Source organism: Cytobacillus depressus (genome assembly GCF_008923245.1).
GTDB lineage: Bacteria > Bacillota > Bacilli > Bacillales > Cytobacillaceae > Cytobacillus > Cytobacillus depressus.
The window spans coordinates 1-57,671 of sequence record NZ_WBOS01000001.1 but is presented as its reverse complement, the minus strand read 5'-3'; the positions used below and the strand labels follow the sequence as shown (position 1 = coordinate 57,671).

44 protein-coding genes and 3 pseudogenes (1 of these 47 running past the window's edge) are annotated in these 57,671 nt (G+C 36.8%); 34 read left to right on the top strand and 13 right to left on the bottom strand.

Annotated features, from left to right (window positions below; all coding sequences use genetic code 11):
• The 7 genes from F7731_RS00235 to F7731_RS00205 form a co-directional block, all read left to right on the top strand.
• On the top strand, positions 1-351 hold the end of the coding sequence (locus F7731_RS00235; RefSeq protein WP_151532768.1) for a DUF5058 family protein. Its footprint begins 357 nt before the window's first position; 351 of the gene's 708 nt are visible here — the last part of the coding sequence; its start codon lies off the left edge, out of view; it ends in the stop codon at positions 349-351.
• A gap of 16 nt (positions 352-367) precedes the next feature.
• Positions 368-1,081, top strand: coding sequence for a small-conductance mechanosensitive channel (locus F7731_RS00230; protein ID WP_151532767.1), 714 nt, complete (start codon positions 368-370; stop codon positions 1,079-1,081).
• Between the two features lie 93 nt (positions 1,082-1,174).
• Positions 1,175-2,614 carry an amidase gene (locus tag F7731_RS00225; protein WP_151532766.1) on the top strand — a complete coding sequence of 480 codons (1,440 nt, stop codon included), beginning with the start codon at positions 1,175-1,177 and terminating at the stop codon, positions 2,612-2,614.
• 450 nt (positions 2,615-3,064) lie between these two features.
• The gene (locus F7731_RS00220) at positions 3,065-4,156 is read left to right on the top strand and encodes a C45 family autoproteolytic acyltransferase/hydrolase (RefSeq protein WP_151532765.1); all 1,092 of its coding nucleotides are present in this window, start codon (positions 3,065-3,067) and stop codon (positions 4,154-4,156) included.
• Positions 4,157-4,209: 53 nt separating this feature from the next.
• Positions 4,210-5,325, top strand: a complete 1,116-nt coding sequence (menC, locus tag F7731_RS00215) for an o-succinylbenzoate synthase (protein WP_151532764.1) — start codon at positions 4,210-4,212, stop codon at positions 5,323-5,325.
• Positions 5,326-5,453: 128 nt separating this feature from the next.
• A complete protein-coding gene (locus F7731_RS00210) occupies positions 5,454-6,845 on the top strand; it encodes a M20/M25/M40 family metallo-hydrolase (RefSeq protein ID WP_151532763.1) in 1,392 nt (463 codons plus the stop codon).
• Between the two features lie 125 nt (positions 6,846-6,970).
• Entirely contained in the window at positions 6,971-8,536 is a 1,566-nt protein-coding gene (locus tag F7731_RS00205) for an ABC transporter substrate-binding protein (RefSeq protein WP_151532762.1), read from the top strand.
• A gap of 149 nt (positions 8,537-8,685) precedes the next feature.
• On the opposite strand, the gene F7731_RS00200 is transcribed toward F7731_RS00205, so the two are convergent.
• A complete protein-coding gene (locus F7731_RS00200) occupies positions 8,686-9,993 on the bottom strand; it encodes a transcriptional regulator (protein ID WP_151532761.1) in 1,308 nt (435 codons plus the stop codon).
• A 284-nt stretch (positions 9,994-10,277) separates the two neighbouring features.
• On the opposite strand from F7731_RS00200, the gene F7731_RS00195 reads away from it, so the two are divergent.
• From F7731_RS00195 to F7731_RS00185, 3 genes and pseudogenes are all read left to right on the top strand, one after another.
• The gene (locus tag F7731_RS00195; RefSeq protein ID WP_151532760.1) at positions 10,278-11,129 is read left to right on the top strand and encodes a gamma-glutamylcyclotransferase family protein; all 852 of its coding nucleotides are present in this window, start codon (positions 10,278-10,280) and stop codon (positions 11,127-11,129) included.
• 154 nt (positions 11,130-11,283) lie between these two features.
• Positions 11,284-12,018, top strand: coding sequence for a sulfite exporter TauE/SafE family protein (locus tag F7731_RS00190; RefSeq protein ID WP_151532759.1), 735 nt, complete (start codon positions 11,284-11,286; stop codon positions 12,016-12,018).
• Between the two features lie 88 nt (positions 12,019-12,106).
• A pseudogene (locus F7731_RS00185) lies at positions 12,107-12,511 on the top strand ((deoxy)nucleoside triphosphate pyrophosphohydrolase).
• Between the two features lie 92 nt (positions 12,512-12,603).
• Here F7731_RS00185 and F7731_RS00180 read toward each other — a convergent pair.
• Positions 12,604-13,386, bottom strand: coding sequence for a formate/nitrite transporter family protein (locus tag F7731_RS00180; protein WP_151532758.1), 783 nt, complete (start codon positions 13,384-13,386; stop codon positions 12,604-12,606).
• Positions 13,387-13,686: 300 nt separating this feature from the next.
• Positions 13,687-14,457 (bottom strand): S1C family serine protease, encoded by a 771-nt coding sequence (locus F7731_RS00175; protein ID WP_151532757.1) that lies wholly within the window; start codon positions 14,455-14,457, stop codon positions 13,687-13,689.
• A gap of 190 nt (positions 14,458-14,647) precedes the next feature.
• On the opposite strand from F7731_RS00175, the gene F7731_RS00170 reads away from it, so the two are divergent.
• From F7731_RS00170 to F7731_RS00155, 4 genes and pseudogenes are all read left to right on the top strand, one after another.
• Entirely contained in the window at positions 14,648-15,886 is a 1,239-nt protein-coding gene (locus tag F7731_RS00170; RefSeq protein WP_151532756.1) for an ATP-binding protein, read from the top strand.
• A 247-nt stretch (positions 15,887-16,133) separates the two neighbouring features.
• Complete coding sequence (locus tag F7731_RS00165; RefSeq protein WP_246197098.1) at positions 16,134-16,916, top strand: enoyl-CoA hydratase/isomerase family protein; 783 nt, start codon at positions 16,134-16,136, stop codon at positions 16,914-16,916.
• A 368-nt stretch (positions 16,917-17,284) separates the two neighbouring features.
• Complete coding sequence (locus F7731_RS00160; protein ID WP_151532755.1) at positions 17,285-17,869, top strand: TetR/AcrR family transcriptional regulator; 585 nt, start codon at positions 17,285-17,287, stop codon at positions 17,867-17,869.
• A 23-nt stretch (positions 17,870-17,892) separates the two neighbouring features.
• A pseudogene (locus tag F7731_RS00155) lies at positions 17,893-18,414 on the top strand (3-hydroxyacyl-CoA dehydrogenase family protein); the annotation flags it as partial.
• Between the two features lie 138 nt (positions 18,415-18,552).
• On the opposite strand, the gene F7731_RS00150 reads toward F7731_RS00155, so the two are convergent.
• A complete protein-coding gene (locus tag F7731_RS00150; protein ID WP_151532753.1) occupies positions 18,553-19,344 on the bottom strand; it encodes a metal-dependent hydrolase in 792 nt (263 codons plus the stop codon).
• Positions 19,345-19,631: 287 nt separating this feature from the next.
• On the opposite strand from F7731_RS00150, the gene F7731_RS00145 reads away from it, so the two are divergent.
• Entirely contained in the window at positions 19,632-20,135 is a 504-nt protein-coding gene (locus F7731_RS00145) for a hypothetical protein (protein ID WP_151532752.1), read from the top strand.
• A gap of 482 nt (positions 20,136-20,617) precedes the next feature.
• On the opposite strand, the gene F7731_RS00140 is transcribed toward F7731_RS00145, so the two are convergent.
• From F7731_RS00140 to F7731_RS00130, 3 genes are all read right to left on the bottom strand, one after another.
• Complete coding sequence (locus F7731_RS00140) at positions 20,618-21,853, bottom strand: Zn-dependent hydrolase (protein WP_151532751.1); 1,236 nt, start codon at positions 21,851-21,853, stop codon at positions 20,618-20,620.
• A 145-nt stretch (positions 21,854-21,998) separates the two neighbouring features.
• Complete coding sequence (locus F7731_RS00135; RefSeq protein WP_151532750.1) at positions 21,999-22,391, bottom strand: hypothetical protein; 393 nt, start codon at positions 22,389-22,391, stop codon at positions 21,999-22,001.
• Positions 22,388-22,930 carry a hypothetical protein gene (locus F7731_RS00130; protein WP_151532749.1) on the bottom strand — a complete coding sequence of 181 codons (543 nt, stop codon included), beginning with the start codon at positions 22,928-22,930 and terminating at the stop codon, positions 22,388-22,390. The genes F7731_RS00135 and F7731_RS00130 overlap by 4 nt, the downstream gene beginning before the upstream one ends.
• 378 nt (positions 22,931-23,308) lie before the next feature.
• Here F7731_RS00130 and F7731_RS00125 point away from each other — a divergent pair, with 378 nt between their 5' ends.
• The 5 genes from F7731_RS00125 (at position 23,309) to F7731_RS00105 (ending at position 29,313) form a co-directional block, all read left to right on the top strand.
• Entirely contained in the window at positions 23,309-24,697 is a 1,389-nt protein-coding gene (locus F7731_RS00125) for an NAD(P)-dependent oxidoreductase (RefSeq protein ID WP_151532748.1), read from the top strand.
• 26 nt (positions 24,698-24,723) lie between these two features.
• Positions 24,724-25,992 (top strand): NAD-dependent dihydropyrimidine dehydrogenase subunit PreA, encoded by a 1,269-nt coding sequence (gene preA / locus F7731_RS00120; RefSeq protein ID WP_151532747.1) that lies wholly within the window; start codon positions 24,724-24,726, stop codon positions 25,990-25,992.
• An 18-nt stretch (positions 25,993-26,010) separates the two neighbouring features.
• Complete coding sequence (hydA, locus tag F7731_RS00115; RefSeq protein WP_151532746.1) at positions 26,011-27,423, top strand: dihydropyrimidinase; 1,413 nt, start codon at positions 26,011-26,013, stop codon at positions 27,421-27,423.
• A 150-nt stretch (positions 27,424-27,573) separates the two neighbouring features.
• On the top strand, positions 27,574-29,046 hold the full coding sequence (locus F7731_RS00110; RefSeq protein ID WP_151532745.1) for an NCS1 family transporter: 1,473 nt from the start codon (positions 27,574-27,576) through the stop codon (positions 29,044-29,046).
• Positions 29,047-29,079: 33 nt separating this feature from the next.
• A complete protein-coding gene (locus F7731_RS00105; protein WP_151532744.1) occupies positions 29,080-29,313 on the top strand; it encodes a hypothetical protein in 234 nt (77 codons plus the stop codon).
• A gap of 94 nt (positions 29,314-29,407) precedes the next feature.
• Here F7731_RS00105 and F7731_RS00100 read toward each other — a convergent pair whose 3' ends face one another.
• The 5 genes from F7731_RS00100 to F7731_RS00080 form a co-directional block, all read right to left on the bottom strand.
• Positions 29,408-29,953 carry a hypothetical protein gene (locus F7731_RS00100; RefSeq protein WP_151532743.1) on the bottom strand — a complete coding sequence of 182 codons (546 nt, stop codon included), beginning with the start codon at positions 29,951-29,953 and terminating at the stop codon, positions 29,408-29,410.
• Positions 29,954-30,355: 402 nt separating this feature from the next.
• Complete coding sequence (locus tag F7731_RS00095) at positions 30,356-31,555, bottom strand: copper amine oxidase N-terminal domain-containing protein (protein WP_151532742.1); 1,200 nt, start codon at positions 31,553-31,555, stop codon at positions 30,356-30,358.
• A gap of 564 nt (positions 31,556-32,119) precedes the next feature.
• Positions 32,120-33,442 carry a (Fe-S)-binding protein gene (locus F7731_RS00090; RefSeq protein WP_151532741.1) on the bottom strand — a complete coding sequence of 441 codons (1,323 nt, stop codon included), beginning with the start codon at positions 33,440-33,442 and terminating at the stop codon, positions 32,120-32,122.
• A complete protein-coding gene (gene glcD, locus F7731_RS00085; RefSeq protein WP_151532740.1) occupies positions 33,439-34,851 on the bottom strand; it encodes a glycolate oxidase subunit GlcD in 1,413 nt (470 codons plus the stop codon). The genes F7731_RS00090 and glcD overlap by 4 nt, the downstream gene beginning before the upstream one ends.
• A gap of 169 nt (positions 34,852-35,020) precedes the next feature.
• The gene (locus F7731_RS00080) at positions 35,021-36,151 is read right to left on the bottom strand and encodes a CdaR family transcriptional regulator (RefSeq protein ID WP_151532739.1); all 1,131 of its coding nucleotides are present in this window, start codon (positions 36,149-36,151) and stop codon (positions 35,021-35,023) included.
• Positions 36,152-37,921: 1,770 nt separating this feature from the next.
• Between F7731_RS00080 and F7731_RS00070 the strand changes: the two genes are divergently transcribed.
• The 9 genes from F7731_RS00070 to F7731_RS00030 all read left to right on the top strand — a co-directional run bounded on the left by F7731_RS00070 (position 37,922) and on the right by F7731_RS00030 (position 50,256).
• Complete coding sequence (locus F7731_RS00070; protein ID WP_151532738.1) at positions 37,922-39,616, top strand: sigma-54 interaction domain-containing protein; 1,695 nt, start codon at positions 37,922-37,924, stop codon at positions 39,614-39,616.
• A 316-nt stretch (positions 39,617-39,932) separates the two neighbouring features.
• A complete protein-coding gene (locus tag F7731_RS00065) occupies positions 39,933-42,005 on the top strand; it encodes a hydantoinase/oxoprolinase family protein (protein ID WP_151532737.1) in 2,073 nt (690 codons plus the stop codon).
• 3 nt (positions 42,006-42,008) lie between these two features.
• Positions 42,009-43,784, top strand: a complete 1,776-nt coding sequence (locus tag F7731_RS00060; RefSeq protein ID WP_151532736.1) for a hydantoinase B/oxoprolinase family protein — start codon at positions 42,009-42,011, stop codon at positions 43,782-43,784.
• Between the two features lie 60 nt (positions 43,785-43,844).
• Complete coding sequence (locus F7731_RS00055) at positions 43,845-45,092, top strand: Zn-dependent hydrolase (protein WP_151532735.1); 1,248 nt, start codon at positions 43,845-43,847, stop codon at positions 45,090-45,092.
• Positions 45,093-45,301: 209 nt separating this feature from the next.
• Positions 45,302-46,720 carry an NCS1 family nucleobase:cation symporter gene (ncs1, locus tag F7731_RS00050; protein ID WP_151532734.1) on the top strand — a complete coding sequence of 473 codons (1,419 nt, stop codon included), beginning with the start codon at positions 45,302-45,304 and terminating at the stop codon, positions 46,718-46,720.
• Between the two features lie 78 nt (positions 46,721-46,798).
• A complete protein-coding gene (locus F7731_RS00045; RefSeq protein WP_151532733.1) occupies positions 46,799-47,548 on the top strand; it encodes an aspartate/glutamate racemase family protein in 750 nt (249 codons plus the stop codon).
• Positions 47,549-47,801: 253 nt separating this feature from the next.
• On the top strand, positions 47,802-49,145 hold the full coding sequence (locus F7731_RS00040) for an NCS1 family transporter (protein ID WP_170289615.1): 1,344 nt from the start codon (positions 47,802-47,804) through the stop codon (positions 49,143-49,145).
• 107 nt (positions 49,146-49,252) lie between these two features.
• The gene (locus F7731_RS00035; protein ID WP_151532731.1) at positions 49,253-49,582 is read left to right on the top strand and encodes a DHCW motif cupin fold protein; all 330 of its coding nucleotides are present in this window, start codon (positions 49,253-49,255) and stop codon (positions 49,580-49,582) included.
• A gap of 371 nt (positions 49,583-49,953) precedes the next feature.
• On the top strand, positions 49,954-50,256 hold the full coding sequence (locus tag F7731_RS00030) for a hypothetical protein (protein ID WP_151532730.1): 303 nt from the start codon (positions 49,954-49,956) through the stop codon (positions 50,254-50,256).
• A gap of 554 nt (positions 50,257-50,810) precedes the next feature.
• Here F7731_RS00030 and F7731_RS00025 read toward each other — a convergent pair.
• Positions 50,811-52,505 (bottom strand): L-lactate permease, encoded by a 1,695-nt coding sequence (locus F7731_RS00025; protein ID WP_151532729.1) that lies wholly within the window; start codon positions 52,503-52,505, stop codon positions 50,811-50,813.
• 309 nt (positions 52,506-52,814) lie between these two features.
• On the opposite strand from F7731_RS00025, the gene F7731_RS00020 reads away from it, so the two are divergent.
• The 5 genes and pseudogenes from F7731_RS00020 to F7731_RS27160 all read left to right on the top strand — a co-directional run.
• Positions 52,815-53,546, top strand: a complete 732-nt coding sequence (locus F7731_RS00020) for a FadR/GntR family transcriptional regulator (protein WP_151532728.1) — start codon at positions 52,815-52,817, stop codon at positions 53,544-53,546.
• A 178-nt stretch (positions 53,547-53,724) separates the two neighbouring features.
• Positions 53,725-54,441, top strand: coding sequence for a (Fe-S)-binding protein (locus tag F7731_RS00015; protein ID WP_151532727.1), 717 nt, complete (start codon positions 53,725-53,727; stop codon positions 54,439-54,441).
• A 57-nt stretch (positions 54,442-54,498) separates the two neighbouring features.
• Complete coding sequence (locus tag F7731_RS00010; RefSeq protein WP_151532726.1) at positions 54,499-55,926, top strand: LutB/LldF family L-lactate oxidation iron-sulfur protein; 1,428 nt, start codon at positions 54,499-54,501, stop codon at positions 55,924-55,926.
• Positions 55,926-56,645, top strand: coding sequence for a LutC/YkgG family protein (locus F7731_RS00005; RefSeq protein ID WP_151532725.1), 720 nt, complete (start codon positions 55,926-55,928; stop codon positions 56,643-56,645). The genes F7731_RS00010 and F7731_RS00005 overlap by 1 nt, the downstream gene beginning before the upstream one ends.
• A gap of 602 nt (positions 56,646-57,247) precedes the next feature.
• Positions 57,248-57,556, top strand: a pseudogene (locus F7731_RS27160) (DUF3427 domain-containing protein); the annotation flags it as partial.
• Between the last annotated feature and the right edge of the window lie 115 nt (positions 57,557-57,671).

Genomic DNA, 57,671 nt, shown 5'->3' with positions numbered 1-57,671 from the left:
GCTTTTACTACTGTTGTTTGGACGATGTGTCTTGGAGGGTGTGGATGGTTATTATTTGCAGCTTTGTTTACAAAATCTCTAGGCAAAATGCAAACGAAAATCGTTAGTAAAAACGCGAAGATGATGACCATCGTTTCGACCGCAGCTATGTTAGGAGCATTTGGATATCTTGCAAGTCAGCAAATGGTGAAAGGTTATAGTGAAGCAGTTGCGGGAATCGTGGCAGGAGTATCCATGATGGTTCTATTAACGATTGCTAATAAAAAAGGAATAAGATGGCTGTCGGAATGGGCACTTGGGATATCACTTATTTTAGCTCTGACAATCGGCTATCTTTCATCATTAATTTAATTAGGGGGGAAATAAAATGGCTATTACAAAAGAAGTGGAAATGACTTCTTCAAAAATCGAAATAAGTTCTGAAACAAATAGTATGGAAGCATTTCACAGCAAATCGGATTTTTGGGGTCGTCTAACTCTTTGGATGCTAATTGTTACATCATTAATGCCTCCCCTATATTTCTCATTTGTTTTAAGCTATCATCCGGGCTGGGGACCAATAATTGGCGGACTTATTGGATATGCGGCTTTTATCGGGATTATGTGGTTTTTAGAACCTATAACTTATTATCCTGTACTAGGGAAATCCGGAACATATATTGCTTTTTTAACAGGGAATATTGCTAATATGTGTCTTCCGTGTTCTGCTGCCGCTCAGGAAGCTATCGGTGCTGAACCTGGAACGAAAAAAGCGGAAGTTGCAGGAACATTGGGAATAGCCGTAGCGTCGTTTACAAATATCGTCATTATTATTGTAGTTGTTTTAAGTGGGTCGTACATTTTAACAATTATCCCGCAAACAGTCCAAAATGCTCTTCAATATATACTGCCGGCAATTTATGGTGGCGTATTAGGTCAATTTGCTCTAAAAAAGCCATTATATGGATTAGTGGCGTTCGTAATTGGAATGGCAATCTTATTCTCTCCAATTTTTAGTTTAATCAAGATTGTTCTATGTGTTGGTCTCACGATTGCAATTGTACTATATATTGAAAAATTAAAAGGAAAGAAAAATGCATAAGGATTAATAAAATGCATTCTGACTTGTGGCAGCCGGTCAATATCAATAATTAATCCTTAGTAGACAATTCAAGAAATAGGAGTTGTTGTTAACATGGAGAAGGCTATATATTTTTCTACTGCCCAGGAGCTTGCTAAAGCCATTCAAACTCGACAAATATCAGCTCGAGAGGTTGTTGAAGCTCATTTAGAACAAATTAGAAGAACAAATCCGCATGTAAATGCAATTGTTTCACTGTCAGAGGAGAAAGCATTAATTGAGGCGGATCAGGCGGATAAGAAGCTTGCTTCTGGTGAAAAAGTTGGCCCTTTTCACGGTCTACCGATAGCAATTAAAGATACACATCAAGCAGTAGGGTTTCCGGCAACAAAAGGATCATTAGCTTTAAAAGACTATTTTCCAACACAAGATGAACTGATTGTTGAAAGAATTCGACATGCTGGTGCTATTGTTATCGGGAAAACGAATGTTCCGGAATTTGCTACTGGTGCTCACACATTTAATAAAGTATTTGGTGTTACGCGGAACCCATATGATCTAAGCAGAACTGCCGGCGGAAGCAGTGGTGGTGCAGCTGTTGCTGTAACATGTGGGATGATACCTTTTGCAGATGGAAGCGACATGGGAGGGTCTTGTCGATATCCGGCAAGTTTTAATAATGTAGTAGGATTGAGACCCTCACCAGGCAGAGTGCCATCGTATCCAAAGGCGGCCCTTTATTCGCCAATGGCGGTGCAGGGACCAATTACCCGTAATGTGGCAGATGCATTTTTTATGATGTCTGTCATCGCTGGACCTGACGATCGCTCACCCCTGTCAATCGATGAACCAGGGTCAATATTCCTTGCCCCCATTGACGCAAATTTAAAAGGTCTTAGAATCGCCTATTCTGCTGATTTTGGAGGGATTATTCCGGTTGAACAAGCCGTGAAAAATAATTTGCAAGACCAAATGAAAGTATTTAGTGATCTTGGTTGCTATGTGGAAGAAGCATGTCCAGATTTAACTGAAGCGGAGGAAGTTTTTCAAGTATTGAGGGCTTGGGAAATTGAATTGTCTTACTCAGAACTTTTTGACCGATTCCGCGAAATAATGAAACCTAGCTTTATTTGGAATCTTGAAAAAGGAAGAGCCCTTCGTGGGATTGATATTGGTCGAGCCGAGAAACTGCGTTATCAGCTTTACCACCGTATACGTGCTTTCTTTGAAAAATACGATGCTCTCATTCTACCAGTCAGCCAGGTACCGCCATTTGATGCAGATCTTGAATATCCAACTGAGATTGCTGGTGTCAAAATGGAAAACTACATTGATTGGATGCGCTCATGTTATTATATTTCGGCGGTTGGAAACCCAGCTTTATCTGTTCCTTCTGGCTTTACGAGTGACGGATTGCCTCTTGGTATTCAAATTGTTGGTCCCCATCGTAAAGACTTCGATGTATTGAAAATTGGCTACACGTTTGAACAGGCAACAGATTATGGATTGCAACGTCCAAAACTGGCTTTAAAGGATGACTTGCATATATCTTAAAGTAAATATGGAATTTTTCAATCCAGAATATATGACGGAACCTTAACGTTTACCTAGATGGGAATCATGTCTTTTGAAACGTTAAGGTTTTTTATTTGGATTTTTAATATTCTTACAGGGTTCCTAAAACAACTGTAATACAAATCAACACACTCTACCTATTGTATCTTTCTTTACATCTAAACCTAGTTGTCTTAATTAGAAAATCTTGTTTTTTCAAAGTGTATTCTTTTATTTTTATGAAAATGTTTGTAATTTTCAGATTTATGTTATATATAATGTATATAAGACCATATGGAGTCCTTTGTCTTTAATTGGAGTATTGATTGAAGTTAACCAAATTATTTGTAAACCGAATATTAAAGTATTTTCAACCAATTTATCCATATTAAATAAACTTCAAAAAATATCACCAAATAGAATGATGAATGAAAGGGAAGTGTTTTAAAGTTGAAAAAATTAGTATTAGAGGGATCTGCGAAAAAAATAGGCATTCAGCACGGGTTAAACGGAAAAAATGAAGTTTTACATAGTCTTGAAACATATGAAAAACTGTTTTACGGCTATAGGCAAATTAATTGGAAAGAAGCAAAGGAAATAGCTTTACATCATTTAAACGCAATTGAAAAATACGATTTTCATTTAATTGAAGAGATGGAAGGGGTTGCTGAAGGTGCTGGAGTAGACTTTGAGGACATTCTAGTACTAAATACGCGAAGCGAAATAGCACTAGCCGGGTATAAGGGGCCAGCTTTTTCGGATGGATGTACTGCTATAGCGGTATCACCACCTCTTATTTCCGAAACGATACTTGGACAAAATTGGGATTGGAAAGGAAGACAGAAAGAGAGTCTTCTTACATTATCCATTAAACAAAAATCTAAACCAGATATTACAATGGTGACAGAAGGAGGAATAATTGGCAAAATCGGCCTTAATTCACATGGCTTGGGTGTGTGTTTAAATGCTTTATTAACTGATAAAAAGTCGAATGAAGTTCCTATTCATTTAGGGCTGCGAGGAATTTTGAATTCCTTTACTTTAGGTGAGGCAATCTCAAAAATTAAAGATGGACAAATTGCATCAGCAGCAAACTTTTTAATAGGTATAGATGAAGGAAAAGGTCTAGGAAACGGAATGGCATTAAATTTTGAAGTTTCGCCGTTTGGAATTGATTCTGTAGGGGAGAACGAAGGGAAACTAGTTCACACCAATCATATATTGTCGGATGTAATTAAACAAAATCTAAGTGATATGAACGAGTATAAATTTGAAGATTCTATGATACGAAAAAGGCGTGCTGAACAATTAATAGATTTTGCAATTTCCTCGGGAGATCCGATTACAGAAGAAACATTTAAAATTTGGTTATCAGATGAATTTAATGCTCCTAATTCAATTAATCATTATGAAAATAGTTTTGTACCCGAACATCGAAGAATGGAAACTGTCTTCTCTATAATTATGAATCTTTCTAAAAGAAGGATGTTGCTTTGCATCGGAAAACCTGCAGAAGGGTATTATGAAGAAATCTCTTTGTAAAATGAATAATTAAGATATATGAATGGTAGCTGAAAACATAAGGAGGATGAAAATTGAAAATAGAAAAGATCGTGTTACGCAAAATGAAAATGCAGTTAAAAAAACCCTTTCATGTGAGCTTTGGCATTATAAAAGAAAAAAAATTCATTGTTGCTGAAGTTCATACAAAAGACTTTATTGGGTATGGTGACTGTTCAGCACTTCCTTTTCCTTTTTATAACGAAGAAACAACAAGCACCGCATGGCATATCCTTGATGAATTTCTTATCCCCCTTATCCTCAGCAAAGATGAAATTTCTCATCCAGAAGAAGTAAACTCACTTTTTTCACCAATTCGACGTAATCAAATGGCAAAATCTGCACTGGATTGTGCAATTTGGGATCTCTATGCTAAAGAACAAAATATATCTTTATCTAAGGCACTAGGAGGAACAAAAGAAAAAATTGAAACAGGGATTAGTATTGGCATCCAAGATAGTATAGACGACCTTTTACATGTAATTGATAAATATATGAATGAAGGGTATCGTCGCATTAAATTAAAAATTAAACCGGGAAAAGATATTAAATATTTAGAAGCAGTAAGGGAACACTTTGGGGATATTATGCTTATGGCTGATGCAAATTCAGCTTATACGCTAAAAGACATTGATTTGTTTAAAGAAATGGATAAATTTAATTTACTTATGATTGAACAGCCTCTTTCTCACGATGACATAGTTGATCATGCAAAGCTCCAAGCTGTTGTAGACACACGAATATGTTTAGATGAGAGTATTCATTCTATAGAGGATGCAAGAAAAGCAATAGAATTAGGTAGTATGAAAACGATAAATATTAAAGTGGCTCGAGTTGGAGGGTTAACTGAAACTAAAAAAATCCATGACTTATGTCAATTAAATGGTATACCGGTTTGGTGTGGAGGTATGTTAGATACTGGAATTGCTCGTGCACATAATATAGCAGTAGCCTCTCTTCCAAACTATCAGTTCCCTGGCGATATTCCTGCTTCGAATCGATATTGGGATAATGATTTTGTTTCTCCTCAAGTTATAATTGACCAAAATAGTTTAGTGCAAGTTCCTAATACAGCTGGAATTGGTTTTGAACCTGCACTTGAATTATATGATAAATACACTATTGAAAAAAAAGAATTTGTAAAAAGTTGATGAGAAACTCAAATAACTTAATATGTAGACATTAATAAAAATATGGTTTGATTATAACGAAATATAATGGACACTTTTTTATTTTGATATCGAAGTATTCCAAATCTAAAAGGGAGGAAATTATGTAAATGACTATTCAAAAGGTTTATGACTTAATAGATGCACGGAGAGAACAATATTTAGAAACGCTATTTACACTTTTGCGTCAAAAAAGCATAAGTACACAAAAAATTGGGATTGAAGAATGCGCAAATTTATTAAAAGGAATGATGGAGGAAGCCGGAATACATACAAAAATTATTGAAACAGAAGGACACTCAGTTGTTTATGGGGAAATTATCAAAGACCCGAACGCTTTTACTCTATTATTATATGGACACTACGATGTACAGCCGCCTGATCCCATCGATGAGTGGATATCCCCTCCATTTATACCAATAATTAGAGATAATAAGATCTTTGCTCGTGGAAGTAGTGATAATAAGGGACAGCTAATGGCTCACGTTCTTGCTATTAAAACCTATTTAGATGTCTATGGGGAATTACCTATAAACGTAAAATTTGTGTTTGAGGGAGAGGAAGAACAGGGGAGTATTAATTTAGAGTCATTCGTAAGTGACAATCGGGAGCTTTTAAAGGCAGATCTTGTATATACTTCTGATGGACCTTCTCATCAAAGTGGTGCACCCCTTATTATCTTGGGTGTAAGGGGTTTACTATATGTAGAATTAAAAGCTACAGGAGCAAATATTGATAACCATTCCGGGAATAAAGGAAATGTGGTACCAAACCCAGTCTGGAAACTATTTGAATTACTGAGAACAATGAGAGACGAAAAAGGAGAAATATTGATTGAAGGTTTTTATGACAATGTGAGGGAACCATCAAATTATGAAAAAGAGCTTATAAAGAAACTCCCATTTAACCGAGAGGAAGTAGGGAAACAAATTGGCTATCCTTCGTTAGATTTGGATGGAGAAACATTTTATCGCAAGTTAACGATGGAGCCAACATTTAATATTGCTGGAATTCAAAGTGGATATAATGGTGAAGGAATGAAAACAATTATTCCTTCTACAGCAACTTTAAAAATGGATATTCGATTAGTTGTAGACCAAACACCTGAAGAAATTTTTGGAAAATTATGCAATCATGTAAAGAAACACGCTCCTGATATTGAAGTTACCAAATTAGGAATGTTTCATCCTTCCAGAACATTAGCAGACCTTGAGTTAATTAATATTATTAAAAATGCATTAGAGGAAGTAAGCGGGAGGGAGGCAATTATACAACCGAGCATGGGTGGTAGTTTGCCAGATTATGTTTGGACAAAAATATTAAAAGCCCCATCTATTATAGTCCCTTACGCTAATTATGATCAGGCAAATCATTCACCAAATGAAAATTTGGATGTTGACTATTTTTTTAATGGAATTAAATACACTTGTTCAGTTATTAATAGATTAGCTGATCAGGTAAATAAAGGGAGAATGGTTGCAACTAATCAAGTTAACAAATAAAAATACCTTGTTGGGTTATTACTTCATTGGCTTTGCAGATTTGTTTGAGAGTAACTGCCGTATGTTATAAGGCATATCCTATTTTTGCACCAAAAAAGAAATATATGAATATAGGGGGAAAATAAATGCTAAAGAATAAATGGATTATTCTTGCAATATCGTTATTCTTTATCTTGCTTTTAACTGGGTGCAATGGAGATAAAAATAATGAAAAAGTTAATTCGGAACCAACTTTAGGCGATGAATTAAATATTGCAATTAACTCCCAGCCGGCAACTCTTGATAATCATGTTAACTCTGCAACAATCACACAAGAAGTATCAAGAAATATTTATGAGAAGCTTTTTGAACTAGATTCAAAATACAAAGTTGTTCCTATGCTTGCCGAATCTGCAGATGAAAGTGAAGACGGGAAAACTATAACCTTCCATTTAAGGAAAGGAGTTGAATTTCATAACGGGAAAGAAATGAAAGCAGAAGATGTAGTAGGTTCTTTAGTTAAATGGCAAAAAGTTTCTTCTAAAGGAAAGGAAATGTTTAAAGACGCTAAATTTATCGAAATTGATGACTATACAGTTGAATTGCAGCTCCCTAGCAGCATTTATGGAATATTATCCATTTTTGCCGATGTGACTCAATCTGCAATCATTATGCCCAAAGATATTGCAGAAGCGGCGGGGCCAGATGGGGTGAAAGAATATATCGGTACAGGACCTTTTAAGTTTGAGAAATGGGTACAAGACCAATATATTCATTTAACAAAGTTTGAGAATTACAAACCTATTGATAAACCTGCAGATGGATTATCAGGAAAAAAGGAAGCCTTAGTAAATAATGTTTATTTTCATATAATCCCGGATAGTTCAACAAGAATTTCAGGTATACAAACGGGGCAATATGATATAGGGATCGAAATGCCTCGAGAGAGTTATGATCAAATTGCTAACACAGGTAGTCTAAAAATGGTTACTCCAATCAAGGGTGCTGTCGGTTTAGTTATGAATAAAAAAGAAGGCTTACTCTCGAATATTAAAATTAGACAGGCCATTAATGCTGGGCTTGATTTGGAAAGTATTTTGTTAGGTGCCTACATCGATGAGAAGTTTTTCCGTTTAGAGAGCAGTTACATGCTTCAAGAACAAGAGGAGTGGTACACTGGGGCAGGTAGCGAGAAGTACAATTTGAATGATCCTGTATTAGCGAAAAGTCTTTTGAAAGAAGCAGGATATGATGGAACTCCTTTAAGATTAATTACGAGTCGTGACTATGACTATATGTACAATTCAGCAGTAATAATTAAGGAGCAGCTTGAAAACATCGGAATGAAAGTAAATATGGAAATATTCGACTGGGCAACTGTTGTTAATAAAAGAGGGAAGCCTGGTGAGTGGGACGCGTTTGTTACTGCAGCTCCTTCCTTTCCGACACCTACACAAATATTATGGTTAGGAGCGCAGTGGCCAGGATGGACAGATGATCCCAAGATTGAGGAATTAAAAGCAAGGATTGATGGTGCAAAATCGCAAAAGGAAGCTTTTGCAGCTTGGGAAGAATTACAAGCATTTTTGTATGAATATCTTCCGATGATAAAATTTGGAGACACTTATCTTTTCATCGTTCATTCAGATAAAGTAAAGAATCTTAGAAACCAAGACGGTCTAATTCTTTGGAACACCTCAATTGAAAAGTAATAGTTTGTTTTATCTACCTGTCATTTATGGCAGGTAGATAAATTATTCTTAACAGTACCAGTACCAGAATATTAGGGGTGTAGTCGTTAAGAGCATACGCATTAAAACGAATTATTTCAATTATTCCTGTCTTGTTTATCGTTTTTTTATTATCCCTCTATTTTATGAAAATCTATTTTATAAATGGATCGTGGTCTACCTTTTTGATATGGTTGTTCTTCGCCAATAATTTCCGCTATTTCGTTATCCAATAGCTTTTTCAACAATCGATCTGCACTGCGTTTACTCAATTCAAGGTAATTGGCAAGATCATTAGATGAAAAGCTATTAAAATTCCGAAATTTTACGAACTCCGAAATTTTACTTAGATTAGAAACACTAATTGCTGTTTTTTCAGAAATAGAAAGGATTTTCTGATTCATACTACGTAAAGAATATTGTTGGTTTTGGTTATTTAATGGACCGATTACTACTTTCTCATCGGTTACAACATAGATTTTATTCTCATTTGATTTTTCTGCGTGATGTAGTGCAATATATGCGTTTTGTTCCGCCTCTTTTGCCGAGAGTCCCAACCCGAAACCAATGCAAACTGTAACTCCAGTGAGTTTTTTTATCTCTGTTGAAATAGACAGTTCGCTATAGTAATTAGAAACCTTGGCTAAAGCTCCTCTTGTTGTATAAATAACAAATTGACCTTTACCTAGGTGAAGAACGGATGCATCAATTTGTTTTCCGAAACCAATTAAGAGCTGATGTATTTTTAGCGAAATTTCCTGCCCAACAAAATCTCCACTTTTAGCTGCTATTTCGTTGTAATTTTCGATGGAAATCAAACCAACCGCAATTTGTGATTCTTTACTAATTCTAAGTTTCCCCATTTCTACTGCTTGGTTTATAGCATCTTGGACATTTTTATCTGGTTTAATCATGTGCAAGCTATTAACTCCATTTTGTTTTAACCGAACATCAATAGCCTCTACACTAGTCAGTACAAAGTCCACCTTTTTTTCCTTCCAAAGATAATAATGGTAATTATAAATTTGCTCTGTATTATAGTCATCAGCATACTCTCGTACAAAGAATGTCTCTGGATTTAGCTGCAACTCTTGAAAAACATTAAATACATAATCCTGGTTAGATATATCAATGGAAATGCTATAAGTTTTTTTCTGTAAAATATTATGAATATAATATAAGGATAAAGCGATATTATATTCGTTGGTCTGTATGTATATGGCAGGTAATCCTTTTTTTGTGATTTCTTCCTCGGCTAAAAAATACGGTATAGGGCCAACAAAAAGTAATACCTGAATATCGTTTTCTATCTTATTAACGAGAGAAGGTGCTTCTTCTGGAGTTTTGTAAATATACGGAATGAAATCTGTGTTTTCGTTTTTTTTCTTAATTACACGTTGGACCACTCTCTCTGAACCAATAACTGCAATGCGAATCATCACACTCTCCTTTTAAACTTTTTACTTCTAAACTACTTCCTAATTCAAACTATATAAATTAATGATTACCATATCAAGGAAATACCCTTTTTCCAAAAAATATTCATTTGTTTGAGTCGGCTTTTCTTTATAAAATAATCAAAATTATTAATAAATATTTAGACAAGTTATTGATGCGCTCTCAATTTGAAAGCATAATATCTATATAGAGACCCGATTTAAGGTGGGTGTTTCCTGGTAAACACCCTATTATAAAATGGGTAAAACGAGGAGGAGTAGTTACCATGTCTCGAAAACATATAGTATTTGTATATGGAACGTTGAGAAGAAATGAAAGGAATCATCATTTATTAGACGAAGCTACAATAATAGCAGAACAGGCCTGGACGACAGGTTCCTTATTTGATACAGGCAACGGGTATCCAGCAATGCTCCAAAATAAAGAAGGTCGTGTGTATGGTGAACTATATAAAATAAATGACAAACAAATGGGAGATTTAGATCATTTAGAGGGATATTTTGGAAAAGGGCAAGACAATCTATATGAAAGAATCACACAAAAAATTTTCACGGATCAAGGTGAGTATGAGGCAAATGTATATGTTATGGATATAGTAGAGAAGAATAACATAAAAATTCGCCGCGGCGATTGGAAAGTGTATCGTTCTATAACTAATGCTGAAACAATTCCTTATTTTGCCTATGGAAGTTGCATGGATGATGCTCGTTTTAAAGAAAAAAGCGTGAATCATTTTTTTCAAATTAAAATGGGTCGAGGTTTATTGGATGGTTATTCCTTGCGCTTTACTAGAAAAGTACATGATGGTGGACGAGCGGATGTTGTCGAAGAAGGAGGAGTCGTAGAAGGGATCGTATATAAAATTTCGAAAGATGCCATTCCTTATCTATATAGCAGGGAAGGGGTTAACTCCGATTGCTACCGGCCAGCGATTGTTCAAATAAAAATGGAGAATGATATTTTCATAGATGCTTTGACCTTTATAGTTGTAAACAAAGAAGAAGAAGTGGCACCTCCAGCACACTATTTAGAAGAAATTATTCGGGGCGGTACAGGGGTATTGAGCAGTGAATATATGAAAAAATTGATAGAAAGATTTCCTAGTATCGTTCAATAATAATTTTCAAGTTTATAAGAGGTCCATATTTAGAAAAGGACCTTTTATAATTTCATTCTGACCATAAGCAAAACTTATTGATTTTTATAAATAAGATTAAATTTATTTATCGAAAAATGGACAGTATACTTGAATTAGAAGGAGGTGGTAATTGGTGGAATATGTAATTCTTTTTCTAATTGGAATTTGTGCAACGACATTGGGTACGCTAGCTGGAGGTGGAGGGTTAATCAGTTTGCCAGCAATGCTGATAATGGGGATTCCTGTTCATTCGGCCATTGGGTCAAATAAAGTATCGAATACCGTTAGTTCGTTTTCAAGCTTTTTCTATCTTCTTAAAAAGAAGGAAATCTCCCTAAGGGAATCATATTGGATCATTCCCGTTAGTATTTGTGGGGGAATTAGCGGGGGCTTCATTGCGTCACGGATTTCAGAAGGAAAAATGTATATCGTTGCGATCATCCTCCTATTGTTTGCATTTATCGTTTCATTTATTGGAAAAGGGAATTTTACTGGGGAGGAACCTTTAAAAATTAACAAAATTAGTGTGCCGGGACTATACGGTATTGGTATCTATGATGGATTATTTGGTCCAGGTCAAGGAACATTGATGCTTTATTTGTTTGGCTATTTAAATATCGCTTATATCCGCGCCGTTGGATTGGTCCGCCTTGCTACCTTTTCAAGCTGTTTTGGGGCCGCGATTACCTATATCGCCACTGGTAAAGTGATCTGGCCAGTAACGCTCGCGCTGCTGCTTGGATCTTTTACAGGTGCGCAAGTTGGCGTCCGGATTGCTCAAAAACTAAAACCGCAATATGTCAAACCGATTTTAAGAGTGGTCACAGCCGCACTTATTGTCCAAATCTTTGTCGAGAATGTATTTTAATACGCGATAGTGTGCTTTCTATTGCTCCCTGACCTAAATATATTATAAATTAAGACACATAGCAGTGTTTTGTAAGGGGGGAGCTATCATGAAAAAGGATATTTATGTTGTCGGGGCTGTGATTATTGAAAAAGGGAAGGTATTATGTGCCCAAAGAGGAGCGAATAAGATTTTACCGTATAAATGGGAGTTTCCCGGCGGTAAGATAGAAAAAGGTGAGTCACCACAAGATGCGCTGCAGAGGGAAATTAAGGAAGAAATGCACTGCAAAGTAGAAATTGGCGAACCAATCGATCATACCGTTTATGATTAAGATTTCGGAACCGTTCATTTATCGACCTTCACCTGTAAGCTGATAGACGCCGAGCCACGACTTACTGAACATAAGGCAATCAAATGGCTAGAGCCAAATGAGCTTAGCTCTTTAGATTGGGCACCAGCAGATATTCCAACGGTGGAAAAATTATCGGAAATGAGTATTATTAAAAATTAGACCCAACAACGACACAATCTAAACCTGCTACTTAGGGTATGCACATGATTGCGCTGCTTGAAAAAGGCAGCGCATTGATTTTGATTCGAACATTATTCCCTTTTTTCATTTCCTGAATAGGCAAGCCAATAGAAACTTCCCACGAAAACGGCTCCGCCAATGGTATTCCCAAGGAAAACGGCAAAAAAGTTTTCTAAATACATGAACCAGCTGAAGGATCCTGCAAAGATGGCGGCGGGAATGATAAACATATTGGCAACAACGTGCTGAAAGCCGATAGCGACAAACGCCATGATTGGAAACCAGATGCCAAAGATTTTTCCTGCTGTGTCTTTTGCTGCGTAGGCCAGCCAGACTGCGAGACATACGAGCCAATTGGCGCCAATCCCGGAGATCAGTGCCATAAGGAAAGGTTCATTAATTTTACTTTCCGCTACTGCAATAGTCTGTGATAGATACGGTTCAATCTCAGTTAAACCAAGCTGGTGGCCAAACAGATAGGCAACGAAAACAGCGCCAATAAAGTTGCTGACGGTAATGATTGTCCAATTTTTCGCAATTTGCCAGGTTGTTATTTTGCCCGCGAGTCTGGCGGTTGTCACGGCCATGATGTTTCCGGTAACGAGTTCACCGCCAGCAAGGAGTACGAGTATCAATCCAAGTGGAAACAGCGCAGCTCCTATAAACTCTGGAATCGAGCCCCAGCTTTGTAGTGGAAGGTGAGCTGTAATCCTTACATATAAGAGAAAACCGAATGATATATACGCTCCTGCTAAAAATCCCAGAATCAAGGTACTGAAGAACGGCAAATTCACCTTATTTACACCTGAATCTCTGGCAATGATAACTATTTTTTCTGGCGGGTAGAATGCCATAATGTGTGATCACCTCGTTTTGAAAAAGGGTTTTCCTTTATTAATTTGGGCAGACTTGTCCGATTTAGAAGTTTGTAAGAGACACTGTTAAGATTAATATATGACTGGTTTCATAAATATAGACTTTGTTGGGGGTAAGTAAGAACCGTGTAAGGGTAGGAAAATAAGTGGAAATGAAATCCTTGGAGATTATCCTTTTGGACTTTTTGATTGCCTAATCTAACGGATAAAAATTAGAGATGATCTCTAAATCTGTCCGATAGAATAGTTCTATCGGACAAAAAAAGAGGGACACTGGAATTAATATCTCTCAGGTAATTTCTCCAGCACCTTCTCTACTGGAATGGCAAGTCCTGTTTGATCTTTCCTAGATAGTGCAAACACAACTCCAATTACATTTCCTTCTAAATTAATGACAGGGCTTCCGCTGTTACCTTTATATATCGGCGCTGAGAGTAGAAGAAGTCCATTCTTATCTGATCCTTCAAGTATTTCCCCATCCATCGCAATTTGATTGTGTAAAAGAGGGTTGCCGATTACATAGATTTGATCAAATGCAGTCCATGAATTAGGTTGACTTAAGGAAAGCGCGGGAAGGTTTTTAGCTTTTATCTCTAAAAAAGCAAGATCGGTATCGGGGTACGATTGTAAAATTTCTGCTTGAAAAATTTCTCCGTTAGGGAATGTCACCGTTATTGGATTCATCTTATCGACAACATGGTGATTTGTAATAATTAACCCATTTTCAGATATATTAAATCCAGTTCCTCTTGAGTTTTGGTCGTGAACGGTAACAACTGCTTCTTTATATGCCTGAATGTCTTCCTGTTGCGATAGCTCAGCTGATTTTTGTAAAAATTTGATCGATGATAGATTAAAGACTTGCGGCCAAATTTGCAGCAAACTTACTAATAATGCAATCGACACACCGAGTGTAATCGTTCTTTTTACAACTAAATTTCGCCTTTTTGCCTTTTCTCGTAACCATTCATCCTCTTCATTCGGCAAGAAATCCTCTAATGGTGGTTCTTCGAATTGATCTTCGTTTTCACTTTTATCATAAGGATTCATTTTTAAAATCCTCTCATTATGTATTATTGGTATTACTTTAGAAGCCTTTATAAATCTACTATACAATCGCCAAACCTATTTTGCTATTAAAAAGGTAATTACATTTGGATTATAAAAACAAAGTAATCATTTCATGTTAAATTTGCTATAATAGACATGATTTTCCTGCAATCTAGAAAGGAGCTTCTTCTTGATAGAATCTTTACTCATAAATTTCTTTTTTCTTCTTTTACCTGTATTAATTTTTCTAATATTTTTTGAATACCGGTCCTTTACATATAACAAGTTTATCATTTTCCTATTAACAGCCATTTCCATGATCCTTTGTATGGAGTTTCCGATCCAGCTAGAAATTGGCTATATTGTGGATTTGCGTTATATACCTTTCCTGATATTCGCTCTTTATACGGGTTACAGATATACGTTTTTTCTCTATATCACCTTAAATGTCACTAGATTCTTTATTGGGAATGAAGGTTTCTGGCAATCCCTTCTTTTCTCAACAATCATTTTGTTTGTTGTCCCATTATTGCATCAATGGTTTATTAGGCAATTTCCAAAGAGAAGAATTTTGTGCGCAATCATAGTAGCTGTTTCGACAATGATCTTTTATCTTACTTCGCTCATTGCCTTTTTCCCAGAGTTGAATGGGGAATACTGGACGATGGCCATCCATACTTTGATTACACATGCCTTAGTAATGGCTGTCATCACGATATTGATTGAAAAAATAAATGCGAATCGCGAAGCCCGTGAACTACTTTTTCAGTCGGAGAAAATAGATTTGGTAAGTAATATGGCAGCTAGTGTTGCTCATGAAATTAGAAATCCGCTAACGGTAACGAATGGTTTTCTACAGCTCTTGCGTCAATCACAGACGATTACAAAAGACGAACAGAAGTATATTGAGTTTTCATTAATTGAATTAAAACGGGCTGAAGGCATTGTGAGCGACTTTTTAGCTTTTTCCAGGCCGCAATGTGCAAATATGGTCTATTCCAATCTTCAGGCTGAAACAGAGTATGTAAAAAATATCATGACACCATATGCAAATATGCATAAGGTTCAAATGCAATTAAGTTTTCGGAACAACTTGACGCTACAATATGATAAAAATCAAATCCAACAATGTTTCATTAATTTATTTAAAAACGCGATTGAAGCCATGAGAGAAACTGGCGGCACTCTTTCCGTCGATGTGATTGAGGATGTGAAGGCAGTTATTGTAAAAATAAATGATACAGGAATTGGGATGGGTAAGGAAGAAATTGCGCAACTGGGCAGACCTTATTATTCTACAAAAAAAGAAGGCACTGGCCTCGGCATGATGATGGTTTACAGCACAATTAGCAAATTAAATGGAAAAATTAAAGTAGAAAGTGAAAAAGGAAAAGGGACGACTTTTATTATTAACATTCCTGCAGCTTAAAAGCTAAAAAAAGAATAGTGACATTGGGTTTAGTCCCGGTAAGATTATATGCTATACCTGGCCGGGTACTATATCCATTATTCTTTGTGAGTGCAAACCCTATGAATGGGTGTTTTAAAAAACAATTATTTTGTTATTGTAATATGGGAATTTATAGGGACTTTAGTCGAATTAATTATTTGAATATTCCGATTAGCGAATGATATGATTAGATCTATTAGATACTTGAATAGGAGATGATCATAAATTGAAAAAGGTGACATTTGAAACGAATGAAGGGGTAGCCATTGTAACAATTGATAATCCCCCTATGAATGTATTAAGCAGGAAAGTCGTTCAGGAATTAGGTGAGATATTTACAGAAATTTCAGAGGACCCTAATGTGATTACTGTAATAGTAACTGGTGCTGGAAATCGCGCATTTATGGCCGGTGCGGATATTAAGGAATTTCCTTCTTGGCTTGAGAAGTCAGAAGAAGAACTAATGCAGCTAACGATGGAAATTCACCAAACCTTTAATATGATTGAACATTTAAAGAAGCCTACTATTGCTGCTTTAAACGGAATTACTCTCGGAGGGGGCTGTGAATTGGCATTAGCTTTCGATATTCGTATTGCTGAAGAGCAGGTGCAAATTGGGTTACCAGAGGTAAAATTGGGTCTATTTCCTGGAGGAGGAGGGACTCAGCGCTTGCCGAGATTAATTGGTCCAGCGAAAGCAAAGGAATTGATGTTTACAGGTGAACCGATTTCAGCAGCAGAAGCTTTAAAAATTGGTCTTATTAACCAAGTAACTGAAAATGGCAAGGCTTTGGAATCCGCTATTGTGATGGCTAAAAAAATAACCGCCAATTCCCTGCAAGCTCTATCCAGGATTAAAGAGGCTGTGAATAAAGGAATCGACACTTCATTTGATCAGGCTATTGATTTAGAAGCCCAGCTTTTAACAGAAGTATTTCAAACAGAGGATATAAGAGAAGGTGTACAAGCTTTTATTGAGAAGAGAAAGCCATCGTATAAACATAGATAATCAATCATTTCGAGAAAAAGTGGATGAATCTTTTTGATCATCTGCTTTTTTTAACTAATTCTTTCAAGGAATATCTTTTCTTACTGCAGCATATTAAAAAATAGTATTTAATTTTCGAACACAGTTTTAATAATAATACTAATAACCTTTATAAGGAATTATTAATATCGGAAGAATTTTCATTCAATTTTTAAACTTTGTTTAAATGTTAGTTGACTATTTTATAAATGGATATATATAATGAAACTGCAAAAATGATAATATTCTGATATTTAAACCTAGTTTAAAAAGTGAAGCCTCCTTTTTACACAAGAGCACAAAATATATTAATTGCAAAACTAGCTTTATAGATTTAGGAAGGAGCAGTTATGAAGCTATCAGAGAAGAAAGTTTTAAAGAAAAAAGAAGAAATATTAATGTCTGCGGTGAAAATCGTCAACAACAAAGGATACCAGGGTGCCACGATGGAAGAGATTGCAGCAGCCCTATTAATGACAAAAGGTTCTCTATACTACTATTTTAAAAATAAAGAGGATTTAATTTTTCAATGTCATGCGCTTGTATTATCAAAAGCGAATAAAGAATTACTAGCTCATTTGGAAGAACCTATTTCCTTTGAAGAACGATTGCGAAAAATGATAAAAACACATATTCATTATGCTATAGAAAAGAAAGAGTCGTTTAATATGATTATCAAACCGAAGGAAACGTTTTCTAGCGAGCAATTACATCCTATTCTGCAACAGAGAAAAATCTATGCCGGCTATTTTGATCAAATCATTCAAGGAGGAGTTGATGCAAAGGAGTTTGTAAATGTCGATTTGAAAATTGTGCGGATGATTTTGCTTGGTTCGATGAATTGGATTCAGCAATGGTACATGCCGGCTGGAGGAAAATCCAAGGTGGAAATCCAGGAAATCTATGCGGATTATTTGCTTAAACTTCTAAAGTAAAAAGGTATGTGAATTGTCAAGACAAAACGGTGTTTGCGACAAACACTTCGGGTCTTAGCGTTACAGAGCTTGGCGCCGTGACAAATCGAGCTGACCGAGTGATTGGGATGCACTTTTTTAATCCTGTGCCCGTGATGAAACTTGTAGAAATAATCCGCGGGGAAAACACTTCGGATGAAACATATCAATTGATTTCAAGACTAACGAAAGAGATTGAAAAGGAAGGCATTGCTGTATTTGATTCTCCACTATTTGTGGTAAACAGGATATTAGTTCCAATGATCAATGAAGCAATTTTTGTCTTAGGCGAGGGGCTTGCAAGTGCAGAGGACATTGATAAGGGGATGGTCTTGGGAGCAAATCACCCGATTGGCCCATTAGCCTTAGCTGACTTGATCGGCTTGGATACATACTTATTTGTAGCGGAAACATTATTGGCAGAAACAGGCGACAGCAAATATCGTGTCCCACCATTGCTAAAAAAGCTTGTTCGGGCAGGAAATCTGGGCAGAAAAAGTGGGAAGGGATTTTACAGCTATGAGTAGTAGAGATTTCTTATAAAAAATATAATGAATAGAAAAAAAGAATCGAGCTTATTGTTTTGATTCTTATTTCTTGTGCACCCATGCTGGGCGCACAAGAAAAGAGCCTAATCTGTATGTTGACAGTTTAGGCTCATTTTCTCATTCAAATTCCTTCGTAAACTCTCTTTCTTCTCCAAAAGAAAGATCGATTACTTCCGTCTTTGAATAATCCTTTAATAATTCCACTAATTCCTTACCAGTATCCATCATATACCCGACAATTGGAAAATTCTTTGTTAGCTGAGCAAAGGAGTCTAAGTTTGTTGCGGTTTTTTCGGTTGGAAAGTTATGGCTTGGAATAACATATTTCACATTTAATAAATGTTGAACAGCATAGGCAGCCTCTTTCGGTCCCATTGTAAATTGACCCGATGATGAGAGGATGGCGATATCAGGCTGATAGAAATCTTGTATCAGCTTCATATCAAGCATTAGGCCTGTATCTCCAGAGTGGTAAACGGTGTAATCATCCTTAAAGTCAAAAATATAGCCCGCAGCCTCCCCAGCATACACAGGTAATCCCTCTGTTTCACTATATGATGATGTATGCCTAGCCTGAACCATTGTTACATGATCGTCATCCAGCGAAACGCTCCCGCCGATATTTATCGGAAAAACATTTTTCATCCCCTTTTGAAGGAGAATCATCGCTAAATCATATTGGGCTACGATCATGATGTCTGGTTTAATTTGAACTAATTTAGACAAACCGCTCGTATGATCAAAATGGCCGTGAGTCAAAAAAACAGCATCCATAGATTTGTAAAAAGCATCGTTATCTAATTCTGTTGCAAAACCAGGATTCAAATCGAAAAACGGATCAATCAGATAATTTTTTCCTGATCTGCTTTTTAATACATACATAGCATGGCCTAAACGCAATATTTTCATATATAGCCTCCTTGAAAAGCGGATATTATTCTCTATGAATAAACTTATGAGGCTAAAGAGATTTTGATGTATCTTTTGCTACATTCTCCAATAGCTTCCCTTTTAATGGAAAGAAATTTTACCTAGCGGGTTTCGGTTTAACATAATTTAATAATTTCGTAATATCCTTACAATATTAAGTTTCATGAAAAACTTTCACCTCATAAAAAGGGTTATATAGAGTCAGGTAAAAATATATTGAAGGTCAACACGTGTGACACCAATAATGGAAAGAGGGGGATCATGCATTGGCAAGTGTCCAAGCGTTTGGAATCATTCATTTGAAAAATGGATATAGTTTCAGAAAATCTGCTTATCTGCAATGGGGTGAAAATAAAGAATCACTTGGGAGTTTTCTTCTATTAAATCCAGGTAGTGCCAAGCCATATAATAATCAAAACCTCATCGATGGAAATATAGAGAAGGTAGTCATTGATCCTACTATGAAGCAAATGGTGAAATTGGTGGAAAAAGTGTACAACGCAAAAGAATTAGATGGCAGGGCTTACATCTACAATCTATTTTCATTACGGAATGCAAAAAGTAAAGATGCTATTTTAACCTTTGAACAATTGGTGCACAATAAATTAATTGACCCATTTGAAGGAATTCCAACTGTTCTAGAGTTACAGAAACATCCATGGATCTGTTGTGGATGGGGAATTAATAGTGAAAAACGGTTTAAAAATTTGCAATTAGTAAAAGATTCGTGGAAAACAAGAATTCAAGAGTCGGGGACTATAGCTTTTTGAAAATTACATCAAAAAGGAACTGATTACTACCATTTACGGCCACAATTAAAAGTTGACCAGGAAAAATTAATTGATGAATTAATAGATATGTATCGCATGATTAATATACAAGTCTATGAATGTACTCAATGCGGAAAAAAGTTTGTTCAGCGGAAATGGATCTGTCCTAACTGTAAACATACCGAATTTCAATTGAAGGATGTAAGGGGGGAAGGGAAAGTCTTCTCCCATTCAACCATTCAACCATTCATGTTTCCTCTAAAGAGTTTTCTCATTTAACCCCGTACACGGTCGCGTTAATTGATTTGACAGACGGTTTACAACTAACTGGACGTGTGACAGAAAAGGTTGAGATCAATGATGAAGTTTAATGTATTTTAAATCAAGAAAATACCTATGTTTTTACGAAGAAATAAGTGATCTTAAAATCCTCCAAAAGAATATGCATTTTGGAGGATTTTATACATAAGAAATCAAATGTCTTAATTTTTTTTGAATTGAATGGCTAGAACCGTTTCCAAGAGCACATTTACGCCGTTTTCACAATCTTCCCAAGTAGTCAGCTCATCTTCACTATGGCTTTTTCCGTTAATGCTTGGTATAAAAATCATTGCAGAAGGGATATAGCTAGCAATGAATTGAGCATCATGGCCGGCGCCGCTGACCATTCTCTTGTATGGATATCGCAATAATTTAGTAGATTGTTCAAGCAAATCAATGACTTCCTCATCGAACCAAACAGTGTCTCGGCCCCATAACTTTGTAGTTGTAATTTCACAGCCTTCAAGAGGGGCTGATTGTACTGCTTGGATAATTTCCTCTACCTGCTTGATCACTTCTGGATTCTTATGCCTAGCTTCAACAGAAAAGATAACCTTATTAGGAATAACTGTGTGTATATTTGGGGATACATTCATCCTGCCCATTGTATACACTAATTCCTTGTCAAGATTACTTAGTTTTTCACGCAATTTAGTGATTACGTTGTTTGCTTCAAAAAGGGCATCTTTCCTCATATCCATTGGTGTCGTACCTGCATGATCGGATTCTCCTGTTATTTCGATATCATAGCAAACCATTCCTAGTATACACTCAACTACACCAATAGTTAGAGATTCCCGTTCAAGAATGGGTCCTTGTTCAATGTGTAATTCTAAGAAAGCTGTAGCTTCTTTTAAACGATTCTCGATATCGCCTGCATATCCAATCGTATTTAATGCTTCTTCAAATGTAATCCCATCTGTGTCTGTTTTTTTCAGCATAATAGATTTTTCAAATTTACCTGAAAGAACGCCAGATGCCATCATGGAAGGCTCGAATCTAGCACCCTCCTCATTTGTAAAATTAACAACCATAACTGGAATTCGAGGTTTAATATTGTTCTCCACTAAAGTTCGTACCACTTCTATACCTGCTGCTACACCTAAAATACCATCAAAGCGGCCGCCTTTTTTAACTGTATCCATATGTGAGCCTAATACGATAGGCGGCTTGCTTTCAATTCCTTCTAAAGTAGCGTAAATATTACCCATATCATCAATCTTAAAAGACATTCCTAATTCTTTACAGCATGAACAAAAGTAATCTCTAACTAAACGATCCTCCTCGGATAAAGACAGGCGGGTTACTCCATTGTTTTTAGTTCGGCCAAAATTCGCAAATTCCTCAAGAGTATTTTTTAACTTTTTGCCATTAATCAAAAGTTTTTGTTTGTTCATATTGCGCACCCCTTGATAAATATTTTATAGAATTTAGCATTATGTATATTAAATAATCATGAATTTATTTACTAATTCAACAAAATATTTATTTTTCCTCTTTATTCTTTTTAGTTTACAAAAAAATATTTCGGAAGGCAGGTAGCTACTTCTTATTTTCTTTATTATATTGATCAAGGCCCTTTTTAAATAACTCAAGAATGATATCATGCTGGGTTTTACTCTTTACATGGTTCCTAATTTCGTTTATTTCAGCAACTAGTTCTCCTTCAAGATGAAGGTTGATTGTTTTGCCTTTATCTTTTGGTTTGATCTCATACCCAATCCCGGTTTCTTTCGCATGACCCTCTAACAGGATGATACTTGAGAACCAGTCTTTATTAGATATGAAGATACTTTCGCCTTCAAAAAGTATTTCCGAAAAATCTTCTTTAAAAGAAATTTGGAGAATATGATTAGTTTCCCGATTTGCCTGTTTAATTTGTCTGGCGATTTCTTGATTTTTAGTAGTATTTTTTAGGCTGATTTTTGCCTTCATATGTTATCCACGTCCCCAGTTACTTTACTTAAATAACTTTCTTCTATATCTTTAATTATTGCAAAAGTCTCCTCAATTTGGATGGTATATTGAAAATGTCCTTTTTGTAAACAAGAGTCTACAACGATTCCAATAACGGAATTATTATTTTGATCCATTATCATTACACGGTCTAAGACTTCGAATTGAGGAAATAAATACCCTTTTTCATAAAGAAAATTAAATGCATTCATTTTCGGATACAAAAATCTTTTTTTTCCCTGTTTTAAATGTAAGGCCCAAAATTTTTCCTTTTCATCTATCACTTCACCTAAAAATCCCTCGTCCGCCCATCTTTTGATTGTAGATAAATTAACATTCTTCCCTATATTCTTGTATATCAATTCAATAATTTCCTTTGAGGAAATATATTTTTTTCGTTCTTTTTCTTGTTCATTTAATGCTTCTAATTGTTCATATAATTTCTTTAAATAAAGCTGTTGGACTTTAATTGCTTCTTCTGTATTTTTTATTGTGGATTCTAGCTCTTTCCTCTTCAAAACTTTCACTTCTTCCAATTTTTTTAATCGTCAACCAAAAAAGAATTGAAATTATAATTCTGCCGCTATTTGGTGATAGGGGATCTAGCTGAGTTCATCAAAAATGGCGACATCAAACATGTAAATACCTAATTTTAAACAAGAATACCAAAGAATCCGGAATTTATGAACTATTAAAACTTGCTTAGTCCTCTATTAAATTATTAATAAAAATGCAATCATTTTTAATAATTCATTAAATCATTTACTGAAAAATATTTATTAATGCAATTAATTGTATTGACAGCGTAATATTGATATCATAGTATTAATTTTAGGAATATTTAGAAATATTAGTTTTATAAAATACCGCACGCAAATTGGTGAGGAGGTATCATTATGCATTTAAACAGGATAAAGAATAAAAAGATTTCACTTGATGATTTAGGAGTGAATTTTAGTGAGATTGAACCGGCATTAACTTCAAAGGAAGCAATGGAAGAATCCAACCGCTGCCTCTATTGTTATGACGCACCTTGTATTACAGCTTGTCCTACGGGAATTAATATTCCGTCCTTCATTAAAAAAATTGCTTCTGGAAACTTAAAAGGTTCAGCTAAGGTCATTATGGAAGCTAATCCTGTTGGAGCGAGCTGTGCTCGTGTTTGCCCAACAGAAGAATTATGTGAGGGTGCTTGTGTACTAAACGATGTTTCTTTGCCAATAATGATCGGAAATCTACAGCGCCATGCTACGAACTGGGCTATCCAAAATAATGCGCAATTGTTCCAAGCAGGTGAGGCAAACGGGAAAAAAGTAGCAATTATCGGAGGTGGTCCTGCTGGGTTGTCTGCTGCTCGTGAGCTTGCACGACTTGGGTATCAAGCGACAATTTTTGAAGCGAAAGAAAAAGCGGGTGGTTTAAATACATTTGGTATCGTTTCTTTCCGTTTACCTCAGGAAATATCGCTGTGGGAAGTAGAGCAAGTTGAGAAGTTAGGAGTAGAGATCCGTACTAATACAAAAATAGGAATAGACATTCAGGTTGAAGAGATTATTAAAAATTACGATGCAGTTGTTTTGGCAATAGGTATGTCTAAGGTGCCAATGCTTGGCATTCAAGGCGAAGATGCCGATGGTGTTTATGATGCAATAGATTTTGTCGAATACACAAAAACGCCACCTTTTGACCAACAATTTATTGGCAAGAGAATGGCAATTATTGGAGCTGGAAATACAGCGATTGATGCTGCTACATGTTCTGTGCGCTTAGGAGCAGGCGATGTTAAAATGATCTACCGCCGTACAGAAGCTGAAATGACAGCTTACGAATTTGAATACGAATTTGCAAAACAAGATGGTGTTGAATTCAGATGGCTGACACAGCCAACAAGGATAATAAAGGACGACAGCGGTAAAGTGAAAGCTTTGGAGTGTGTACGAATGGAACTTGGATCACCAGATAATTCTGGCCGTCGCCGTCCGACCCCAGTTCCGGGTTCTGAATTTAGTTTGGAAGTAGATGTAGTTATAAAGGCAATTGGACAAACACGCTATGTCGATCTTATTGAAGATTTCGGATTAGAACATAACAAAGGAATTGTAAAGATTAATATGGATACTCATCAGACATCGAATCCAAAAGTATACGCGGCAGGTGATGTCATTTTTGGTGATGGCCAGGGAGAAGCAATGGTTGTTACTGCTGCACAGCAAGGGAAACTAACCGCTCATTCCATTCATAAACAATTTACCCGTGATAAAGCTACAGTAGAAAGTTTTAATTAAACTTAATTAAGACAGGGGGAATTCCAATGGCAGACTTACGTATAAACTTTGCCGGTATTAAAGCACCGAATCCTTTTTGGCTTGCTTCTGCGCCACCAACAAATTCAGGCTATCAAGTACAGAGAGCATTTGAAGCCGGCTGGGGAGGTGCGGTGTGGAAAACACTCGGAGACCCAATATTAAATGTATCATCTCGTTTTGCGGGAACTCATTTTAATGGGCAGCGTGTTGTCGGATTCAATAATATTGAATTAATTACGGATCGGCCTCTTGAAGTAAACTTGAAAGAAATATATGAAACAAAAAAGAGATTCCCTAATCATGCAGTTATTGCTTCCCTAATGGTAGAACCAAAGCAGGAAAAATGGCATGAAATTGTAAAAAAAGTTCAAGACGTAGGTGTAGACGGATTTGAATTAAACTTTGGCTGTCCACATGGGATGGCAGAACGCGGTATGGGTTCGGCATCGGGGCAGGTGCCAGAATTGGTTGAAAAACAAACATATTGGGCGAAGGAAGCTGCCGAAGTCCCAGTTATTGTAAAATTAACACCAAATATTACTGATATTACTTCAACAGCGTATGCAGCCGTACAGGGCGGGGCTGATGCCATTAGTATGATTAATACTATTAACAGTTTGGCAGGAGTGGATATTGATACCTGGCTGACAATCCCGAATGTCGCAGGAAAAGGGGCTCATGGCGGATATTGCGGTCCTGCAGTTAAGCCAATTGCCTTAAACATGGTTGCAGAATGTGCTCGTAAGCCTGAGATAAATGTGCCAATTTCAGGAATGGGCGGGGTTTCAAATTGGAAGGATGCTGTGGAATTTATGCTGATGGGGGCGGGCAGCATCCAAGTATGTACAGCAGCAATGCATCATGGATTTAGGATTGTTGAAGACATGATTGATGGATTAAACAACTATTTGGACAGTAAAGGAATTGCTTCAGTGGAAGGTCTTGTCGGTAAATCAGTTGAGAAATATTCTGACTGGGGCAATCTCGACTTGAATTATAAAGTTGTCGCCCGCATCAATAATGAAGTGTGTATTAACTGTAACAAGTGCCATATCGCTTGTGAGGACACATCACACCAATGTATAGATATGCTGACATCGGAAAACGGCAAGGCATATTTAGAAGTCCGAGAAGAAGACTGTGTTGGCTGTAACTTATGTTCGATCGTCTGTCCCGTAGATGGCGCAATTAGCATGGTTGAGATCCCGAATGGGGAGCCAATGACTTGGAATCAGCGTCAGGAAGCTATTAAACTTCCAATTTGTAACTCGTAAAATAAGGAGGATTAGCCGATGAAAAAACTGATTAAGAATGGAACAGTAGTAACGGCAACTGATAAATATGAAGCTGATGTTCTCATTGAAAACGGGAAAATAACTGCGATCGGTAAAAATTTGAGTGAAAATGTTGAGGAAGTAATTGATGCCAAGGGTAACTATTTATTTCCAGGCGGAGTTGATCCTCATACCCATTTGGAAATGCCATTTGGCGGGACGGTTACATCTGATGATTTCGAAACGGGAACAATCGCAGCTGCTTTTGGGGGAACAACAACAATTATTGATTTTTGCTTAACAAATAAAGGGGAACCGCTAAAAAATTCGATTCAAACATGGCATGAAAAATCCAAAAACAAGGCTGTCATCGATTACGGTTTTCATCTTATGATCGGTGAGGTGAACGAGAATGTGTTAAATGAAATTCCTCAAATCATTGAGGAAGAGGGCATTACTTCATTCAAAGTTTTTATGGCTTATAAAAATGTATTCCAAGCTGACGATGAAACCTTATTCCGTACACTTTTGACTGCGAAAGAACATGGTGCACTGGTTATGGTTCATGCTGAAAATGGAGATGTTATTGACTATTTGGTTAATAAGGCATTAAAAGATGGCAATACAGATCCTATTTATCATGCATTAACAAGACCACCGGAAGTGGAAGGTGAAGCTACTGGTAGAGCTGCGCAATTAGCTGGCCTTGCTGATTCTCAATTATACGTTGTTCATGTATCTTGTGCTAATGCTGTAGAGAAAATTGCAGAAGCCCGGCAAAAAGGCTATAAAGTATGGGGAGAAACTTGTCCGCAGTATCTCGTTTTAGACCAATCTTATTTAGAAAAGCCGAATTTTGAAGGTGCCAAATATGTATGGTCTCCTCCTCTTCGTGAAAAGTGGAACCAGGAAGTATTATGGAATGCTTTAAAGAGCGGTCAACTACAGACGCTTGGATCTGACCAATGTTCATTTAACTTTAAAGGCCAAAAAGAATTAGGAAGAGAAGACTTTTCAAAAATTCCTAATGGTGGTCCGATTATAGAAGACCGTTTCAGCCTTTTCTTCTCGGAAGGCGTGAAGAAAGGTCGGATTACTATTAACCAATTTGTTGATATTGTATCTACTAGAACTGCAAAGCTGTTTGGCTTATTTCCTAAAAAAGGAACGATTGCCGTTGGAAGCGATGCAGATATCGTTATCTTTGATCCTAATAAAGAAAGAGTACTTTCTGCTGAGACCCATCATATGAATGTTGACTATAGTGCATTCGAAGGCATGAAGATTACTGGTGAACCCATTTCGGTTTTATCACGCGGCGAATTTGTGATTCGCGAAAGTCAGTTTGTCGGAAAGCCGGGAACTGGTCATTATTTAAAGAGAAAACGATTCGGCAGCGAAACAAAAGCATCTGAAGAAGTTTATCAATAGAATAGTAGATTTCAAAAAAAATAATAGCAGGCTCCAATTTATACTAATAACACTATTCACCATCCGAGGAAGGAACCATTCCTTCCTTTTATATTCCATCACAGACTATTTTACTAAAAGCAAGTTAAATTTTTTACAAGGAGAAATAGGATGAAAAAACATGATGATTATTTGAAATCGCCTGATCTGCTTCCTATTCCGCATAATGAAAGAAAAATTGGTACACTTGGCTTTTCAATGATCTGGGTGGGGATGGCTGTTGTATTAGCAGCATTTGCCATTGGTGGTGTTGGTGTTCAGTCAATGCCGCTGCCGTGGGTATTATTGGCTTCATTTGTCGGGTGTCTGGTTATTGGTTTTTTAATTACTTTAATAGCGGATATCGGGATTGAGCATGGGGTATCTTTCCCTATCTATCTGCGAGCTCCCTTTGGAATATTGGGGACGCATCTCCCATCATTACTCCGTGGAGTGACAGCATCGATTTGGTTTGGAATTAATTCATATTTTGGTGCCGCTGCTATTAATGGAATTTTAAATATATGGACTGGTTTTGATAACTGGTTTATTTGTTTTTTGATTTTTGTAGCGGCACAAGTCATAAATACGTCAATTGGGATTAAAGCCGTAGAGAAATTTGCCGACTTAGCTGCTCCAACAATTATCTTAATTTCTATATGGATGTACTATACATTGTCAGATCAGGCGATTGCTGCAAATAAAAATGTGTGGACATGGATCGAGAATCCTATATCAGGTGTAGCTTTATTTACGGCCTTTTTAACTGTGGTATTTGGGAATATGGGTTATTGGTCGACATTGTGTGCGGATATCTCCTCGCTTTCCCGATTTATTAAAGCCCCAAAGCATGAACGGAACTGGTTTAAGAGGAACAAAGGAGCCTTAGTTGGGAGTATGATCGCACTGCCCTTAACTCAAACATTTGTCGTCGCGATTGGGGGCGTTGCTTATATAGCTGTTGGTAATTATGATCCGATTGCCGCTCTTCAGGAATCTGCTGGAGGACTGATACTAGGGGTTTTACTGCTGATGATTGTTCTTGCCCAGTGGTCTACAAACACAGCAGCGAACATAATTCCCGCCGCTACGGTTTTTTCCAATATTGGTGGTCCGAGAGTGCCTTTTTATGTTGGTGTTATTATAACCGGAATAATTGGAACGGTGTCGCAGCCATGGACCCTATTTGATACATTAATGCCATTTCTTTTAATCACTGGCGGTGTGTTGGCAGCCGTTGTTGGTATTCTTTTTTCAGATTACTATTTAATCCGCAAACGTCGTGTGAATGTAGGGCAGTTATATGAAAGTGATGGCCAATTTCGTTATCACTACGGGGTGAACTGGGCAGGCTTGATTTCTTGGGCTATTGGCGGTGTAACCGCACTAATCTTTACTAACCTCTCATTTGTAGTGGGCTTTGTCCTCTCTGCCGCTAGCTACTTCATATTAGCAAAATATTGGTGGTTTAGAATCTATAAACAGGCTGAATTGGAAGAACCAAGTGATGAGAAGTATTTAGGTATTACAGTTGGCCGCGATTGGATTATTGAAAGCGTTACCAATGAGAGTGGTCATCCTGAAACAGATAAAATCTCTATTTAATAAGATAAATTAATTATTGAGGAGGAAAAAGATATGTCATCTTACAAAGAGTTTTTAAAAGAAAAGGGAAAAATTGATGAGTTAATTGAGACTGGATACAAGATAACTAGTGTTCATGAGAATTTAAGCGGTGCTTTCGTTGAATTCGAACGGACAACAAAAGATTCAAGCGTTGCCAATCAAAAAGTAAAGCTTCATATTTTGACAGCGGACGCTCGAAAATATTTTTCGAATATTATTATTGCTGACCAAATAAAATTGGTTTAATAAATTAATTAAAAAAGTTGAACGAATGTCTATCGAAAAAATTAATAGACCTTCCTTTGATTGTTATCAGAGGAAGGCTTATTACTCAGTTTATTTAAAAATAAAACGGTAATTTCTTTGAACCTTTAATATTGAATATTAACTCCATATCAATATCCTTAATTTGGTTTTCTTGATCGTATAAAACATAATAAATAATTTCTTCGTCAACATGATAAATAATCCCATCGTATAAATGGTATAAAAGATATTCCTTTATATCGTTTCCAATTTGTTCATATAGTTCTTTAGGGTTATTAAGTTCCTCTTTATTTGGAAAATCCTTTCCTTTATATTTCCAGCGTAAAGCCTCCTTTCTTAGACGGGGTTCAGTAAATTGGTAATTTAAAATAAAGGGGTTTTTAAAGCAAATTTTTTGACTAAGTACGGCTGCCAACTCCTTGTCCTCCACCTCAGCGTGGCAAAACGCATATTGTGCAGCTAATTCCTTGTCATTAATAAGATATACCCCATCTCCGAAAGAAGATCTCGCAGCTATACCATTTTGAAAGGCTCTTAATTCATTGCGTTCATATTTTTGTCTGTCTACAACCATTTTCGCTTCTGAAAAACTAACTCCTCGATAAGCGCATCTTGTCATGTACAGATCCCCTTTTTGAAAATTATATATATTTAGATTATTTCGTCTGTATTAATATATATTTTAGATAAACATACGAAACTCCTCTTTTGTTTTTCCGTTTTATAAAAGATATGAGGGATTTTCAATAATAAACCTATGATGATATTTCAATAAAATGGGGAATTTCACATGATACTTTAAATCTCTTTATGGATTTTCCCCTTCGCAAGTTTTGTCATAGCTATCTTTTCGTTTAACCAAAAAAATAATCCACCCTTGACTTGACGCCATAGGTGGATTATTCCTCCAAATAGCCGACTCCTTTGCGGGAACCGTCTAATGCTGGACTGGCCATGTTAGAGCATGCTGGTCCTTTTTAATTATTTTACATTAACTCTATTTTGCGAAATTGTTGCGAAACTATTTTGTCTCACGATGAAAAGTTAATTTCTTAAACTCATCTTTGCTGTCAATTGGACTAATGTAATAGAAATACAACTCGTTCTCATCACTAGACGCTCCGGAGAATCTCAGTTCATCTCCGCGATAGGGGACATCATTGGTTTTTGCATATTCTAAATCCTTGCCAGATAATAATTTTTCGTGTAGTTCCACGACAGAATTATTTTTAAAGTCAATCAGTGTCAAGAATCCAGTAATATTCGGGCGAACGATCAAATATTCGTTGGAAGCTCCTAATACTGCGAAGCTTTCATCTTTTCCTGTCAATGCGGGGAGATTATATTCTTTCACTTTTTCACCGCTTTTATTGTATATAGATACCATTTTTCCATCTGACAGTAGACTGTGAGCGTCATATGAATTTGTTTTTGGATCTAAGACATAATAGTAAGCCCTGTTAGGTTCATAGCGCTTGAAATAGCTTGCTTTCTTCTGGTCTATGATTTTACTGCCGTGGATTAGAAAATTATATGCATCATATCCGACACGAGGTTCCCCAAAATTGTCCAAGATCGTAATAATGAAATTATTTCTATCTATAGTATTAAACTCAAATGATAGGCTACCTTTAAAATCACTATTAATCTTTCCTGCAAGAGTCGGTACTTGTTCAAATGGATAAGCGAAGTAAAACTCTCCAGTCTTTCGGTTCAGCCAAGTGGTCGTATTGACACCGGTCGCTTTAACAAAATCATCACCTTTTTGTGTAATGTTCACTGTTTTGGAAATATTTTTCCAATCGACAGATGCCCCAGTAGACTCCGAAAGAAAACGCAAAGGAATAAAAATGCGGCCATTCACATTTTTAAGCGGTGCCGTCAAATTCACCGTTTTTCCATTAATTTTTGCATTCATCGAACCGTATGTAAGCTGAGTAGTCAGTTTAGGGTATGTCATTGTTACTGTTTTATTGGAAGAATTCCAGAAAACAACGGTGCCAAGTAGCTCCCCAATATCCCGTAATGGCAAATAAACAGTGCCGTTGTTTATAAAAGGGGTAGATTCCGGCTGAAATGTGTCTCCATTTATATTGATTGTAATGGAATTTGTTTTGGCGGGCATTGCTGCCTCTGTGCCGGAAATAGGGCCGGCTAAGGTAATGCCTAGGGCAATAGCAGCACCGGAAATTAGGTGAGTCAAGCGTGATTTAAGTAACATGTATGTAGCCTCCTGTTTTTTATAAATTGAACAACAAACCTTTTGGAAATGATTGGTTAAATCTAATGGTATCACATTATTAAAATCTATTTAACCTTCAAATTACGATTTTATTAGCATTTATTAGATAGAAGAAAGGGGGGAGGGGAGCATAATCATTTTAAAAATTGTCCTTTTTAATACGGGAATATAAAAAGGCGAGGACCTTGAAAATCATAGCCATCTTTCAAGATCCTCGGATATTAAAAATTCTACTTTTATCCCGCAGTAACTGCAGTAAACCGCCCACTCCAAAACAGTAGAAGATTCGAAGAAGTTTAAGTGGAAGATCTAACTACTCGTAAAAGTCCGATTGGTTCAACTAACAATCAGTGGGGGATAAGAACCCCCACACTGATTGAAGTTTCACTTTAAAGAATATGATATTTTGTCTGTACGAATAGGGCGGGGAGCGCAAAAAATGGAAATAAAAGCTTTAGTAATAAAAATATTTATATGGCTAAATAGTGTGACTAAAGACATTCTCGAAAAATCATCATATTCCGAAGGTCCCGTGTTTCCCTATTACTCTCCCACCGCTTCTAACAACAAATCCGCAATATGAACAGCCCTCATCTGATCAGATAATCCCTCACGTTCTATTCCTAGTTTCATTTGTAATAGGCAGCCTGGATTGGCGGTAACGATTGTTTTCGCTTCGGTTTCTTTTACAGTATCCATTTTCGAATCCAAAATTTTCATCGACATCTCCGATTCAACGATGTTATATATACCACCCGAGCCGCAGCAACTATCAGCATTTTTCATCTCGCAATAAGTTGTACCTTGAATGGCTTGAAGGAGCATTCGCGGCTCTGAAGCTGTTTTCATGACATTTCGAAGGTGACATGAATCTTGGTACGTAATCACCTGCTTTGAGAGGAAGAGCTCCTTTTTATGAAAATCGAGTTCTACTAAAATCGCAGAAATGTCCTTAAGCTTCATTGAAAATGCTTTTGCGCGTTCTGCCCAATGAGGGTCATCTTTCAGAAGATGATCATAATCAATGAGGAAAGCCCCACAGCCACCTGCGTTCGTAATAATGTAATCTACTTCAGCTTCTTCAAAAGCAACAATATTTCTTTTTGCTAATGCTTTTGCGTCTTCTTTTTCACCACTATGCCCATGTAACGCCCCACAGCATGCTTGTGATTTTGGAATCACAATCTCACAACCTGCTATTTGCAGGAGCTGCATTGTTGAGTCATTCGTTTTCATAAACATCGTATCCATTAGACAGCCTGAGAAAAACGCGACCTTTTTTTGTCTTGCCCCAATTGGTTCTAAATGTTCTGGACGATTTAACATTTCTTTCCGGGCAGGGACTTGTGGCAGAACTTTTTCCATTGTTGCTAAACTATCTGGAAAAAGCTTCATTAGCCCACTTTTATGAACAATGTTTTGCATCCCTGATCGTTGGTATATGCCTAAAAGGCTAGTAAGTGTACGCATCCGATTTTGGTAGGGAAACAAGCCTTTGAAAACCGTTTTCCGAATAACTCTTGCTGATAATGAATGCTTTTTATTTTGATTAATAATATCTCGTGCTTCTTCAAGGAGATGGCCATAATTCACACCAGAAGGGCAAACGGGTTCACAAGCTCGGCATCCTAAGCACATATTAAGAGAACGTTCTACATCTTCATCGGGTTCAATATGGCCATCAACGACAGCCTTCATTAAGGCGATCCGTCCGCGGGGAGAATGGGACTCTTGAAACCCTGATTCAATATAAGTTGGACATGTTGGCAAACAAAATCCGCAGCGCATGCAATTTAAGAGTTCATCTTCATCCATACGCGATTGGAATTCCTTTTGAATTTGTTGCTTTTCCTTTAATGTTGTCATTTTGTAACCACCACACGTTTACGGGAATCCTTGGCAAATATTTTTCCTGGATTCATGATGTTGTTTGGATCAAGACTTGTTTTTATTGCTTTCATCGCAGCAACTCCAGCGTGACCAAGCTTCATTTCTAAGTATGGTGCTTTCATGACGCCAACTCCATGTTCACCTGTTATCGTGCCGCCTAATTCAATCGCTTTAGCAAAAATTTCTTCAAACGCTTTTTCAACACGTTCAATTTCTTCATGATCACGCGAATCAGTTAAACAAGTTGGGTGCAAATTCCCATCACCCGCATGTCCAAACGTACAAATACGAAGCTTGTACTTTTCAGCAATTTCATTGATTGCTTTGACCATTCTGGCAATTTCAGAACGGGGAACAGTTGCATCTTCGAGAATGGTTGTTGGTTTTAGACGGGCTAAGGCGGATAATGCCGCACGTCGTGCTGTTCGCAGTGCTTCGGCTTCTTCTTCTGATTTTGCTGCTTCCACAGAAACGGCGTTTTCCGATTTGCATATTTTGATGATGCTATCGATATCTTTCGTCACTACGTCTAATGGACCATCTTGTTCGATGAGCAGAATTGCTTTCGCATCGGTTGGAAGGCCAATTTGCGCAAAAGCTTCAACGGCTTCAAGTGTCGGCTGATCAAGAAACTCTAATGTAGTCGGGATGATTTTATTTGCGATGATTTTCGAAACGGTCCTTGCAGCTGCTTCAAGATCTTGATAGAGTGCGAGAATTGTTTTTTTCGTCTCGGGCATTGGAATTAGCTTCAAAGTCGCTTCTGTTATGATTCCAAGCGTTCCCTCCGATCCGACGAATAATCGTGTCAAATCATAACCAGCAACGTCCTTCGCAAGCTTTCCTCCAGTACGGATTATATCGCCATTAGGTAACACGATTTCTAATGCAATGACGTAATCTCTTGTTACCCCGTATTTTAATCCACGCAGACCGCCTGCATTTTCATTAATATTGCCACCAATTGTTGAGATTTTCATTGAACCCGGATCCGGCGGGTAAAATAAACCTTTTGCTTCAGCGGCATTTGTTATTTCGAGCGTAATGACCCCAGGCTGTACGGTGATAGTAAGGTTTTCTTCATCGATTTCAAGAATTCGATTTAAATGCTTGAAAAGAAGAACAATTCCACCTTCCGTTGGGCATGTTCCTGCACATAGATTTGTACCTGAGCCGCGCGGGACAATCGGTATTTTATACTCGTTGCACAATTTAACAATCTTTGAAATTTCTTCACTATTTTTTGGGGCGATGACTGCATCTGGCATTGATTGGAATTGGGGTGTTGCATCATAAGAATAAACGAGCCGCCCAGCCTTCGAATCATCAAAATTCCCAGGACCGACGATGTGAATTAATTTTTGCCGAACTTCTTGATTGATCATTTTTTAGCCTCCTAAAATAGCGCTTACATTTCCCATTTCATTATGTATGTTTTCAATATAATATTTTTAATGAACATCGAATGTCATCATAAAGGAATGGTCTATTTATAATTCATTAATTCCTTAAAATAAGCATAAAAAAAAGCGGAGGATTCCGCTATGGTGAAAGCTACAAAGATGAAGCGTTTAATTCTTTGTTTTTTGGATGTTCACCCAGTAGAAGCAAGGCGATATGAAGTGTCGACAGATCCTCGAAGGAGCGTGGATCCAAATTTGTTATTTCCTCGATTTTTTTCAGCCGATAGTGGAGGGTGTTTATATGAATATGCAGTGTATTTGCCGAATTTTTTATAGATTGGTTCTCCTCGATAAAAACACGAAGCGTTTGTAATAACTCACCGTCAGATATAAGAGGTGCAATGGTTCTGCTAACGAACTCTGTTCTTGTTTCTTCATTAATTTCTTGTAAAAGCATCTCGATTTTTAAATCATCATCAAAAATAATTTTTTTCTCCCGTTTGGCCACTAATAAAGCGCGTTCCGCTTGGTTAAATGACTTTCGCAGTTGCTTGGCACAGACTCTTTTTCCTACTCCTAGAGAAATTTGGACAGAAAAATCAGCTTCTAACTGAGCTTTTAATTGCTGAAGATTATAAAGGATGGTATCTTTTGTGTGACCTGTCAATAAGAGCATAAATCGGTCATTACCCCACCGTATATAAAAATTCTTATTATCCTTATGATTTCTTTGCTGTAATTGATTCCATATTTCTCTTTCAGCAATGTTTGCTGAATTTTTAATGCTTCCTAGTACAACTTGGCGATCAACGGAAAGGTCAATTCCGATGATTGCTGCACGATCGTAAAATACAGGTGACCAATCCTTCGCCTGTAACCAATCAAAGACAAATGCTTCAAGTGCCCTCGAATTCCACTCGATTTGTTCCGCATAATAGCTTTCTTGTATGAGGAGTTCCGTGATTTTTTTTAGTATTTCTCCATAATGTGCAACCTTTGATGGTTCCCCGGTTATTCCAATCACGCCAATCACCTTTTGCTGGAAAAACACAGGTAAATTGATTCCTGCTTTTACTCCTCTTAATGATTTTTCCATATCCTTTGTAATAATAATATTTCTGCGTTCATGGCTTGATAAAAGAGCGCCTTCATGAAAGCTTCCTATCCGGTCATTGTCAGTACTTGAAATGATGGTTCCTGAAATATCAACAATAATAACATCTTCATCAATCAGTCTTCGAACCTCTTGGATTATTTTTTTTGCAAGTGAAGGTAAAAGCATAGTTTGGACCCCCGTATGTACAATTATGTTTATTTTAGCATTTTTAGGATTGTATAGGGGGAGGGAAACAAGCTTGTTTGAGTCTCAGCCATCCCGTCAGAAAATTCCTATATATTTGGCAAGGACATACTAGGAGACCTAAGTGCATAGAGAATTTCATTATGCCCATTTTTTATTATCACTGCGACGACTTTAATTTGTTTTTTACGGGAGAGCTCATATTGTAAGGGTCTCGAAAACGGACCATCTTCTTTGGAAGTGGAGAGTTTATAATATGATATTAGGAGCAAGTATCATTGAAGCTAAAGAATTTACATCACATGCCGGTTGCAGGTTAGGAATGTGTATTTTAAAACTGTATTATATGAGGAGATTTTTGGTTTTACAAGGTTTTGTTTACTTAATGTTAGGTGAAATTTGTTGATCTTGGGCGGGGATTTGTAATGTTTGGTGGCAGATCGGCGGCAACATTTATGATTCAATTTAAGGCTAATTTAAACTAATGCAAAGAGAATAGGAATACAGGATTAAACAAAGGTTTCTAAAATATAAGGTCATTATCCTGTTTAATTTCTTCCTATTCTCCTCCTTTTGAAGGAAAAGGCTAAATTGTAAAAAACGTCCAAAATATGTAGAATGCCTGTAGCTAATTGGTAAGAAAAGATTAATACCGTTTGAAAGGAGTAAAAAGAGTTCTTACATAAGAATGGGCTCTTGTTTTTATTAAAAGGATTATAGTTTTTGACCTCTACGCTGCCAGAGGGGTTTTAGTTAATAAACTGTGTAAAATAAGATAAATAGAAATCAATAAAGTCTTGAGTATCAAGGTTTTTCTACCTTATCAAAGTAATCTAGATTAATTTAGATAAAATAAAAAAATTAAGTCTGTGCACACTTTTGTGCACACTTTTCCTAAAAGGTAACATTAAATAAGAGATCTATTTAATTTTGTCTGAAGAGAAACCTAAAACATAACCCAAAAGCTTCTCATTCTAATTTATTGGTTCCTTAACATTCCCAAAGTTAATTAAATATCCATATATTTACAATTTATTCGAGGTGCAAGTAACAAATAGAGTTTTTAAATTGGATGCCTCCAGCGTGAGGCTTTTTTTATTTATCTATTGAATTTGATCAGGATGTGTTTGATGAATAGATTGATCTGTGGGAAGTATTAGATTGGTGTAGAAGTATGGTCGTTTTGAAAAAAGATTGATTGTTTGAAAATTTTAGTTCTAGTTCTTCTAATTCCCCCGACTGGTTAGGAAATTCTTGTTTTAACTTATAGACAATCGTGTTCCATAAATAAAGATATCCCTCATAGTTAAGCTTATATTTTGGTCTGTATAGGTTTGATCAAACTTCTTTGACAACAAACCTTTTCAGCTAATTATTTCAAGCCTCTAACCCCTACAAATTCAAAAACAAAATTCAACATAGGAATAGATGATAATCTTTTGACAAAGGCAGAACCAATTAATAACAATTTGCTAAAGATGATACACCAATTAAGGGATACAACTTTCTTCTTGGTTTCTTATGATTCGTTTTCACTCTCTTTTTTGCAGCATCTATTGTTTTAGCAAAAATTCTCCGAAATGAAGAGAAACATTGGTGTTTTTTGTTTATTACAGAAAAGTTAGATGGGATTGAGTCAGAAAATTCATAATTTTATCAAAAAATCATTTATAATATAACAATAGCATAAAGTTTATAGTAATTGAACAAGTGGGAAGAATTACCATTTTATGGTTAAAGGGGGATTTCGAGTTGTTTGATTTATATGCAATTGGAAATAATATTCCTTTTGGTGTTTTAGTTGCAGATATTAAAGGGGAGATTCATTATCAAAATCAATCTTGTCAACATATTCTAAACACGGAACATACAGACAAGAAATTCATTCAAGAGATTTTACCAGGAAGCATTATTATCAAAGTGATTAAAGAAGGGCAATTTGAGATAAGCACTTATAATGAAACGGCTTTATTGAACCTCCCTATCATTACTGGGAACCTTGGTATGATTCTTTTTTTTCCTAATGATATTTATCATGAACTATTAAGTAAGTCTCCGAAGGTAATAGATCTAAAGCAAGAGCTAGAAGCGATTATGAATTTGAATGGTGAATTAGTAACAATTACAGATGCTAATGGAATTGTTTTACGAGTTAGTAACGCTTGCGAGCAGATTCTAGGCGTAAAGGAATATGATTTTATAGGAAGGTCTGCACCAGATATGGAGAAAAGTGGTGTAATTAAACCATCGTCTACTAAATATGTCATTGAGAACAAACGCAAAATTACGATGAATCAAGTCACAAAGTCTGGACGTCGTTTAATTGTTCATGCACATCCTATTTTTAAGGATGACGGAACTTTACATAAAGTAATTAACATATCAAAGGATGTAACGGAAATTGAGAATTTGCAAAAAAAATTAGAAGAAACGAAAAGTGTGTTGGATTATTATCATCAAGAACTTAGCATTTTGAAGAAAAAAGATCAAGAAATGATTTATAAATCGAAAGCAATGGAAAGGGTATACGAACTAGCATGTAGGGTTGCCGATGTGGATGCGACTATTTTTATTCATGGAGAAACAGGGGTGGGAAAAGAAGTACTAGCAAGAACAATCCATAATTTAAGTAATAGAAAAAATGCTCCTTTTGTAAAAATCAATTGCGGAGCCATACCAGATAGTATTATCGAATCTGAGCTCTTTGGATATGCGAAAGGTACATTCACTGGAGCCAATAAGGATGGAAAAAAAGGCTTAGCTCTTGCTGCGCATGAGGGAACTTTATTTTTAGATGAGATTGGAGAGTTGCCATTTTCAGTACAAGCTAAATTACTTCAACTCTTACAAGAAAAACGGTTTACTCCACTTGGTGAAACAAAGGTGGTTGAAGTAGATGTTCGGTTTATTGCAGCAACAAATCGTAATTTAGAAGAAATGGTGCGAGAAGGAAAATTTCGTGAAGATTTGTATTATCGTTTATATGTCGTACCGATCACCATCCCTCCTCTATCAAAAAGAAAAGAAGACATTCCTTTTTTAGTAAGCCATTTTTTAGAGATTTATAGTCAAAAATATAAACAATATAAAACTATTGATAAAGAAATAATAGAATTTTTTACGGATTATGAATGGAAAGGGAATGTGAGAGAATTACAAAATACGATGGAAAGGCTTGTACTCACCATTCCTGCCCAGCATATTGAGCTAAGGCATCTTCCAAAAAGGCTATTTTTGTCCCCTTCTAGACAAATTAGGGGAATGGGTAAAAATATTAATCTAAAACAAGAAGTAGAGCAATTTGAGAAACAACTTATCATTCATGCACTTGAAACTTCCTCTACAATGAGGGAAGCAAGCAAAAAGCTAGGTGTAGATGCGTCCACAATTAGCAGAAAAGTCAGGAGATATAAAATTAACGTTGCAAAGTTGCAATTTCTTGTGTAACTTTGCAATTTGCTTTTATGTGCAATGTGAGTCATTTTTTTGAATATATGACTCTTAATAAATTGCAGTAATGCAATTTGGTATCAAAATGCATGTGAGAAAATCGCATACGAAAAGTGAAAGAGATATTATTAAAGATTTTGCCTAACCTAATTTTGCCAGTCATCTCTTGGGCTGACTAGTTGATATTATCAGCATTTGTTATTGAAGTCTGTGCTTTATAATTGCAAAGTTTCGCTAAAATGAGTATTAATTTTTCGAGTTGGCATGGTACTTGCATCAATAAAAAGTATTACATTAAGGGAGGCACTGCAATATGAAATTATTTGGAGTAGACGTCGGTGGAACTTTTACAGACGTAATATATAACGATACGGAACAAAGGATTACAGCCATTCATAAAATTCCCACTACAATGGATGATCCTTCTACGGGAGTTGTACAAGGAATAGTAGAACTTTGTGAGCGTCAAAATATTGACAAATCACAAATTGATCACGTTTTTCATGGAACAACGATTGCAACAAATGCGATTCTAGAGTATAAAGGTGCAAAAACCGGGATGTTAACGACAGAAGGATATAGAGATATTATCCATATTGGAAGACATCAACGGCCACAGAACTACTCTATTATGCAGGATATCCCATGGCAAGATAGACCTTTAGTTCAGCGTAGAGACCGTATTGCAGTGGCAGAAAGAATGGGTCCAGTTAAAGACCAGGTTATCCTTCCTTTACAGGAAGATCAAGTACGTAAAGCTGTTTTGACGCTTAAAGAAAAGGGCGTTGAATCTATTATTGTTAATTTCTTATTTTCCTATATTAATCCGGGGCATGAACAAAGGGTCAAAGAGATCATTCAGGAAGAATATCCGGAGGCTTTTATCACTGTCTCTTCTGAGGTTTCCCCGCAATTTAGAGAATTTGAGCGTTTCACAACAGCATCTATTAATGGATTTGTTGGACCGAAAGTAAAAAATTATATTCAAAATTTAGAGGAGCGATTAAAGGATTCAGGTGTCTCTGCTGAGCTTCATATTATGTGTTCAAACGGTGGAGTGGCGACTCCTAAAACAGTTTCTGAAAAACCGGTAAATACATTATTATCAGGGCCAGCTGCGGGTATCCTCGGAGGTGCTTGGGCAGGAGAGTTAACAAATCGCAAAAAACTAATCACTTTTGATGTCGGTGGCACTAGTGCTGACATTGGTATTATCACTGATAACGGCTATAGTGAATCCACTGCACGTGACACATGGATTGCAGGTTATCCTGTTATGGTTCCAATGATTGATATTCATACAATTGGAGCAGGAGGTGGCAGCATTGCTAATATAGATGAGGGTGGTGCATTTAAGGTAGGACCAAGAAGTGCAGGATCACATCCAGGACCAGCTTGCTATGGACACGGAGGGTTAAAGCCGACAGTAAGCGATGCAAACGTTGTACTCGGAAGAATAGATGAGCATAACTTCCTTGGTGGAGAAATGAAAATTTATTCGAATGAGGCCTATAAAGTAATAGATGAACTAGCCGGAAAACTGGAGTTAAGCAGAGAAAAAACAGCAGAAGGAATCTTGCAAATTATGAATAACAATATGGCGAATGCAATACGAGAAAAAACCATTCAAAAAGGAGAAGATCCGAGAGAATTTTCATTAGTGGCATTTGGGGGAGCAGGTCCACTCCATGCTGTAGAAGTTGCAAAACTCTTAAATATTCCAGAGGTTATAATCCCACTATATCCAGGTATTAACTCAGCTACAGGATTATTGACTACTGATCTAAAATACGACGTTATTAAAACAGAATTTATGTTGAGTACAAATATGAATTTCTTTAGTTTAAATGATGATTTTGACGGTTTAGAAACACAATTGGTTACACAATTGAAAGCGGACGGTATTGCGGAGAAAGATATTCAAGTGATACGTAGCGCTGATTGTCGATACGCTGGTCAAGGATATGAATTACGGGTTGATTTGCCAAGTGGTGTGCTAGATGAAGTAACAATTATAGAAGTATTTAATAATTTCCATGAAAGTCATAAATCTGAATATGGTCATAACTTCCTTGATAGCCCGATTGAAATTGTAAATATTCGTGTAACAGGTACCGGATATATGCCGAAAATTGAAAAACAGGCTATCTATCATGACCATCAACTTAAAGATGCAATGCTAAAAATAGGTGAAACGATTTTTAACGTTGACGGTAATCTTGAAAAAGTGGAGACGAAGTTTTACCAAAGGGAAAGAATTCCAGTAGGTGTAGACTTCCAAGGTCCTTGTATTGTGCTTCAAAAAGATACAACCACTGTCATTCCGCCGAACTGTTCAGCTTATATCGAGGAATACGGAAATATGATTATAAAGGTAGGTGTATAGTTTATGACACAAATCAAAAGTAAAAAAATCGATCCTATTACTGTTCAAGTAGTTCTTGGTGCATTAGAAAATGTTGCAGTTGAAATGGGGCATAAGCTTGCGAGAATGGCATATTCGAGCATAATCAGAGAATCAGAAGATTTTGGCTGTGCACTTGTTGATCTGAAAGGCCAACAGTTATGTGAGTCTTCGCACAGTACTCCGCTACAATCCGGCCCAATTCCAGGATACGTCCAAGGGATACGTCAAATCATGGAAGAACGTGGTGATACATTTAATTCTGGAGATGTGATAATGCATAATTCTCCTTATCATGGTGCGTCCCATGGACCGGATGTAGGCTTTTGTATCCCTGTATTTTATCATGATGAGCTGATAGGATTTTCAGTTACAACTGCCCACCATTTAGATATTGGCTCTTCTACACCAGGAAGCTGTGGAATCGTTGACGCTGTTGATGCCTATGCAGAAGGTCTGCAATTTAAAGCGATAAAAGTATATGAAAAAGGAGTTAAAAATCGTTATATATGGGATTTGTTGAAAGATAATATCCGTGCACCCAAATTGGTTGTAGGTGACATGGAAGCACAAATTGCAGCTGCTAAAATCGGTGTTCAAAGATATATCGAGATTATTGAAAAGTTTGGATTAGAAACTGTTGAAGCAGCAAGTGAAGAACTAATGAATTACTCAGAAAAAATGATGAGAGACGCGATAAAAAAGCTTCCAGATGGAGAGTACGCAGCAGAAGGTAATTTAGATGGTTACTTAGATAGTAACGATCCAGCAAAAAAAGATTTGAAAATTAGAGTAACAGTTAAAGTCAGTGGAAGTGATATTACCGTCGACTTAACGGGCACTTCCCCGCAAGTGAGTGATAGACCAATAAATATGCCCTTACTCGGAACAGTTGATATTGCGATTTATTTAACGTTACGTTCAATTTTATTAGATTCAACTATATATGGAAATTTCCCGCAAAACTCCGGACTGATTCGTCCGATTAAAATCATAGCGCCAAAAGGGACATTATGTAATCCTATCTTTCCAGCACCTTCGATTGCTCGTTTCTGCTCTGGAAATATTGTAGCAGATACCCTAATGAAATCATTGGCACAAGTAGTTCCTCATCAGATTAGTGCAGGTGTTGGAAATCTACAAGTGGTTGCATTTAGTGGTAAAAAGGATGATAACTATTGGGTATATATGGACATTATGGAGGGAAGTTACGGCGGGCGTTATGGAAAAGATGGTATGGATGCTGTGGATACGTTGTACGCCAATACCAGAAATAATCCAATCGAGGACATTGAGTCACATTATCCACTAAGAGTAAACCGCTATGAGCTAAAAGATCATGAATGTGCACCAGGTAAGTGGCGCGGGGGAATTGGTTCTGTTAAAGAAATTACATTCTTAAATGAAGGAAGTTTTTCAGTGGAAGCAGATGGGCACAAATATGCTCCTTGGGGCTTTGACGGTGGATATTCTGGTTCAACAGGAAGTCTTCGCATTCGCGAAAAAGGAAATGGTGAACTTGTTCAACTTCCATCCAAACTTCCAAACAGAACCGTGAAAACGGGAGATACCATTCAATTAGCTGGACCAGGTGGCGGTGGATATGGAAATCCTTTTGAAAGAGACCCGGAAAAAGTGCATGGCGACTATTTAGATGGATTTATTTTAAAAGAAAATGCTTTAAAGGATTATGGGGTTGTTATTACAGATAAAGGAGAAGTCGATTACGAGCAAACATATGAAAGAAGAAAAAGTGAATAACGAGATTTCATACTTCTATGTGTTGTTTAAGAAGTATTGTTATTACTAAAGGAGGATGACATGCAAACAATTTGCAAGATTAATGGCGATAGAATTTTTTCTCGTATTCTGCGCCTAGGAGAAATCGGGAAAAATAATCAAAATGGTGTACATCGCTTAGCTTTAAGTAAAGAAGATAAAGAAGCTCACTTTTTAGTCTCGCAGTGGATGGAAGAAGCAGGGCTAAGTGTTTCACATGATCATTTCGGTAATTTAATTGGTAGGAAAGAAGGAGAGAATCCTGGCCTTCCTGCCGTGATGATTGGTTCTCATATAGATTCTGTGCGAAATGGGGGACGCTTTGATGGCATTATAGGTGTCATTGCAGGGATTGAAGTTGTGCAGGCTATTACATCTGCTCAAATTGTTCATCAACATCCTTTAGAAGTAGTTGCCTTTTGTGAAGAGGAAGGCTCCCGCTTTAACGATGGACTTTTTGGGAGTAGAGGGATGGTTGGCAAAATAAATGAAAGAGATTTGTTAAAAAAAGATGAAAATGGGATTAGTCGATATGAGGCATTAAAATCATTTGGTTTTGGAGTAGATCCAGATCGAATCAAAGAGTCCATTCGAACAGATAAAGATATAAAACTATTTTTGGAGATGCATATTGAACAAGGACCAATCTTAGAAACAAATGGCCATGCGATAGGTATTGTAGAAGGAATTGCAGGTCCTTCCTGGTATAGCATTTTTCTTTCTGGTGAGGCAGGTCATGCTGGAACTGTCCCGATGAATTTACGTCATGATCCATTAATGGGAGCAGCTGAAGTTATTTCTGAAATAGAAAGGCTCTGTAAACAAGAACCCGAAAAAAAGACTGTGGGGACTGTTGGAATCATTCAGGCATTCCCAGGTGGAAGTAATGTTATACCAAGCTCTGTTGAATTTTCACTTGATTTAAGAGATATCGATTTACAACGACGAAGCAATGTATATGGAAAAATAGTAAACAAAGTACAAAATGTGTGTGAAAAAAGAGGATTGACATATAGAATCGAAAAACACTTAGATGTAGATCCGATAGCGTGTTCGGAGAATATAGTCTCCTCATTACGTGAGATTAGTAAGGATAAAGGGATTACTGCCCCAATTATGATTAGCGGAGCCGGGCATGATGCGATGCTGATGTCAGAAATTACGGACATCGGAATGATTTTTGTAAGATGTGAAAAAGGCATCAGCCACCAACCGAATGAAAAAGCTGAACAAAAAGATATTACACTTGGGACGGAGTTGCTGTTGGAAGCTGTGTTAAAGTTTGTTTAGAAATGTATGGCGGTCAGAAATGGCTGCCATGTAACTGGCATTTTCCGACTTATATATTCTAAAAATTAAAAATTTTCAGAGATTACCATTAGGCATAATAATTCTGTCGGAGAATCTACTGCAAAAAAACTCATCCAAATAATACTTACCAGATGATGCTGAAAACTTTCTTCTAAGTAAAAAAATGAAATGAAAAGGAGATAGGATCTATGAATCATGATTCAGAAAAAGGAATTAGTTTAACTGGTAAGGATATCATGCCTACGACAGACAATCAAAGAAATATTTCTACATTGGGCTTTCTAGTTTTATGGATTGGGATTGCTGTACAACTTGTCACTTTCATTGCAGCAGCACAGCTATACCCTGCCTTATCACCGACACAAATTATTGTTGCCTGTATACTTGGTAATCTCGTTGTTGCTCTTCTTTTAACATTGCTTGGTGATATAGGCATCAAATATGGTATTCCGTATGCGGTTTATATCAGGGCCTGTTTCGGTTACCTTGGAGCACACATACCTGCAGTGATTCGAGCAATTCCCGCTATTTTTTGGTTTGGATTCCAAACATGGATGGGAGCTTATGCACTGAATGTGATTATGGAAATGCTAACTGGGTATTCAAACCTTATGATGTTAATTATTGTGTTCGGAGGCGTACAAATTATTAATACTGCCATGGGGATAGAAGCTATAACAAAATTTGAATGGTTAGCATCCCCTAGCATTTTAATTATTGGTGTTCTATTACAGGTTCTCATCATGAATCAACATGATTTAACGTTTAGTGAAATTTTTGCTAAAAGTGGTGAAGGTGGAATATCCATGGGATTTGCAGTCGTAGTCATGATGGGTACTTATATTACGATGGCACTAAATGCTCCGGATTTCACTCGTTTTTTAAAAACCAACAAGGATAAAAATAAACCTACTTGGTGGAAAGAGAATAAGGGGAGCTTTATTGGGCATACATTCGGTCTTGTTGGATCTATGTTATTGTTTACGGTTATCGGTCTAACCAGTGGTGTTGCAACCGGAAACTGGAATCCAATTGATGTGATGGTTCAGACAATGGGACAGGATAATCCTTGGTTGTTAATCGTATGTTTAGCCTTCGTAATCCTAGCACAGTGGTCTACTAATATAAGTGCCAATTTACTACCACCTGGATATATTATCGTTAACTTTTTCCCGCGAAAAATAACATTTGTAACGGGTTCGATTATTGCAGGTGTTTTAGGATTACTTCTCCAACCATGGAATTATGCAGACTATGTTCCTCAAATACTAATGGTCATTACTGCAACTTTAGCACCTATCGTTGGAATTATGTTCACAGACTATTACTTTCTTAGAAAACGTAAGGTCAATGTCGATGAACTTTATAAAGCCGGTGGACAATATAAATATTGGTATAATGTGAATCCTGCTGCAATTATTGCTTATATTCCGGCTGGTCTATCCGTTCTACTGTTTCCTGATTACGGATTTATTTCTGCTTTGTTAATTGCAACAGTATTGTACTATACATTGATGAAATATTGGATTTGCAAAGTCTACGACCAGCCAGAAATTACGAATTCAAACTTTAAAGTGGATCATCAAGAGGCTAAGAACGAGGCATAAAAAGCTATTTATCGGGGGAAGGAAAAACTCTGTAGCGACTAAGATATTTAAATAAGTTTTTTACGGGGGAATAACAGTATGAAAATTAAAGTGATTAATCCGAATACAATGTGGGAAATGACGAAAGGTATTGAAAATGCTGCAAAGTCTGTTGCTCGACCAGATACACAAATAGTAGCAGTGAGTCCTCAAATGGGTCCAGCCTCCATTGAATCTTATTATGATGAGTATTTATGTATTCCTGGGGTACTTGAAGAAATTAAAAAGGGAGAAGAAGAAGGAGTAGATGCATTTGTGATAGCTTGCTGGGGTGACCCTGGTTTACAAGCTGCAAGGGAAGTCACAGATAAACCAGTGGTAGGTATCGCTGAAGCTTCAGTTTATTTAGCTTCTATGCTAGCTGCTAGATTTTCTGTTGTAACAGTGTTACCAAGAATTAAAACGATGTTAGAAGAACTTGTTGATTCCTATGGAGTAAGTAAGCGAGTACTAAACATTAGGACGACTCCGATGTGCGTTTTAGATTTTGAGAGAGATCCCGAAGCTGGGATGGAAATGTTAAGACAAGAGGGAAAAAAAGCGGTTGAAGAAGATCAAGCGGAAGCTATCTTGCTAGGTTGCGCGGGTATGGCCGAATTTGCTAATAATCTTGAAAAAGAATTGGGTGTTCCGGTTATTGATGGAGTAGTAGCAGCAGTTAAATTTGCGGAATCTATTGTCGATTTAGGAAAGAAAACTAGTAAGCTAAAAACCTATAAATATCCAGAGAAAAAGTCATTTGTTGGTGCGTTGGAGAAGTTCGGAAAGAGTCAGTCTACATTTAAGTAGTGGTTATAAGTAATTAGCAAAATCTAAATAAGTTTTGACAAATCTCATGTTAGATTTTCCATTAAGTTGGGCAAATTTTTAACTATCATAAATTTGCCTAACTTTTTTAATAGAACAACTGATCATTTGTTATGCGATATAGATTGCGATATAGATTGATAGATTCAGATAACCTTGGCTTAATTCTCATGTTGGTGTACTTATTAAATTTTTTGAGAAGAATAAAAAAATGGAAAACGAGAGGTTGAGAGCTATGGGACAGAATGCTACGGATATTACAAAAGGTTCAAAGAGAGAATCTCTAAATCCAGTATCAAATGATAATAGATTATTTGGATTAACAACCTATATTACCCTTTGGATTTCATCTATGGTAGTTATCCAAATTTTTATGGTTGGCCAGTCGTTTTTGCCACCTGCAGGGAAGTTGAATATTTTTCAAGCAGGGGTTGTTACAGTTGTTTCTGCTTTGTTTTTAGGTTTTTTGTTTGTGATTAATTCAAGGCCTGGAATAAAATATGGGATTCCTTTCATTGTTCAAGCTCGATCTTCATTCGGATATAACGGGGCGAGGATTGCTTCATTAATAAGGGTTTTACCTGCTGTGTTTTGGTATGGGATTGGATCTTGGATTGGTGCTTCAGCTATGAATTTCGTTACACAAACGATTTGGGGATGGGGCAATATTTGGGTGTATTTTATTTTCTTCCAAGTTGTCCAAACGTATATTGCTTATTTTGGGATGAATACAATTAAGTGGTTTGACTCTATACTGTCCGTTGTTGTACTTGGCTTCTTAATTTATATAACAATTCAGCTTATTAATGTGGGTGGACTAAAAATAGCAAATACGTGGAACACAAGTGGTAGCTGGGGGATGCCATTTTTTGCAGCGATTACAGCATCTGTGGGAATCTTAATTACGGCTGCAATCAATAATGGAGACTTAAGTAGATTCCTTGAAAATAAACCAGGTTATAATGCAATTGGACACTTTGTTGGAATAGTACCAATGTATATCATCATACTTGGAATAGGTGTATTATCTGCAGCTGCTACAGGCATATGGGATCCAGTTCAAGCGCTTGTTTCAGTTATCCCTAACCCTGTTGTTGCAGTTGCAATGATGATTTTTATAATCGTTGCTCAAATTACAACTAATTTAACAATTAATATTAAGCCTCCTGCACTAGTATTGATGGAAACATTCAATATTACTTGGGGACTGTCCGTCATTATTGTGGGAATTTTAAGTATCGTCACTTTTCCTTGGCTGTTAATTTCAAGCTCTGCCTTTAATACTTTCATCGCTTTCTATTCTGCATTCCTTGGCCCATTGTTAGGAATACTCATTGCGGATTACTATTTTATCCATAAACAAAAGTTTAATGTTGTAGCTCTTTATGAAAATACAATTAAATATAATTGGTTAGGGCTTGGCTCGCTTTTCATTGGTGGAATTATTGGCGTTATCTTTTTGCCGATTTCTTGGATGGTCAGCATGCCAATCAGTGCGGTACTTTACTGGATTGGTCACCAATATCTTCCTAATTATAAATCGAAAAAAGCAGGTAATGGTGTTGATGTAACGTATTAAAAATAATCAGAAGGTCTAATTGATTGGAAAGTTAGAAGTATTCCACCTGGCAAAGAAAATAATATTATCGGTACATTTTATTTAAATTCAGAAGCAGGAGGGTAAATATGGAAATAACGGACGTACCATTCAGCACAGTTACTTGGAATTCCATTGAACCTACTTGGGACGAAGGTAAGACAGGAAAGGTATTATCGAAAACATTCGAAATCGGTAATATACGTGTAAGAATGGTAGAGTACACACCTGGATACCTTGCCGACCATTGGTGTAGCCGGGGACATGTAGTTCTAGTACTAGGAGGAGAATTAGAAATTGAACTAAATGATGGCCGCACTTTTCAGTTAAATACAGGAATGAGCTTTCAGGTTGCGGAAGGTACGGAAGCTCATAGGTTATCTACTTTATCAGGAGCTAAAGTATTTATTGTTGATTAGCAATGTGAATTGAAATATCATATTGTTTTTAAAATAATCTATTATAACATTCATTTATAGCAACGTTGAGAAAACTAAATAGAGTAGTAGAGTAACAGGAAGACAGTAGAAGTAGTCCGATTAATAGAATACAGAACTATGAGGGTCTATCCTTTATGAGTAGGCCCTTTTTGTTGTTCAACGGAATGAAAATATTTAGATTCATTTCTCAAACTTGGGAATCGGCTTTTTATGTCTTAAAAAACTACAACTATAACAGTCTTATATGTGTGTTAAAACTTAGAAGTTTTGATTCTGTTTTGCAGCTTTAGTATTTTCTAGATAACATACTTGTTCCTATGGGAAAATGGATACAGTTCGGAGGGTTCCGAATGTTTGCAACTGCAGATATGGTTGCTGAATATATTGGTTCATCAAAAACTACTATTTTATCAAGAGTAAAGGAGTTTTATGGTTCCTTTAGAGAAGCAATAGTCCAAATTAGAGGATCATATATAAATGATACAATAAATGGAAGTAGCGTTATAGCAAATATGCTACACTCAAAATTAGATGAAATTTATAATGTTGTAGGTATTCGTGAGAAAACTTTTCCAAATTTGATAAATCCGCTCACAAAGGCGCAATTAAGAATTGACTATTTTATAGATGAAATTTCATTAGCAATTGAATAACATGGTATTCAACATTTTAAATGGATTCCATATTTTCACAAAGAGAAAAAAGACTTTTTGTCACAAAGGATAAGAGATCGAATAAAGGTAAGCTATCTAAAAGAGATGGGGGTTCACATTGTTATTTTTACTTTTAAGGATAAGATTACAGAAGAGCTAATAAGGCAGAAGCTAAATAAATATTTTTATAAATAGGGATAAAATAATTAATAGATATATACTGTCGACCTACATATATTATGAGGTACCATTATCGGGACTACCCCAGGGTGTTTTGTTATTAACTAGTGTTTAATAGAACATGGATTTAAAATAAAAAATCTATCATTTTATATTAAACGAGCGGAAATAGAAAAATAATTTAATCCCAATTGATATGGCGGGGGGTGAGTAGGGTTTTAAACAGCTAGAACTGGCATCGCAACCGTTATTATTTTAATGTCAGAATTGGAAACGGAAATATAATTACCAATCTTAAATGCTGCTTCGTATTTTAAAGTGGAAAAATAAAAAGGGGGGACGAGATTCAGTTCAACTCGTCCCTATGTCCCAGATTAAGGAATCATCCAAGAAAAAACAGTGTGCTGTAGGTATGTCATAATACAGATAAGTAAAACAAGGAAAAGGCTATGTTTTATTGTAAAGCGGAATAATTCTGATTCTTTTCCAGCAAGGCCTACAGCTGCACATGCCACAGCAATTGATTGTGGAGAAATCATCTTCCCTGTTACTCCACCAGATGAGTTTGCTGCAACTGCTAATACTGGATCCATGCCTACCGATGTTGCGGTAATTTTTTGCAGGGCTCCGAATAATAGGTTTGCGGAAGTATCTGAGCCTGTAATGAACACGCCAAGCCATCCAAGGATTGGAGAGAAGAATGGGAATAGCGCCCCAGTTTTAGCAAGGCTCATTCCAAGAGTTGTACTCATTCCAGAGGAATTCGTTACATAAGCAAACCCTACGACCGCACCGATCGTAATAATCGGATATTTCAGCTCATTTAATGTTTCTTTGAAGGTAAGCATAAAGTTTTTCCATGAGATTTTAACAACAAATTTTGAGATAAATGCTGCGATTAAAATCGCTGTTCCAGCTGCCCCAAGAATTTCAAGTTTAAATAAGGCTGCGACTGTGTCTCCGGCTCCATTAATTATTTTATTATGAAGTCCGGGTACTTCTGGTACGAAGGTGAGTGCCCCTCCGATATTGCTGATGCTTTTCAAAATGATATTTGTTCCCTCATATTGACCTATCAATGCCTTTTTCACAGTTGGAATTCCCCAAAAGGAAATAATGCCAGTTAGGATAAGGAAAGGCGACCATGCTTTAAAAATTTGACCCCCAGTATAAGAAACCTCTTTCTCATAAGAGATTTGTCTAGCACTAGTGGCTGCAATTTCTTGCTCGGCAGGAAATCGATAAATCGTTTTCGGTTGCCAAAACTTTAAGAAAATAGCTAAAGCAAACAGAGACACTAATGCGGATAGAATATCGGGAAGTTCAGGTCCGAGATAGTTAGATGACAGATATTGAGTAATTGCAAACGAAACACCGGACACAAGGATCGCCGGCATGATCTCCCATGCTTTTTTGAAACCTGTCATAATGACTACTAAATAAAAAGGAATAAATATAGACAGGAAAGGAAGCTGTCGTCCAACCATTTTTGAAATTTCCATAGCAGGAATACCTGTCGGACCTTCCACCGCAATAATTGGGATTCCGATTGCTCCGAAAGCAACTGGTGCTGTGTTAGCAATTAAGCAAAGCCCAGCAGCATAAAGGGGATTAAACCCTAGCCCGACTAACAATGCGGCTGAAATGGCAACCGGTGCTCCAAATCCAGCTGCTCCTTCAAGGAATGCCCCAAAAGAAAAGGCCACAAGAAGAGCCTGGATGCGGCGGTCTTCTGTGATGGACAAAACAGAGCTTCGGATAATATCAAACTGTCCTGTTTTTACGGTTAATTTGTACAAAAAAACAGAAGTAATGATAATCCAACCAATCGGGAGAATCCCAAAAACGGCTCCCTGAGTAGCAGACATGAATACCATATTTGCCGGCATCTTGAAAGCAACGACAGCAAGGACCATGGCAATTAGTAGAGTGGTAATCCCCGCTATATAGCCTTTCATTCTTTTTATTGCTAGAGCCCAGAAGAAATACAAAATTGGGATGAGTGCCACTATGGCGGATAAAGCAAGATTGTCTCCAACTGCAGTGAAATTTTGTGTAAATGTTGCCAAGTCTAAACCCCCTATGTTTCGATTTGAAAAATTCCTTAATCATCTAGCACAGTAGCCCAATTTCCCTTTCCCACTATGTAATCGGTTTCATTTACTTTAAAGCAAGATGATTAGGTCATCAGATGACCAACAAATATCAGTATATTTCTTTTATTCTAAAAAAACAATCTATTTTATTGTGATTTGGAATAATATTCTTTTAAAGGATCTGTTTACTATTCGATTTTAATCTGTAGTAAAATGTTATAATGTGAATACTAATAAACTTGCTTTAATTATAGTTGGGAAGGAAATAATGGGGGAAATCGATTGAAGTATAAAAAAATTAAACCAAAAAAAATATATGAAGAAGTGACTGAAACCATTTATGAAATGATCCGGACTGGACAATTGAATCCTGGTGACAAGCTAGATTCTGTTCAACAGCTCGCTGAGAATTTTCAAGTAGGACGTTCGGCGATTAGAGAAGCATTATCAGCTCTAAGAGCAATGGGACTAGTGGAAATGAAACAGGGTGAAGGCACATATATAAAAGGATTTGGTTCCGAGCAAATTGCTTTCCCTCTTTCAACTGCCATCCTGATGAACATAGAGGATGTTGCGAACTTAATGGAAGTAAGAAAAATCATTGAGTCTGGTGCAGCCGCCTCTGCTGCAAAGAAAAGAACCGCCGAGAATCTGGAAGCAATGAAAGCGGCCTTAGAGGAAATGAAAGAAGCAAATGGCAATGAAGAGTTGGGCGAACAAGCGGATCTTCAATTTCACCTTGCGATTGCAGCCGCCTCTAACAATCAACTCCTTTCCAGCCTTCTAGATCATGTATCAGGATTAATGCAGGAGATAATGAAAGAAACATGGAGACTCTGGCTTTTTTCTAAACAAACAACAACCGAAAAATTGTTTGACGAGCATATGAAAATTTATAAAGCAATATATAATCAGGATGAAAATGCGGCAAGCTCGGCTATGCTTGAGCATTTGGGCAATGTAGAGGATATTCTAAAAAGATATTTTGAAGAAACAAAAAAAAACGAAAAATAAGATAGAATTTGCGCCTGCGTCAATGAAGGCGCTATTTTTTTAAGAATGAGTATAACCTGAATTTACACAATAATAAGATTATGATATATTACTAGTCATCTGATGACCAGTTGACTAGTAATATATTTACATTTAAAGTGGAAAATATGAAACTGCTTTTTAAGAGAGGTTGAATTTCATGAAAGTAACTCTTTTTGCTACATGCTTAGTAGACATGTTTCAAAGTAATGCGGGAAAAGCCACAGTCGAATTATTAGAGCACCTTGGCTGTGAAATAGATTTTCCAGAATTACAAATTTGCTGCGGGCAGCCTGCCTATAACAGTGGTTATGTGAAGGAATCAAAAGAGGCGATGAAAAGAATGATCGACACATTCCAACATGCTGAATATGTCGTATCACCTTCTGGATCATGTGCATATATGTTTCATCAGTACCCGCAGATTTTTAAAGATGATCCTGTTTGGGAGCCAAAAGCAAAAGCGCTTGCAGATAAGACATATGAACTCACTCAATTTATTGTTGATGTTTTACAAGTTGAGGATGTAGGTGCAAGATTTAGTGGAAGAATTACATTTCATACTTCTTGCCATATGACGAGATTACTAGGAGTAAAAGAGGCACCGATGAAGCTATTAAGTAATGTATCAGGTCTAGAATTTACAGAACTTCCAGGGAAACATAATTGCTGCGGTTTCGGCGGAACGTTCTCGGTAAAAATGGCGCAAATTTCTGAACAAATGGTAGATGAGAAGGTCCAGCATGTGGAGGAGACGAAGGCGGAATATTTAATCGGCGCAGATGGGGGATGTCTGATGAATATTGGGGGAAGAATCGAGCGAAAAGGCATACCGATTAAAGTGTTGCATATTGCGGAAGTATTAAACAGCCGCTGATAAAGATACATTTTCGATTATTTGGCCGAAACTGCTTTTAAAAAGGGGGAATGTCAATTGTCTATGAAAATAGGAACCGATGATTTTAAAAAACGGGTAGATGACGGGATTAATAATGCTTTTATGAGGGGTGCTGTTTCGGGAGCACAGGAAAGGCTCATGACTAGAAGAATTGCAGCGGCAGAAGAACTTGGCAACTGGGAAGAATGGCGGTCACTTGGAGAGGAAATTCGTCAGCATGTTTTGGAGAACCTTGATTATTATTTATATCAATTAAGTGAGAACGTGGCGAAGAGAGGTGGCCACGTATTCTTTGCTGAGACTGCCGAAGAAGCGAGCCAGTACATCCGAGACGTCATTGAAAAGAAAAACGCCAAAAAGGTTGTTAAATCGAAATCAATGGTGACGGAAGAAATCCATTTGAATGCTTGTTTAGAGGATGCTGGCTGTGAAGTGATTGAGACGGACTTAGGTGAATATATTCTGCAAGTTGATGACCATGATCCGCCTTCACATATCGTTGCGCCTGCCTTGCACAAAAATAAAGAACAAATCAGGGATGTTTTTGCGGAAAAACTAAACTACAAAAAGTCAGAAAAGCCTGAGGAATTAGCTTGGCATGCACGGGAAATGCTTCGTCATGAATATTTATCGGCTGATGTAGGAATTACAGGCTGCAATTTTGCCGTCGCTGAAACCGGATCGATTTGTTTAGTGACAAATGAAGGAAATGCAGATCTTGTGACAGCATTGCCAAAAACACAAATCACTGTCATGGGAATGGAGCGGCTCGTTCCAACATATGAAGAGATGGAAGTCCTTGTAAGTCTTTTAACTAGAAGTGCCGTTGGTCAAAAGCTAACAAGCTACATAACTGTACTGACAGGTGCAAGAGATGAAGAAGATGTTGATGGGCCAGAAGAATTTCATCTAGTCATTGTTGATAATGGGCGCTCAAATATTCTTGGTGGGGACTTCCATTCAATTCTTCAATGTATACGCTGCGCTGCATGTGTAAATGTTTGTCCTGTTTACCGACATGTAGGCGGACATTCATACGGTTCTATTTACTCGGGTCCAATCGGGGCTGTCTTATCCCCACTATTAGGCGGCTATGATGATTATAAAGAGCTTCCGTATGCATCGACTTTATGTGGCGCCTGTACTGAGGCGTGTCCAGTGAAGATTCCGCTTCATGACCTGCTACATAAACATCGTCAAGTGATCGTTGAAAAAGAGGGCAAGGCACCGATTTCCGAAAAACTAGCAATGAAAGCTTTTGGCCTCGGTGCTGCGTCCCCATCTCTTTATAAAATAGGCACTAAAATTGCTCCTACAGCAATGAATCCGTTCACAGTCGGCGATCATATTTCTAATGGACCTGGGCCATTAAAGGCTTGGACAGAAATTCGTGAGTTCCCAGCACCGAAAAAAGAACGATTCCGCGATTGGTTCCAAGACCGCTCTAAGGGAGGCGACAAATAATGAAAGGTACGATCCAAAATCGAGATAAGTTCCTGAGCAAAATTACGGGACGATTAGGAAGAGAAAAAATGCCTGCTGAAACTGAAAGACCAAAGTGGAGCGTTAATCCTCAAGACGCAGTCTTAAAAGGAGCAGACTCGGATGAGCTACTTGAAGTGCTCAAAGCACAATGCAAGAATATACACACGGATATCGTTGTTACTGATAAATCGGAATTAGTCAATGCGGTAAAAAAGATTGTTTCCGATTATGGAGGAGGACCGATTGTAAGTTGGAAGGATTCTCGCTTCGATAAGTATGGCCTTTCACCGTTATTTAAACAATTATGGCCTGAAGACAATGTCGAATTTCATGAATGGGATTCGTCTAGAGGAGAGGAAAATATCAAGTTTGCCGAACAGGCAAATGTCGGGATTACGATTAGTGATATTACCCTTGCTGAATCGGGCACAGTCGTTCTTTTCAGCAGCAAAGATAAAGGAAGAACTGTAAGTTTCTTGCCTGCCAAGTCTGTAATCATTATTCCGAAAAGCTCGCTAGTCCCGAGAATGACACAAGCAGCCCGGATAATTAGAGAAAAAGTTAAAAAAGGCGACCATATTGCTTCTTGTATTAACTTTATTACAGGTCCTAGCAATTCCGCCGACATTGAAATGAATCTTGTTGTTGGCGTTCATGGTCCGTTTAAAGCGGCTTATATAGTGGTTGAAGATTTATAATATACAAACTAAGGGCTAATCATGTTTAATAATTAGCCCTTAGTCTCATTTATTTTAAAGAATTTCTAAAGTGTGATTTTATTGAAGTTTATTCAAACCTCGTTTTTTCCATAATTGCTTTGCAAATTTTGATGGCATCTTTTGAAGGTTGATCGTCCGAATCAATCCAATTTCCACTGTATTTTGCTTCATCACGATAATCTGTTCAGCAGAACCAAGGAACATCATTTTCCACTATACGTTTGAACTAACTGCCTACAATAATTTTTTAAATAGAAAAAAACTTTTAAATGACTATAACAGTTAGGCAGATCGGACTATTATAAAGGAAAATTTAGTGGCGATCTTATACTAAATTTTGCATTAGAGAACTGCGAATTAATATATGATTTATCAGGATTGCGTGTTGTATGTATTGAATATGACGATATCCCTTATTTAAATGATTTTTATCTGAAAAATGATTTTAGAATTCTACAAGTCAACCAAAATAAAAAAATATTAGCCTATATGCGATTTTAATCCTAATGTTACCTGTCATTTGTGGAATTGGAACGAATGACAGGTAACATTTCTTTTACATTATATTATTGGAACATTATTTTAATTCTCCATGTCCATTAGGTGTCGATAGCCGATACAATACCGTACAAGTGCTTGCTTAAATTGGCTATTAAAACGAAGCAAGCAGTCCGGCATTTCACGAAGGCGTCAAATATTAAGAGGATAAACAGCTAGATATCATTTTCATTACGTTAAATAAATCCGAAAAAGTCTTTTCACCATCAAACCTGTACGACGACTAAGCAATAAGTGACCGGAGATTTCATTGGCAAACGCAAAGCCAGGTTGGTGATGGAAGTAAATCAGCGGAGCGGTACATCCATCATAAAAAGCCTAATCACAAAATGAACTGCACCCCAATTATTAGACACAAAATCTAATAATTGGGGTGTATTTTTATGTCTAAATTTACTTTAGAAGAAATAAATGAAGCTGTTGAACATTATTTTAATGGTAAAGAAA

What these genes read in the sequence shown, in the direction of transcription:
- F7731_RS00230 (WP_151532767.1), top strand. Translation starts at nt 368, where the DNA reads ATGGCTATTACAAAAGAAGTGGAAATGACTTCTTCAAAAATCGAAATA.
- F7731_RS00225 (WP_151532766.1), top strand. Translation starts at nt 1,175, where the DNA reads ATGGAGAAGGCTATATATTTTTCTACTGCCCAGGAGCTTGCTAAAGCC.
- F7731_RS00210 (WP_151532763.1), top strand. Translation starts at nt 5,454, where the DNA reads ATGACTATTCAAAAGGTTTATGACTTAATAGATGCACGGAGAGAACAA.
- F7731_RS00205 (WP_151532762.1), top strand. Translation starts at nt 6,971, where the DNA reads ATGCTAAAGAATAAATGGATTATTCTTGCAATATCGTTATTCTTTATC.
- F7731_RS00200 (WP_151532761.1), bottom strand. Translation starts at nt 9,993, where the DNA reads ATGATTCGCATTGCAGTTATTGGTTCAGAGAGAGTGGTCCAACGTGTA.
- F7731_RS00195 (WP_151532760.1), top strand. Translation starts at nt 10,278, where the DNA reads ATGTCTCGAAAACATATAGTATTTGTATATGGAACGTTGAGAAGAAAT.
- F7731_RS00180 (WP_151532758.1), bottom strand. Translation starts at nt 13,386, where the DNA reads ATGGCATTCTACCCGCCAGAAAAAATAGTTATCATTGCCAGAGATTCA.
- F7731_RS00175 (WP_151532757.1), bottom strand. Translation starts at nt 14,457, where the DNA reads ATGAATCCTTATGATAAAAGTGAAAACGAAGATCAATTCGAAGAACCA.
- F7731_RS00160 (WP_151532755.1), top strand. Translation starts at nt 17,285, where the DNA reads ATGAAGCTATCAGAGAAGAAAGTTTTAAAGAAAAAAGAAGAAATATTA.
- F7731_RS00150 (WP_151532753.1), bottom strand. Translation starts at nt 19,344, where the DNA reads ATGAAAATATTGCGTTTAGGCCATGCTATGTATGTATTAAAAAGCAGA.
- F7731_RS00140 (WP_151532751.1), bottom strand. Translation starts at nt 21,853, where the DNA reads ATGAACAAACAAAAACTTTTGATTAATGGCAAAAAGTTAAAAAATACT.
- F7731_RS00135 (WP_151532750.1), bottom strand. Translation starts at nt 22,391, where the DNA reads ATGAAGGCAAAAATCAGCCTAAAAAATACTACTAAAAATCAAGAAATC.
- F7731_RS00125 (WP_151532748.1), top strand. Translation starts at nt 23,309, where the DNA reads ATGCATTTAAACAGGATAAAGAATAAAAAGATTTCACTTGATGATTTA.
- preA (WP_151532747.1), top strand. Translation starts at nt 24,724, where the DNA reads ATGGCAGACTTACGTATAAACTTTGCCGGTATTAAAGCACCGAATCCT.
- hydA (WP_151532746.1), top strand. Translation starts at nt 26,011, where the DNA reads ATGAAAAAACTGATTAAGAATGGAACAGTAGTAACGGCAACTGATAAA.
- F7731_RS00110 (WP_151532745.1), top strand. Translation starts at nt 27,574, where the DNA reads ATGAAAAAACATGATGATTATTTGAAATCGCCTGATCTGCTTCCTATT.
- F7731_RS00105 (WP_151532744.1), top strand. Translation starts at nt 29,080, where the DNA reads ATGTCATCTTACAAAGAGTTTTTAAAAGAAAAGGGAAAAATTGATGAG.
- F7731_RS00100 (WP_151532743.1), bottom strand. Translation starts at nt 29,953, where the DNA reads ATGACAAGATGCGCTTATCGAGGAGTTAGTTTTTCAGAAGCGAAAATG.
- F7731_RS00095 (WP_151532742.1), bottom strand. Translation starts at nt 31,555, where the DNA reads ATGTTACTTAAATCACGCTTGACTCACCTAATTTCCGGTGCTGCTATT.
- F7731_RS00090 (WP_151532741.1), bottom strand. Translation starts at nt 33,442, where the DNA reads ATGACAACATTAAAGGAAAAGCAACAAATTCAAAAGGAATTCCAATCG.
- glcD (WP_151532740.1), bottom strand. Translation starts at nt 34,851, where the DNA reads ATGATCAATCAAGAAGTTCGGCAAAAATTAATTCACATCGTCGGTCCT.
- F7731_RS00080 (WP_151532739.1), bottom strand. Translation starts at nt 36,151, where the DNA reads ATGCTTTTACCTTCACTTGCAAAAAAAATAATCCAAGAGGTTCGAAGA.
- F7731_RS00065 (WP_151532737.1), top strand. Translation starts at nt 39,933, where the DNA reads ATGAAATTATTTGGAGTAGACGTCGGTGGAACTTTTACAGACGTAATA.
- F7731_RS00060 (WP_151532736.1), top strand. Translation starts at nt 42,009, where the DNA reads ATGACACAAATCAAAAGTAAAAAAATCGATCCTATTACTGTTCAAGTA.
- F7731_RS00055 (WP_151532735.1), top strand. Translation starts at nt 43,845, where the DNA reads ATGCAAACAATTTGCAAGATTAATGGCGATAGAATTTTTTCTCGTATT.
- ncs1 (WP_151532734.1), top strand. Translation starts at nt 45,302, where the DNA reads ATGAATCATGATTCAGAAAAAGGAATTAGTTTAACTGGTAAGGATATC.
- F7731_RS00045 (WP_151532733.1), top strand. Translation starts at nt 46,799, where the DNA reads ATGAAAATTAAAGTGATTAATCCGAATACAATGTGGGAAATGACGAAA.
- F7731_RS00040 (WP_170289615.1), top strand. Translation starts at nt 47,802, where the DNA reads ATGGGACAGAATGCTACGGATATTACAAAAGGTTCAAAGAGAGAATCT.
- F7731_RS00035 (WP_151532731.1), top strand. Translation starts at nt 49,253, where the DNA reads ATGGAAATAACGGACGTACCATTCAGCACAGTTACTTGGAATTCCATT.
- F7731_RS00030 (WP_151532730.1), top strand. Translation starts at nt 49,954, where the DNA reads ATGTTTGCAACTGCAGATATGGTTGCTGAATATATTGGTTCATCAAAA.
- F7731_RS00015 (WP_151532727.1), top strand. Translation starts at nt 53,725, where the DNA reads ATGAAAGTAACTCTTTTTGCTACATGCTTAGTAGACATGTTTCAAAGT.
- F7731_RS00005 (WP_151532725.1), top strand. Translation starts at nt 55,926, where the DNA reads ATGAAAGGTACGATCCAAAATCGAGATAAGTTCCTGAGCAAAATTACG.